The sequence below is a fragment of the Streptomyces desertarenae genome, assembly GCF_042681365.1.
Classification (GTDB): Bacteria; Actinomycetota; Actinomycetes; order Streptomycetales; family Streptomycetaceae; genus Streptomyces; species Streptomyces desertarenae.
Genome location: NZ_JBHUFU010000013.1, coordinates 114186 through 171354 on the forward strand (window position 1 = coordinate 114186; position 57169 = coordinate 171354).

Annotated in this window: 45 protein-coding genes, 1 pseudogene and 1 riboswitch (2 of these 47 only partly in view); of the genes and pseudogenes, 13 read left to right on the forward strand and 33 right to left on the reverse strand. The window is 74.4% G+C overall.

Features of this window, described 5'->3' with window-relative positions; translation table 11 throughout:
* From ACFSJS_RS21265 to ACFSJS_RS21280, 4 genes are all read right to left on the reverse strand, one after another.
* Positions 1-681, reverse strand: partial view of a hypothetical protein gene (locus ACFSJS_RS21265; RefSeq protein WP_380902790.1) — the 5' portion only. Its footprint begins 105 nt before the window's first position; 681 of the gene's 786 nt are visible here — the first part of the coding sequence; its start codon is at positions 679-681; its stop codon lies off the left edge, out of view.
* Between the two features lie 73 nt (positions 682-754).
* The gene (locus tag ACFSJS_RS21270) at positions 755-1054 is read right to left on the reverse strand and encodes a DUF4193 domain-containing protein (protein ID WP_093662716.1); all 300 of its coding nucleotides are present in this window, start codon (positions 1052-1054) and stop codon (positions 755-757) included.
* A gap of 454 nt (positions 1055-1508) precedes the next feature.
* Positions 1509-2849 (reverse strand): sensor histidine kinase, encoded by a 1341-nt coding sequence (locus ACFSJS_RS21275; protein WP_380902792.1) that lies wholly within the window; start codon positions 2847-2849, stop codon positions 1509-1511.
* 25 nt (positions 2850-2874) lie between these two features.
* Positions 2875-3528, reverse strand: coding sequence for a response regulator transcription factor (locus tag ACFSJS_RS21280; RefSeq protein WP_380902794.1), 654 nt, complete (start codon positions 3526-3528; stop codon positions 2875-2877).
* A gap of 395 nt (positions 3529-3923) precedes the next feature.
* Between ACFSJS_RS21280 and ACFSJS_RS21285 the strand changes: the two genes are divergently transcribed.
* The gene (locus tag ACFSJS_RS21285; protein ID WP_380902796.1) at positions 3924-4103 is read left to right on the forward strand and encodes a hypothetical protein; all 180 of its coding nucleotides are present in this window, start codon (positions 3924-3926) and stop codon (positions 4101-4103) included.
* A gap of 132 nt (positions 4104-4235) precedes the next feature.
* On the opposite strand, the gene ACFSJS_RS21290 is transcribed toward ACFSJS_RS21285, so the two are convergent.
* Together ACFSJS_RS21290 and ACFSJS_RS21295 are read right to left on the reverse strand one after the other, a co-directional pair.
* A complete protein-coding gene (locus ACFSJS_RS21290; protein ID WP_380902798.1) occupies positions 4236-5036 on the reverse strand; it encodes an inositol monophosphatase family protein in 801 nt (266 codons plus the stop codon).
* 110 nt (positions 5037-5146) lie between these two features.
* Positions 5147-6259 (reverse strand): ferrochelatase, encoded by a 1113-nt coding sequence (locus ACFSJS_RS21295; protein ID WP_380902800.1) that lies wholly within the window; start codon positions 6257-6259, stop codon positions 5147-5149.
* A gap of 181 nt (positions 6260-6440) precedes the next feature.
* Here ACFSJS_RS21295 and ACFSJS_RS21300 point away from each other — a divergent pair, with 181 nt between their 5' ends.
* A complete protein-coding gene (locus tag ACFSJS_RS21300) occupies positions 6441-7766 on the forward strand; it encodes a D-arabinono-1,4-lactone oxidase (protein WP_417824245.1) in 1326 nt (441 codons plus the stop codon).
* A 495-nt stretch (positions 7767-8261) separates the two neighbouring features.
* The gene (sepH, locus tag ACFSJS_RS21305; protein ID WP_380902804.1) at positions 8262-9293 is read left to right on the forward strand and encodes a septation protein SepH; all 1032 of its coding nucleotides are present in this window, start codon (positions 8262-8264) and stop codon (positions 9291-9293) included.
* Positions 9294-9371: 78 nt separating this feature from the next.
* Here the strand turns inward: sepH and ACFSJS_RS21310 are convergent, their stop codons facing one another.
* On the reverse strand, positions 9372-10208 hold the full coding sequence (locus tag ACFSJS_RS21310) for a sulfurtransferase (RefSeq protein WP_380902806.1): 837 nt from the start codon (positions 10206-10208) through the stop codon (positions 9372-9374).
* A gap of 251 nt (positions 10209-10459) precedes the next feature.
* Here ACFSJS_RS21310 and ACFSJS_RS21315 point away from each other — a divergent pair, with 251 nt between their 5' ends.
* Positions 10460-11257: a VOC family protein gene (locus ACFSJS_RS21315; protein WP_380902808.1), complete on the forward strand. Its 798-nt coding sequence runs from the start codon at positions 10460-10462 to the stop codon at positions 11255-11257.
* 22 nt (positions 11258-11279) lie between these two features.
* Here the strand turns inward: ACFSJS_RS21315 and ACFSJS_RS21320 are convergent, their stop codons facing one another.
* From ACFSJS_RS21320 to ACFSJS_RS21335, 4 genes are all read right to left on the reverse strand, one after another.
* On the reverse strand, positions 11280-11954 hold the full coding sequence (locus ACFSJS_RS21320; RefSeq protein ID WP_380902810.1) for a thymidine kinase: 675 nt from the start codon (positions 11952-11954) through the stop codon (positions 11280-11282).
* Positions 11955-12093: 139 nt separating this feature from the next.
* Positions 12094-13293 (reverse strand): alkaline phosphatase family protein, encoded by a 1200-nt coding sequence (locus ACFSJS_RS21325; protein WP_380902812.1) that lies wholly within the window; start codon positions 13291-13293, stop codon positions 12094-12096.
* Positions 13293-13886: a DUF5998 family protein gene (locus ACFSJS_RS21330; protein WP_380902814.1), complete on the reverse strand. Its 594-nt coding sequence runs from the start codon at positions 13884-13886 to the stop codon at positions 13293-13295. The genes ACFSJS_RS21325 and ACFSJS_RS21330 overlap by 1 nt, the downstream gene beginning before the upstream one ends.
* A gap of 29 nt (positions 13887-13915) precedes the next feature.
* Positions 13916-16699, reverse strand: a complete 2784-nt coding sequence (locus tag ACFSJS_RS21335; RefSeq protein WP_380902816.1) for a bifunctional acetate--CoA ligase family protein/GNAT family N-acetyltransferase — start codon at positions 16697-16699, stop codon at positions 13916-13918.
* A 185-nt stretch (positions 16700-16884) separates the two neighbouring features.
* Between ACFSJS_RS21335 and ACFSJS_RS21340 the strand changes: the two genes are divergently transcribed.
* Positions 16885-17166: an HPr family phosphocarrier protein gene (locus ACFSJS_RS21340; protein ID WP_380902818.1), complete on the forward strand. Its 282-nt coding sequence runs from the start codon at positions 16885-16887 to the stop codon at positions 17164-17166.
* A gap of 185 nt (positions 17167-17351) precedes the next feature.
* On the opposite strand, the gene ACFSJS_RS21345 is transcribed toward ACFSJS_RS21340, so the two are convergent.
* From ACFSJS_RS21345 to ACFSJS_RS21360, 4 genes are all read right to left on the reverse strand, one after another.
* Positions 17352-18056: a GntR family transcriptional regulator gene (locus tag ACFSJS_RS21345; protein WP_380902820.1), complete on the reverse strand. Its 705-nt coding sequence runs from the start codon at positions 18054-18056 to the stop codon at positions 17352-17354.
* Positions 18057-18219: 163 nt separating this feature from the next.
* Positions 18220-19089: a M23 family metallopeptidase gene (locus tag ACFSJS_RS21350; protein ID WP_380902822.1), complete on the reverse strand. Its 870-nt coding sequence runs from the start codon at positions 19087-19089 to the stop codon at positions 18220-18222.
* A 12-nt stretch (positions 19090-19101) separates the two neighbouring features.
* Positions 19102-19275: riboswitch (cyclic di-AMP (ydaO/yuaA leader) on the reverse strand.
* 210 nt (positions 19276-19485) lie between these two features.
* Positions 19486-20853, reverse strand: a complete 1368-nt coding sequence (locus ACFSJS_RS21355; protein ID WP_380902889.1) for a M16 family metallopeptidase — start codon at positions 20851-20853, stop codon at positions 19486-19488.
* Between the two features lie 47 nt (positions 20854-20900).
* Positions 20901-22313, reverse strand: coding sequence for a M16 family metallopeptidase (locus tag ACFSJS_RS21360; protein ID WP_380902824.1), 1413 nt, complete (start codon positions 22311-22313; stop codon positions 20901-20903).
* A 269-nt stretch (positions 22314-22582) separates the two neighbouring features.
* Between ACFSJS_RS21360 and ACFSJS_RS21365 the strand changes: the two genes are divergently transcribed.
* Positions 22583-25030 carry a DNA gyrase/topoisomerase IV subunit A gene (locus ACFSJS_RS21365; RefSeq protein ID WP_380902826.1) on the forward strand — a complete coding sequence of 816 codons (2448 nt, stop codon included), beginning with the start codon at positions 22583-22585 and terminating at the stop codon, positions 25028-25030.
* Positions 25031-25128: 98 nt separating this feature from the next.
* Here the strand turns inward: ACFSJS_RS21365 and ACFSJS_RS21370 are convergent, their stop codons facing one another.
* Complete coding sequence (locus ACFSJS_RS21370) at positions 25129-26181, reverse strand: CobW family GTP-binding protein (protein WP_380902828.1); 1053 nt, start codon at positions 26179-26181, stop codon at positions 25129-25131.
* 175 nt (positions 26182-26356) lie between these two features.
* On the opposite strand from ACFSJS_RS21370, the gene ACFSJS_RS21375 reads away from it, so the two are divergent.
* Entirely contained in the window at positions 26357-27268 is a 912-nt protein-coding gene (locus tag ACFSJS_RS21375) for a sucrase ferredoxin (RefSeq protein ID WP_380902830.1), read from the forward strand.
* Positions 27269-27310: 42 nt separating this feature from the next.
* On the opposite strand, the gene ACFSJS_RS21380 is transcribed toward ACFSJS_RS21375, so the two are convergent.
* From ACFSJS_RS21380 to ACFSJS_RS21390, 3 genes are all read right to left on the reverse strand, one after another.
* Positions 27311-28954 carry a sodium:solute symporter family transporter gene (locus ACFSJS_RS21380; protein WP_380902832.1) on the reverse strand — a complete coding sequence of 548 codons (1644 nt, stop codon included), beginning with the start codon at positions 28952-28954 and terminating at the stop codon, positions 27311-27313.
* Positions 28951-29460, reverse strand: coding sequence for a DUF485 domain-containing protein (locus ACFSJS_RS21385; RefSeq protein WP_380902834.1), 510 nt, complete (start codon positions 29458-29460; stop codon positions 28951-28953). The genes ACFSJS_RS21380 and ACFSJS_RS21385 overlap by 4 nt, the downstream gene beginning before the upstream one ends.
* Before the next feature lie 175 nt (positions 29461-29635).
* Positions 29636-31738: a DNA gyrase/topoisomerase IV subunit B gene (locus tag ACFSJS_RS21390; protein WP_380902891.1), complete on the reverse strand. Its 2103-nt coding sequence runs from the start codon at positions 31736-31738 to the stop codon at positions 29636-29638.
* Between the two features lie 471 nt (positions 31739-32209).
* On the opposite strand from ACFSJS_RS21390, the gene ACFSJS_RS21395 reads away from it, so the two are divergent.
* On the forward strand, positions 32210-32440 hold the full coding sequence (locus ACFSJS_RS21395; protein ID WP_380902836.1) for a DUF7455 domain-containing protein: 231 nt from the start codon (positions 32210-32212) through the stop codon (positions 32438-32440).
* Positions 32441-32916: 476 nt separating this feature from the next.
* Here ACFSJS_RS21395 and ACFSJS_RS21400 read toward each other — a convergent pair whose 3' ends face one another.
* The 4 genes from ACFSJS_RS21400 to ACFSJS_RS21415 form a co-directional block, all read right to left on the reverse strand.
* The gene (locus ACFSJS_RS21400; protein WP_380902838.1) at positions 32917-34488 is read right to left on the reverse strand and encodes an RNA polymerase sigma factor; all 1572 of its coding nucleotides are present in this window, start codon (positions 34486-34488) and stop codon (positions 32917-32919) included.
* A gap of 371 nt (positions 34489-34859) precedes the next feature.
* Positions 34860-35858: a FadR/GntR family transcriptional regulator gene (locus ACFSJS_RS21405; protein ID WP_380902840.1), complete on the reverse strand. Its 999-nt coding sequence runs from the start codon at positions 35856-35858 to the stop codon at positions 34860-34862.
* A gap of 225 nt (positions 35859-36083) precedes the next feature.
* Positions 36084-36839 (reverse strand): NUDIX hydrolase, encoded by a 756-nt coding sequence (locus ACFSJS_RS21410; RefSeq protein WP_380902842.1) that lies wholly within the window; start codon positions 36837-36839, stop codon positions 36084-36086.
* Between the two features lie 42 nt (positions 36840-36881).
* Positions 36882-38057, reverse strand: a complete 1176-nt coding sequence (locus tag ACFSJS_RS21415) for a DUF4192 domain-containing protein (RefSeq protein WP_380902844.1) — start codon at positions 38055-38057, stop codon at positions 36882-36884.
* Positions 38058-38197: 140 nt separating this feature from the next.
* On the opposite strand from ACFSJS_RS21415, the pseudogene ACFSJS_RS21420 reads away from it, so the two are divergent.
* Positions 38198-40361, forward strand: a pseudogene (locus ACFSJS_RS21420) (RecQ family ATP-dependent DNA helicase).
* A gap of 231 nt (positions 40362-40592) precedes the next feature.
* Entirely contained in the window at positions 40593-41174 is a 582-nt protein-coding gene (locus ACFSJS_RS21425; RefSeq protein WP_380902846.1) for a hypothetical protein, read from the forward strand.
* A gap of 63 nt (positions 41175-41237) precedes the next feature.
* Here the strand turns inward: ACFSJS_RS21425 and ACFSJS_RS21430 are convergent, their stop codons facing one another.
* The 5 genes from ACFSJS_RS21430 to ACFSJS_RS21450 all read right to left on the reverse strand — a co-directional run bounded on the left by ACFSJS_RS21430 (position 41238) and on the right by ACFSJS_RS21450 (position 45015).
* Positions 41238-41858, reverse strand: coding sequence for a hypothetical protein (locus tag ACFSJS_RS21430; RefSeq protein WP_380902848.1), 621 nt, complete (start codon positions 41856-41858; stop codon positions 41238-41240).
* 67 nt (positions 41859-41925) lie between these two features.
* The gene (locus ACFSJS_RS21435; protein WP_380902850.1) at positions 41926-42603 is read right to left on the reverse strand and encodes a ribonuclease HII; all 678 of its coding nucleotides are present in this window, start codon (positions 42601-42603) and stop codon (positions 41926-41928) included.
* A 183-nt stretch (positions 42604-42786) separates the two neighbouring features.
* Positions 42787-43515 carry a histidine phosphatase family protein gene (locus ACFSJS_RS21440; protein ID WP_380902852.1) on the reverse strand — a complete coding sequence of 243 codons (729 nt, stop codon included), beginning with the start codon at positions 43513-43515 and terminating at the stop codon, positions 42787-42789.
* A 119-nt stretch (positions 43516-43634) separates the two neighbouring features.
* Positions 43635-44243: a YdbC family protein gene (locus tag ACFSJS_RS21445; RefSeq protein ID WP_380902854.1), complete on the reverse strand. Its 609-nt coding sequence runs from the start codon at positions 44241-44243 to the stop codon at positions 43635-43637.
* A 43-nt stretch (positions 44244-44286) separates the two neighbouring features.
* On the reverse strand, positions 44287-45015 hold the full coding sequence (locus tag ACFSJS_RS21450) for an amidase family protein (protein ID WP_380902856.1): 729 nt from the start codon (positions 45013-45015) through the stop codon (positions 44287-44289).
* A gap of 345 nt (positions 45016-45360) precedes the next feature.
* Here ACFSJS_RS21450 and ACFSJS_RS21455 point away from each other — a divergent pair, with 345 nt between their 5' ends.
* Entirely contained in the window at positions 45361-45891 is a 531-nt protein-coding gene (locus ACFSJS_RS21455; RefSeq protein WP_380902858.1) for a TerD family protein, read from the forward strand.
* Positions 45892-46133: 242 nt separating this feature from the next.
* Here the strand turns inward: ACFSJS_RS21455 and ACFSJS_RS21460 are convergent, their stop codons facing one another.
* Positions 46134-49001 (reverse strand): vitamin B12-dependent ribonucleotide reductase, encoded by a 2868-nt coding sequence (locus ACFSJS_RS21460; RefSeq protein WP_380902860.1) that lies wholly within the window; start codon positions 48999-49001, stop codon positions 46134-46136.
* A gap of 111 nt (positions 49002-49112) precedes the next feature.
* Complete coding sequence (nrdR, locus tag ACFSJS_RS21465; RefSeq protein WP_380902862.1) at positions 49113-49769, reverse strand: transcriptional regulator NrdR; 657 nt, start codon at positions 49767-49769, stop codon at positions 49113-49115.
* 395 nt (positions 49770-50164) lie between these two features.
* Between nrdR and lexA the strand changes: the two genes are divergently transcribed.
* The gene (gene lexA, locus ACFSJS_RS21470; protein WP_380902864.1) at positions 50165-50968 is read left to right on the forward strand and encodes a transcriptional repressor LexA; all 804 of its coding nucleotides are present in this window, start codon (positions 50165-50167) and stop codon (positions 50966-50968) included.
* A gap of 66 nt (positions 50969-51034) precedes the next feature.
* Here lexA and ACFSJS_RS21475 read toward each other — a convergent pair whose 3' ends face one another.
* The 3 genes from ACFSJS_RS21475 to ACFSJS_RS21485 form a co-directional block, all read right to left on the reverse strand.
* Complete coding sequence (locus tag ACFSJS_RS21475) at positions 51035-53080, reverse strand: ATP-dependent DNA helicase (protein ID WP_380902866.1); 2046 nt, start codon at positions 53078-53080, stop codon at positions 51035-51037.
* A gap of 102 nt (positions 53081-53182) precedes the next feature.
* A complete protein-coding gene (locus tag ACFSJS_RS21480; RefSeq protein ID WP_417824248.1) occupies positions 53183-53890 on the reverse strand; it encodes a GNAT family N-acetyltransferase in 708 nt (235 codons plus the stop codon).
* A 20-nt stretch (positions 53891-53910) separates the two neighbouring features.
* The gene (locus ACFSJS_RS21485) at positions 53911-55986 is read right to left on the reverse strand and encodes an IucA/IucC family protein (RefSeq protein ID WP_380902868.1); all 2076 of its coding nucleotides are present in this window, start codon (positions 55984-55986) and stop codon (positions 53911-53913) included.
* Between the two features lie 267 nt (positions 55987-56253).
* Here ACFSJS_RS21485 and ACFSJS_RS21490 point away from each other — a divergent pair, with 267 nt between their 5' ends.
* Positions 56254-57169, forward strand: the 5' portion of a protein-coding gene (locus ACFSJS_RS21490) for a trypsin-like serine peptidase (protein WP_380902870.1). The gene runs 305 nt beyond the window's last position; the window shows 916 of its 1221 coding nt (coding positions 1-916); its start codon is at positions 56254-56256; the stop codon falls past the right edge of the window.

Below are 57169 nucleotides of genomic sequence, written 5' to 3' on the forward strand. Positions count from 1 at the left end.
CTGCCGTCCCCGGAGGTCGGTGCGGATCTTCTCCGCCAGCTTCCGGGTGTCACGGCGGTTCATCGCCGCGCCCACCACCGCGCCGATCATGAACGGCGTGAGGTTGGGGAGGTTGCGCATCGTGCGCTTGAGGAGGGTCTGGCGCAGCTGCCGCTTCATCTGGCTGCCGAACGCGGCGCTGAACGTCGCGGGCACGGCCAGTTCCACGCCGCGCTCCTGGGACCAGGAGGTCAGGTAGGCGGCGGCCCGCTCCCGGACGGTACCGGGCGGGCGCAGGCCGTAGACCTCGTGGAGTTCGGCGATGAGCTTGATCTCCACCGCGGCCACCCCGACGACCTCGGCCGCCAGCTCGGCGGGCATCGCGGGGGGCACGGGCAGCATCGCCGAGGCGCCCACCCCGGCGCCGACGGTGGCGCTGCCCTTGAGGGCGCCGGAGACCAGCCGGTCGGCTATCTCCTCCGGCCCCAGGCCGGGGAACTGCCGGCGGAGCGTGGCCAGGTCCCGTACGGGGATCCTGGGGGCGATGTCGACGATGCGGTCGGCCACCACTCCCAGGAACGCCCTGACGGTGCCGCGCTCGCGCGGCCCGCGCCCGGTGCCGCCGCCCTCCTCACGGCGCGTGCGGAGCCGCCGCAGCCCGCGGCCGAGGGCGGCTGCGGGCGCGGATCGGGGTGCGGGCACGAGCGAGGCCTCCTGGCCGCGACCTCGCTCGGCGTCGTGTTTCTCTTCGGCCGCCATCGACGGGCGCCCCGGCTCAGGCCGCGCAGTCGCGGCAGATGGGGTGACCGTTCTTCTCCGCCGCCAGCTGCGAGCGGTGGTGGACCAGGAAGCAGCTCATGCAGGTGAACTCGTCGGCCTGCCGGGGCAGCACCCGCACGGACAGCTCCTCGTTGGAGAGGTCCGCGCCCGGCAGCTCCAGTCCCTCGGCCTGCTCGAACTCGTCGACGTCGACGGTCGAGGCGGACTTGTCGTTCCTGCGGGCCTTCAGCTCCTCGATGCTGTCCTCGTTGACGTCGTCGTCGGTCTTGCGTGGGGTGTCGTAGTCGGTTGCCATGTCGCTCTCCCCCTCTGGGTGTCTGCGGTGTCTCCAGCGCACGTAACGCGCGAGGGGCCGGACTTGTGCCCGACCCGAGGCGGAGATTTTGCCTCACTTCAAGCCCTGTTACTCAATCGACACCCAACCGCGCCCCTGATGGGGTGATCGAGTCGGCCGTCGACCGGGGCGGACGGCGGCCGGAATGTCACACTTCGCGAACACCGCCTCCCCCCTCTTCCACGTTCACGACCTGCGAAAACATGGATTTTCTGGCATTTTCCACCGGCATTGGCACCGGCGATCGCACATGGCCGAAAAATCGCGTGTGTGATCGATCACAACAGCTCCTCAACGGGAGTTATTCCCGTTTTTCTCCCCATAAAGAACCCCGGCTGTGAGGTGTTCCACGCTGCCCGGCAGAGCCCCTCGGGACCCGGTCCCGGGGCACCGCACGGCCCGGCGGCCGGCCCGTTCACACCGGCAGCGCGACCCGCACCAGCAGTCCGCCCTCCTCGCGGGGGGCGGCCATGACCATCCCGCCGTGGGCGCGCACCACCGAGCGCACGATCGACAGTCCCAGGCCGACGCCCTTGTCGCTGCCGGTGCGCTCGGTACGCAGCCTCCTGAAGGGCTCGAAGAGGTTGTCCACCTCGTAGGCGGGGACCATCGGCCCGGTGTTCTCCACCACCAGTTCCGCCATCCCCTGCCGGACCCGGGTCTCGACCGACACCCAGCCCTCCCCGGGGACGTTGTAGCGCACGGCGTTCTGCACCAGGTTGAGCGCGACCCGCTCCAGCAGCACCCCGTTGCCCTGCACGTACACCGGCCGCCGCACGCCGCGCAGCTCCACCTCCCGCTCCCGGGCCTCGCCGCGCGCCTGCTCCAGCGCCTGGGCGGCGACCTCGGCCAGGTCGACGGGCTTGCGGTCGACGATCTCGTTCTCACTGCGGGCGAGCAGCAGCAGCCCCTCGACCAGTTGCTCGCTGCGCTCGTTCGTGGCCAGCAGGGTCTTGCCGAGCTGGACCAGCTCGGGCGAGGCGTCGGGGTCGGAGAGCTGGACCTCCAGCAGGGTGCGGTTGATCGCCAGCGGGGTGCGCAGCTCGTGCGAGGCGTTGGCCACGAACCGCTGCTGGGCGGTGAACGCCCGGTCCAGCCGGTCCAGCATCTGGTCGAAGGTGTCGGCCAGCTCCTTCAGCTCGTCGTCCGGCCCGTCCAGCTCGATCCGGCGGTGCAGGTCGGAGCCGGCGACCCGCTGGGCGGTGCGCGTGATGCGCTCCAGCGGCGCCAGCACCCGTCCCGCCATGACGTAGCCGAAGGCGAAGGCGGCCACCGCCAGGCCCAGCAGCGCCAGCAGCGAGCGCTGCAGCAGCACGTCCAGGGCGAGGCGCCGCTGGTTCTCCATGCACTGCTGGACGGCCGCGGTCAGCTCCGAGGTGGTCAGCTCACCGCCGGCCCTGCCGGGCAGCCGGCAGACGGCGTCGGTGGTCTGGTCCCGCACCCCCACGATCTGGAAGGGCAGGTGGCTGCCGTCCTTCAGGGCCTGGGCCGCCAGCAGGTAGATGATCGTCAGCAGCACGATGCCGGCGATGAGGAACATCCCGCCGTACAGCAGGGTCAGCCGTATGCGGATGGTGGGCCGCAGCCAGGGGTGGGAGCGGCCCGGCTGGAAGGGGTCCCAGGTGGGCTTGGGAGGTGCCGCGGGAGACGGCGGGGGCGGGTGGCCGGGGGGCGCGGGCGTGCCGGTGGCCCCCGGTGTGCCGGGAGTGCCGGGGGTGCCGGGTGTGCTGGGGGTGCCGGGTGTGCTGGGTGTCATCGACGGCTCTCGGGATCGGACGGGGTCAGACGCGGTATCCGGAGCCGGGCACGGTGACGATCACCGGCGGCTCCCCGAGCTTGCGGCGCAGGGTCATCACGGTGACCCGCACGACGTTGGTGAACGGGTCGGTGTTCTCGTCCCATGCCTTCTCCAGGAGCTGCTCGGCGGAGACCACCGCACCCTCGGCCCGCATGAGCACCTCCAGCACCGCGAACTCCTTGGGCGCCAGGTGGACCTGCCGGCCGTCGCGGAACACCTCGCGGCGGCTGGGGTCCAGCCGGATCCCGGCGCGTTCCAGAACCGGGGGCAGGGGCGCGGCGGTGCGGCGGCCCAGCGCCCGCACCCGGGCCGTCAGCTCGCTGAAGGCGAAGGGTTTGGGCAGGTAGTCGTCCGCGCCCAGTTCCAGGCCCTCCACCCGGTCGCTGACGTCGCCCGAGGCGGTGAGCATCAGCACCCGGGTGGGCAGGCCCAGCCCGACGATGCCGCGGCACACGTCGTCGCCGTGGACCAGGGGCAGGTCGCGGTCGAGGACCACCACGTCGTAGTCGTTGACCCCCACCCGCTCCAGGGCGGCGGCGCCGTCGTAGACCACGTCGACGGCCATGGCCTCCCGGCGCAGTCCGGTGGCCACGGCATCGGCGAGCAGCTGCTCGTCCTCGACGACGAGTACGCGCACGGCGGGTTCCCTCCTGGGGTGCGGGGCGGTCGGGGCGGCCGGGCCGGACGGGCCCGGGCCGGGCGTGCGGGGGCGCGGGAGCCGCGGATCCGTCCCGTTCCACCGGGCCGTACGCACTCCTGCACCACCCTCCATCCTGCCTCCGACCTCCGTAAACGGGCCGTAAGCGACCTCCGGCGCAGCCGTTCACCGAATTTTCGTCCCGATTGAGGTTTCTCTGAGGTTTGGGGTGGGGAGGACGGCAGTACACCCGCGATCACGCCCTGTAGACGGCATGTCACGACCCTCTCCCTCACCGCCGGAGGACCGTCGGTCGACCGCTTCGGGGACCGCACCGTGATCGTCCCACCCTCGGCACACCCCCGTGCCAACGACCCATGACGAGGGGGCGCACCATGGACGCGTTCACCGCAGGCATTCTGCAGCGCATACGGAACACCGAGTCCGACCTGATCCGCGCTCGCGAGTCGGGCGACGACTTCCTGGTGGACGTCGAGCAGGCCGAGCTGGAGGACCTGCGCCGTCTGGCCGCCGAGTACGGAGTGGAGGTGGAGGTCGGCGCCGCCAGCGCCTGACCGGCCGCGAGCCTGCGTCTGCGCCCCGGGAGCCCCTCCCGGGGCGCAGACGCGTGCGGGGCGGCGCGGACGGGCCCCGGAGCGCCCGTCGCGTCCGGCGCCCCGGCCCGTGCGCCCACCGCCGGCCGCTCCTCAGTCGTGCCAGGCGCCCAGCTCCTCCAGCAGGGGCTGGAGCACCTCGAACACCCCCGGCGAGGCCGCCACCGTCAGATCCCCGTCCGGCGCCCGCCCCGGGCGTCCGCCGGTGAGCGCGCCGGCCTCCCGGGCCACCAGGTCGCCCGCCGCGACGTCCCAGGGGTGCAGCCCCCGCTCGTAGAAGCCGTCCAGGCGGCCGCCCCCCACGTCGCACAGGTCGATGGCGGCCGAGCCGGAACGGCGGATGTCGCGGACGCGCGGCAGCAGGCGCCGCGCCACCTCCGCCTGCGCGGCCCGGCGCTCGGCGACGTAGTTGAAGCCGGTGCCGATCAGCGCGCTCTCCAGCGGCGGGGAGGGGCGGCAGGCCACCCGCTCCCCGTTGCGCCAGGCGCCCCCGCCCAGCACCGCGTGGTACGTCTCGCCGCGCGGCGGCACCGCCACCACGCCGACCACGGTCTCGCCCCGGTACTCGGCGGCGATGGAGACCGCCCAGGCGGGCAGCCCGTAGAGGTAGTTCACGGTGCCGTCGATCGGGTCGACGATCCAGCGCACCCCGCTGGTGCCCTCGGTCGAGGCGCCCTCCTCGCCCAGGAAGCCGTCCTCGGGGCGGCGGTCGGCGAGGAAGCCGGTGATCAGCCGCTCGGAGGCGAGGTCCATCTCGGTGACCACGTCGACGGGGCTGCTCTTGGTGGCGGCCACCCCCAGGTCGGCGGGGCGGCCGTCGAGGAGCAGCGCTCCCGCCCGGCGGGCGGCCTCCAGCGCGAGGTCGAGCAGTTCGGTCCTGAGCGGGTCGGTCACGTCTCTCCCTGGTGTCGGTGGTGGCGCCGGCGTCCGTGCCGGCGGCGGTGGCGTCCGCGGGGTGCGGCGGCGGGCCCGCGCCCCTCGCACCGGGTGCGCGGGCCCGGGGCTCAGGCGTACGGGCTGTCGGCACCCGCGGCCGCGGGCCTGGCCTCGCGGCCGGGGCAGCACCCCACCGGGCACACGTCGTGGCTGGGGCCCAGCGCGCCCAGCGCGCAGCGCTCGGGGCGCTCGCCGCGCTCGGCGGCGGCCCGCTCCGCCACCAGCTCGCGCACGGCCGCGACGAAGCGCGGGTCGGCCCCGACGGTGGCGGAGCGCACCACGGGCAGCCCCAGTTCCTCGGCCTTCGCCTTCGCCTCGGTGTCCAGGTCGTACAGGACCTCCATGTGGTCCGAGACGAACCCGATCGGCACCATCACCGCGCCCGGCACCCCGCGCCCGTGCAGCTCCTCCAGGTGGTCGCAGACGTCCGGCTCCAGCCAGGGGACGTGCGGGGCGCCGCTGCGGGACTGGTAGACCAGCTCCCAGGGCCGGTCCACCCCGGTCTCCCTGCGCACCGCGTCGGCGATCGCCCGCGCCACGTCCAGGTGCTGGGCGACGTAGGCGCCGCCGTCGGGCCCGGAGGTCTCGGCCTGCGCGGTGGGGATGGAGTGGGTGGTGAAGACCAGGTGGGCGCCGGCGCGCACGCCCTCGGGCAGCTCGGCCAGGGCGGCCAGCACGCCGTCGGCCATGGGCCGGACGAAGCCGGGGTGGTTGAAGTAGTGCCGCAGCTTGTCCACGCGCGGCAGCGGCAGTCCCTCCCGCTCCAGGGCGGCGAGCGCGTCGGCGAGGTTCTCCCGGTACTGGCGGCAGCCCGAGTAGGAGGCGTAGGCGCTGGTGGCCAGCACCAGGATGCGGCGCCGGCCGTCGTTCACCATCTCGCGCAGGGTGTCGGTCAGGTAGGGGGCCCAGTTGCGGTTGCCCCAGTAGACGGGCAGGTCCAGGCCGGCCGCGGCGAAGTCCTCGCGCAGGGCGGCGAGCAGCCGGCGGTTCTGGGCGTTGATCGGGCTGACCCCGCCGAACAGGTAGTAGTGCTGCCCGACCTCCTTCAGCCTCTCCCGCGGGATCCCCCGACCGCGGGTGACGTTCTCCAGGAACGGGACCACGTCGTCGGGCCCCTCCGGGCCTCCGAAGGACAGCAGCAGCAGGGCGTCGTAGGGACGGGTGTCGGTTGCGTCGGGCATGCCCCGATCCTGCCATCCCGCCCCGGTGCTCCCCGTCCTGACCCGCAGCCGGACAGCCGGGCGGCGGCGTGAGTATGATCCCCCTCCGACCGGCCGGGTGCCGCCCGCGCCGGGCCGTGCGCCGCGCGGGCGCGGTGGGGCGCGGCACTCGAGCCATGGGGAGGGCGTCACGGTGGGCACACTGGCATCCCGGCCGCCGCGGGGCTCCGCGGCCCCCACGTGGCGCAACTGGGCGGGCAACGCCACCGCCTCGCCCCTGCGGACGGTGGCCCCCTCGACCACCGAGGGACTGGCGGAGGCCGTGCGCCGGGCCGCGGAGGACGGGCTGACCGTCAAGGCCGCCGGCACCGGCCACTCGTTCACGCCCGTGGCCGCCACCGACGGGATGCTGATACGCCCCGACCGCCTCACCGGCATACGCCGCGTCGACCGCGAGGCCATGACGGTCTCCGCCGCCGCGGGGACCCCCCTGCGGCGGCTCAACCGGGAGCTCGCCGCCGAGGGCCTGTCCCTGGCCAACATGGGCGACATCATGGAGCAGACCGTCTCCGGCGCGATCAGCACCGGCACCCACGGCACCGGGCGCGACTCCGGTTCGCTGGCGGCGCAGGTCCGCGAGCTGGAGATGGTCCTGGCCGACGGCTCGGTGCTGCGGTGCTCGGCGCGGGAGAACGCCGACGTCTTCGCCGCCGCCCGGATCGGCCTGGGGGCGCTGGGCGTGATCAGCGAGGTCACCTTCGCCGTCGAGCCGCTGTTCCTGCTCACCGCGCGCGAGGAGCCGATGCGCCTGGAGGAGGTGCTCGCCGGCTTCGGGGAGCTGGCCGCCGGCAACGAGCACTTCGAGTTCTACTGGTTCCCGCACACCGACCGCTGCGTCACCAAGCGCAACAACCGCAGCCCGGGGCCGGCCGCCCCGCTGCCCCGCCTGGGCGGCTGGCTGGCCGACGAGTTCCTCTCCAACGGGGTCTTCCAGGCGGCCTGCTCGGTGGGCCGGGCCGTGCCGGCCGCCGTTCCCGGCATCGCCCGGATCGCCGGGCGCGCGCTGTCGGCCCGCACCTACACCGACGTCCCGTACAAGGTCTTCACCTCCCCGCGCCGGGTCCGCTTCGTGGAGATGGAGTACGCCCTGCCGCGGGAGGCCGCCGTGGAGGCGCTGCGCGAGCTGCGGGCGGTGGTGGACGGGTCGGACCTGCGGGTGGACTTCCCCGTGGAGGTGCGGATCGCCCCCGCCGACGACATCCCGCTCTCCACGGCGTCGGGCCGCGAGACGGCCTACCTGGCGGTGCACCTGTACCGGGGCACCCCGTACCGGCGGTACTTCACGGCGGCCGAGCAGGTCATGGTCGCGCACGGCGGGCGCCCGCACTGGGGGAAGCTCCACAGCCGCGACGCGGAGTACCTGGCCGGCGTCTACCCGCGCTTCGGGGAGTTCACGGCGCTGCGCGACCGGCTCGACCCGGACCGGATGTTCGCCAACGACCACCTGCGGCGCGTGCTGGGGGACTGAGGCCGCCGGACGGCCCGGACGGCGGGTGGGGCCACCGGGCCGTCACCCTCCGCATTCCCCCGTCCCCCGACCGGGCCGGATCGCACACATCTTCCCCTCGCGCCCCTTCCGTGCCCCGAAGTCGAGGTGAGCGTTCCGCTTCAGGAGATCGAGTGAAGATCCAGGCGTCCGACACCGCCTTTTTACGAACGGCACGGTGTTCAACCGCCGCCGCCTGTGAGAACTTGGGCGGCGTGCCGATCCACCGGCATGGCCCCAATGGAGTAGTGTGACGAGCCCTGACCATGGTCCCGGTCAGCCGGTACCACGCACGGTGACCGATTCGGTGACGGTGCGTGGTCGACAGGCAACCGTGTCATGCGGCGGGCCGGGGTGCGGACCCGACACGCCGGGCAAGTCGGCAAGGTTGTGGCAGGCTGCACCCGGGCACGCCACACTCGTCTAGCGGGAGCAGCGACGCACGTGACGTCGGCAGGCACCATCCGGGAGGTTCCCATGCCCGAACTGCGTGTCGTGGCCGTCAGCAACGACGGCACACGGCTGGTGCTCAAGGCTGCCGACAACACGGAGTACACGCTGCCCATCGACGAGCGGCTGCGCGCCGCCGTCCGCAACGACCGCGCCCGGCTCGGGCAGATCGAGATCGAGGTCGAGAGCCACCTCCGCCCCCGCGACATCCAGGCCCGGATACGGGCCGGCGCCACCGCCGAGGAGGTCGCCCAGCTCGCCGGCATCCCGGTGGACCGCGTGCGGCGGTTCGAGGGGCCGGTGCTCGCCGAGCGGGCGTTCATGGCCGAGCGGGCCCGCAAGACCCCGGTGCGGCGCCCCGGCGAGAGCACCGGACCGCAGCTGGGCGAGGCCGTGGCCGAACGCCTGATGCTGCGCGGCGCGGACCGGGAGACGGTGCAGTGGGACTCCTGGCGCCGGGACGACGGCACCTGGGAGGTGCTGCTGGTCTACCGGGTGGCCGGCGAGCCGCATTCGGCGAGCTGGACGTACGACCCGCCGCGCCGGCTGGTGCAGGCCGTGGACGACGAGGCCCGGGCGCTGATCGGCGAGAGCGACGACACGCCCGAGCCGAGCTTCCCGTTCGTGCCGCGCATCGCCCGGCTGCCGCGCGACCGCTTCGACCGGACGGACCGCTCCGACTCCTTCCCCGCCGACGCGCAGGACGGCCCGGGTTCCGACAGGGGCGGTGAGCGGGACTCGCTGACCAGCCTCCTGGAGGCGGTGCCCAGCTTCCGCGGCGACCTCGTCGTACCGGAGCAGTCGTCCGTCCCCGACGACCCGCCCGACGACGAGCCCGCCGAGGTGCCGGAGGCGGTGGAGCCCCCGGCCCCCGCGGCGAGCGCGGGATCGGCGTACGCGGACGTGCTCATGCCCCGGTCGGTGGCGGGCCACCGCGACCGGCTCACCGGCAGCACCGACCGCCAGGCCGAGGCGGACGGCGTCCGCCCGGGCCGCCGTGCGGCGGTGCCCAGCTGGGACGAGATCGTCTTCGGCACGCGCCGCAAGAAGCAGGAGTGAGGTGACCGGCCCCGGGGGCGGACGGCGCGCGGCCGTCCGCCCCCGGGGCCGCCGCCCTCTCCTTCCCTCCCCGGGCCGCTAGCCCGGCTCGGGTCCGGTGGCCACCGGACGGGAGGGGTCGGCGCTCCACTGCGACCAGGAGCCCACGTACAGCGCCGCGTCGATGCCCGCGACCGCCAGTGCCAGCACCTCGTGGGCTCCGGAGACGCCCGAACCGCAGTAGACCCCCACCTCGGTGTCCGCGTCGATGCCCAACCCGGCGAAGCGGGCGGCCAGTTCGGCGGCGGGCCGCAGGGAGGTCCTTCCCTCCCGGACGTTCTGCGTGGTCGGGGCGGAGAGCGCGCCGGGGATGTGGCCGGCGACCTTGTCGATCGGCTCCACCTCGCCGCGGTAGCGCTCCGCCGCGCGGGCGTCGAGCAGCACCCCGGTCCGGGCCAGGGCCGCCGCACCGTCCGCGTCCAGCACGGGGAGCCCACCGGGGCGGGGCGTGAAGTCGCCCTCGGTCGGCTCGGGGGCCTCCCGGCTCAGGGGGCCGTCCCAGGCCGCCAGGCCGCCGTCCAGCACCCGCACGTCCCCGTGGCCGGCCCAGCGCAGCAGCCACCAGGCGCGGGCCGCGCCCCAGCCCTGCCCCCCGTCGTAGACCACCACGGGATGCCCGTCGCGGACCCCGGCGCGGCGCATCGCCGCGCCGAACTCCCCGGGATCGGGGAGCGGATGACGGCCCGTCCCCTCCCGCACGGGCCCGGCCAGCTCGGTGTCGAGGTCGACGTACACGGCGCCGGGCAGGTGACCCGCCTCGTACACGGAGCGGCCGGAGGGCCCGCCCTGCTGCCAGCGGACGTCGAGCAGGGTCGGCGGCGCGGGCGATTCGGTGAGTTCGCGCGCCAACTGGGTAGGGGTGACGGTAACTGCCATGGCCGTATCCTCGCGCGACCTGCTCCGTGTGTCTCCGCACCACCCGGGCCGGTCCGCACCGGATCGCACCCGCACACGGGGCGGAAGGGACATCAGGTGACACACCGCTCGCCCTTCCCCGTCCCCTGCCCCGTCCTCACCCGGGGTCCCGTGGGCGTCAGGAGCGGCGAGTGAGAGCATGGGCACCCACCGTAGGCGGCAGACCGCCGGACGACCGCATCGACGACGGTCCCGAGGAGAGAAGTGAACAGATGACCGAGGCAGCGACCCGACGCGCTCCGGGCACCCCGTGCTGGGTGAGCCTGCTGGCCGGCGACCCGGCCGCCGGCCGCGAGTTCTACCGAGACCTCTTCGGCTGGGAGTACCAGCACGAGCGGGGACCGTCCGGGCCGCACTTCCGCGCCCTGCTCGACGGCCGCGAGGTCGCCTGCATCCGCCCGATGCCCAAGGGCTGGACGTGCCTGCCCTCCTGGTCGCCCTTCCTGGCCTCCGACGACGCCGACCGGGCGGCGGAGACGGTCCGGCTGTACGGCGGGACGGTCGGGGTCGGGCCGCTGGGCTCCGCCGGGGGCACCGGCCGCATGGCGGTGGCCTCCGACCCGGCCGGCGCCACCTTCGGCATCTGGCAGGAGGAGGCGCGCGACGGGGCGGTCATGGACGGCGGCCCGGGCACCGTGGTGTGGAACGAGCTGCTCACCTACCAGACCTCCGCGGTCGAGAAGTTCTACCAGGCGGTGTTCGGCCTGGACACCGAATCCCCGGTGCAGGGCGGCGGGGGCCCGGAGGCCGGGGAGCCGGACTACCTCACCGTGGCGGCGCGGGGCCGGATCGTCGGCGGCCTGCGCGGCGTCGGCACGGCCCTGCCGCGCGACCGGGGCGCGCACTGGCTGGTGTACGTCGAGGTGGAGGACACCGACGCGGTGGCCCGCCGGGCGGCCGAGCTGGGCGGGAGCGTACTGGCCCCGCCGAGCGACTCGCCCCACGGGCGGACGGCCCGGCTCGCCGACCGGGAGGGTGCCCCCTTCGCGGTGATCACTACCAGGCGGTGACGGGCACGGACCCGGCGGTCCGTCAGGAGTGCGAGGGGACGGGGGCGTCCGCGCCGTCCACGGGCAGCACGTCCGGGGAGAGCGCCCCCGCCCGCGCCGCGGCGGCGGTCAGCCGGCGCCGGTGGTGGCGGCGGCACAGCACCTCGTAGCCGACCTCCCCCGTCGCCCCGCCGACGTCCCCCACGACGACCTGGGCGCCCTCGACGACCATCCGCCCGTCGACGGTGCGGGCGTTGTGGGTGGCCCGGGCGCCGCACCAGCACAACGCCTCGACCTGCAGCGACTCGATGCGGTCGGCCAGTTCGATCAGCCGCTGGGAGCCGGGGAAGAGCCGGGTCCTGAAGTCCGTGGTGATCCCGAAGGCGAAGACGTCGATGCCCAGGTCGTCGACGACGCAGGCCAGTTGGTCCACCTGCTCGGGCGCCAGGAACTGCGCCTCGTCCGCGATCACGTAGTCCGTGCGGCCGCCCGCCGTCAGGTGCTTCACCAGGTGGGCGTGGAAGTCGAAGCCCTCGCCGGCCTCGACCGCCTCGGTGACCAGGCCCAGCCGCGAGGAGAGCCGCCCCTGCCCCGCCCGGTCGTTGCGCGTGAAGATTATCCCCGCCAGACCCCGCGCCGAGCGGTTGTGCTGGATCTGGAGCGCGAGGGTGGACTTCCCGCAGTCCATCGTTCCGGCGAAGAAGACCAGTTCGGGCATGGCGGGGCGGAACCTTTCGGCGGGTCGGCGGCGGGTGGGACTCGGTTCGGCGTCCGGCCGGACGCGCGGACGCACGGCGGCGGGCGGCCGGCGGGCACCGGGCGGGCGGGCCGGACGCGGGGGAACGTCCGGCACCACCCTACGTGCGGACTTCCAGCAGGGGCACCAGCTGCTCGGCCGGCGTCATCGAGCCGTGCATGCCGACCAGTTCGGACTCGTTGGGCTCGGTCTCGGTGGCGACGACGGCGATGCCGTCGCTCATCGCCACCACCACGTCCCCGATCCGGCCCCGCACCCGGTCGTCGACCTTCGGGCCGAACCAGCCCAGCTCGATCGCCTCGTCCCGGGTGGCCACCCATGCCCGGTCGGCCAGCACCTCGCGCCAGACGGCGTGGACGTCCCCGGCCGCGCCCGGCACGGCGTACAGGTGGCGGGCCCGGCCCTCGCCGCCCAGGCGCGCGACGCCCGCGCGCAGCTCCCAGTCCTCGTCGAAGTCGTAGCGGGCCTCGGGCGTACGGGGCACGTCCACCATGCCGTGGTCGGCGGTGATGTAGAGCGCGGAGCGCGGCGGGAGCTGCTCGGCCAGGCGCTGGGCCAGCCGGTCCACGTACATCAGCTGGCCGCGCCAGGCGTCGGAGTCCACGCCGTAGCGGTGGCCGTTGCCGTCGAGTTCGGCGTAGTACGTGTAGACCAGGGTCCGGTCGGCCGCGCCGAGGCGGTCGGCGGCGAAGTCCATCCGCTCCTCGGCCGAGAGCCGGCCGTGGAAGGTGCCGCCGGAGAGCGCGATCTGCGTCAGCGGGGTGTGCTCGAAGTGCGGCGCGGTGACCTGGCAGGCGGCGATCCCGGCCGCGTCGGCGAGCCGGAAGACGGTGGGGTAGGGCTGCCACTGGTACGGGTCCGTCCACGGATGCCAGCGCAGCTGGTTCATCAGCTCGCCGGTGGCCGGGTCGAGCACGGTGTAGCCGGGCAGCCCGTGGGCGCCGGGGACCTGGCCGGTGCCCACCGAGGCGAGCGAGGTGGCGGTGGTGGAGGGGAAGCCCGCCGTCACCGGCCGCCCGGAGCCGCCGCGGGAGGTGGGCAGCAGCGAGGTCAGGAAGGGCGCCTCGTCGGGGTGGGCCCGCAGCAGCTCCCAGCCCATGCCGTCCACCAGGAAGACGCAGGCCCGGTCGGCCGGCTCCAGCGCCAGCCCGGAGGACATCCCGGGTACGCCCTGGCCCGCGGTGATGGCGGGCAGCAGGTCGGCCAGCGAGGCCTCGCCGTAGCGCGGCACGGGCGCGGCGGACGGGTCCAGGGGCGCGGGGTCGTGCGGGACCGTGCCGTGCTGGGGGGGACCCGCCATCAGCGGGCGCCGGCCGTCGCCGCGGTGGCCTCCGAGAGCGCCTGCGCGAAGGCGAGCGCCTGGCGGACGGTGTCGGGCCCGTCGCCCGCCTCGCTGACGCGCAGGGAGAGGTCGTCGACGGTGAGCGAGCCCGTGTAGCCGTGGTCCGCCTCGCAGTTGGGGTCGCCGCAGTTGGCCGGCTCCATGTCGAGGCGGGAGACGGCGCCCCAGCCGATGGTCAGGACGATCTCGTGGGGCAGGGTGCCGGGCTTGTAGGACTCGGGGCTGGCCACGACGCGGCTGAGGATGACGGAGGAGATCCGCTCCAGCTTCACCGACTCGGTGGAGGTCGTGGCGTAGGGCGAGGAGGAGGTGCCGTCGGCGGGCTGCTCGTCGGTGTGGCTGACGATGAACCGGGTGCCGGTCAGCACCAGCACGGTGACGTGGCGGCGGACCTCGTTGGAGTCGAAGGTCGTCTCCTGGTGGACGAGGTACGAGGACACCGGCTCGCCGCCCACGGCGGACTCGACCGCCTCGGCCACGAGAGCCGGGTAGTAGCCGCTGCGCTCGATCGCCGTGCGCAGCCCCTGGGTCGTCGTACCGGTCTTCGCCATGCGGACCATCCTACGGTGAGCGGGGGCCGTCAGTACGCGGGCAGGCGCCGCGGGCCGAGGTCGGCCCGCCCCGGGTACCCCGCCGCGGCGGCGGCCCGCGGACCGGCGACGCGCACGGCGGCGTCCAGGACGGTCAGCCCGCGGGCGGCCACGACGACCGGCTCCAGGTCCACCGCGGTGACCTCGGGGTGGTCGTCGACCAGCCGGGAGACCCGCAGCAGCAGCTCCTCCAGCGCGGCGGTGTCCACCGGCTGGGCGCCGCGCCAGCCGAACAGCACGGGGGCGGAGCGGATGGAGCGGACCAGCTCGGCGGCGTCCCGGTCGGTGACCGGGACGAGCCGGTGCGCGGTGTCGCCCAGCAGCTCCGACGGCGGCCCGGCCAGCCCGAAGGAGAGCACCGCGCCGATCACCGGGTCGGCGGTCGCCCTCACCACGGTGTCCACACCGCGCGGCGCCATGGCCTGCACGACGGGCCGCAGCTCCGCGGGCGCGCCCAGTTGCTCGGTCAGCTCGGCGTAGGCGTGCCGCAGCCCGGCCTCGTCGGCGATGTCCAGCCGTACGCCGCCCAGGTCGGCGCGGTGCCGCAGGTGGGGGGCGGTGGTCTTGAGGGCCACGGGGTAGCCCAGCCGCCGTGCCGCCGCCGCCGCGGCGTCCGCGTCGGGGGCGGGCAGGACGGGCCGCACCGCGATGCCGTAGCGCCCCAGCAGCCCGGCCGCCTCGCCCGCGCTCAGCGGCTCGCTGCGGCGCACGTCGCCCGCAGCCTGCGGGAGGCGTTCGCGGACCCGGTCCAGCAGGGCGGCGGCGCCCTGCTCGTCGATGTCGTCGTACTCGGGCACCCGGCCCGGGCTCCGCGCCTCCCGCCGCCACCGCGCGTAGCGGACCGCCTCGGACAGGGCGTCCACGGCGCGCTCGGGGGCGGGGTAGGCGGGCAGGCGGCGCTCGGCGAGCGCGGCGTCCAGGCCCTCGATGGCCAGGTGGACGACGGCCACCGGTTTGGCCGGGCGGTCGGCGCCCTCCCCCTCGGGGGCACCGGCGCCGCCGGCGGCCTCGTGCAGCGCCCGGGCCAGCTCCTCGGCGCGCCCGGCGTCCTGGACGCCGTCCACCCAGGGGATCGCGGTGACCACCACGGCGTCGGTGGCCGGGTCGGCGAGGGTGGCGCGCAGGGCGCGGCGGAAGTCCTCGGGCGTGGCCTCGGTGGTCAGGTCGGTGACGGGCTGCGGGCGCAGGCCGCGGGCCAGGCAGGCGTCGTAGGTGAGCAGGCAGAGCGACTCGGCGTTGCCGAGGATGCCCACGCGCGGTCCGGCGGGCAGCGGCTGGGTGGCCAGCAGCACCCCGGCGTCGACGAGTTCGGTGACGGTGTCGACGCGGATGACCCCGGCCTGCCGCAGCAGCGAGGAGACCGCGGCGTCGGGGGTGCGCCCGGCGGGGACGGCGTGGCCCGGCGGCGGGGCGCTGGCGTTGTGCCGGGCTCCCTTGACCACGACGATCGGTTTGCGGGCGGCGGTGCGCCGGGCCAGCCGGTTGAACTTCCGCGGGTTGCCGAAGGACTCCAGGTACATCAGCACGACGTCGGTGTCGGGGTCGTCGTCCCAGTACTGGAGCACGTCGTTGCCCGAGACGTCGGCGCGGTCGCCCGCGGAGACGAAGCTGGAGACGCCGCCGAGTCCGCGCCCGCGGCGGTGCAGGGCGGCGAGCACCGAGATGCCGATGGCCCCCGACTGGGTGAACAGGCCGATGCGCCCGCGCTCGGGCATCTCGGGCGAGAGCGTGGCGTTGAGCCGCACGCCGGGCGCGGTGTTGATCACCCCGAAGGCGTTGGGGCCGATGATGCGCATCCCGTGGTAGCGGGCCTGCCGGACCAGCGCGCGCTGCTCGTCGCGGCCGAAGTCGGCCGAGAGCACGACCAGCCCCTGCACGCCCCGCTCCCCGCACTCGGCCACCACACCGGGCACCTCGCCGGCGGGGACGGCGACGACGGCGAGGTCGACCGGCTCGGGGATCTCGCGCACCGAGCGGTGGGCGGGCACCGAGTCGACCTCGGTCCGCCCGGCCTCGAAGGCCCGGTTGACGGCGTAGACGCGGCCGGTGAAACCCGCCTCGCGCAGGCCGGCCAGGACGGTGCGCCCGGCGCCGCGCGGGGCGCGGCCGACCCCGATGACGGCGACCGAGCCGGGGGCCAGCAGCCGCTGCACGGAGCGGGCCTCGGCGCGCTGCTCGCGGGCCCGCATGACGGCCAGGGACTGCTCGGTGGGCTCGATCCCGAAGGTCAGGTGGACCGCGCCGTCCTCGAAGGTGCGCTTCTGGGAGTAGCCCGCGTCCGTGAAGACCTTGACCATCCTGGTGTTGGCGGGCAGCACCTCGGCGACGAAGCGCCGCACACCCCGTTCGCGGGCGCAGGCGGCGATGTGCTCCAGCAGGGCCGATCCGACCCCCCGGCCCTGGTGGTCGTCGCGGACGAGGAAGGCGACCTCGGCCTCGTCGGCGGCCCCGGAGGCGGAGCGGCCGGAGGCGTCGATGCGGTCGTAGCGGACGGTCGCGATGAACTCGTCGCCCACGACGGCCGCCAGCCCCACCCGGTCGACGTAGTCGTGGTGGGTGAAGCGCCGCACGTCGCGCGCGGAGAGGCGGGGGTAGGGCGCGAAGAAGCGGTAGTACTTCGACTGGTCGGAGACCTGCTCGTAGAACCGGACGAGCCGGTCCGCGTCACCGGGGGTGATGGGGCGGATCCGGGCCGTCCCGCCGTCGCGCAGCACCACGTCGGCTTCCCAGTGGGCCGGGTAGGCAGGCTCGGCAGGCTCGCTCGGGGTCCGCATGGGGCCAGCCTAGCCACCGGAGGGCCCGCGGGAGCCGGAGCGGATCCGCGCCGGCCCCGGCCGGGGGGCCGCCTCCTGTGCGAAGCTGGCCGGGACGCCCGGTCCGGCCGGCTTCGGCCCCGTACGGCCCCGTCCGGCCGGTCCGGCCGACCGTACCGACCCGACTCGATCCGAAGGGCACCACCATGGCTGAGCGCCGCGTCACCGTCGGCTGGCCCGAGGGCCTGCACGCCCGTCCCGCCGCGATCTTCGTCCGCGCCGTGGCCGCCACCGGCCTCCCCGTCACCGTGGCCCGCCCCGGCGGCGATCCGGTGAACGCCGCCTCGATGCTGTCGGTCCTCGGGCTGGGCGCCGGGGGCGGCGACGAGGTCGTGCTGGCCTCGGACGCGGAGGGGGCCGGGGACGCCCTGGACCGGCTGGCGAAGCTGGTCCAGGAGGGGCTCGACGAGCTCCCCGGCACCGTCTGAACCGTCCGGCCCCGCCGGGCGGGCACCGGGGCCGGACGCCTCCGGTGCCCGCCCGGATTCACTCCCGCGGAATTCCCCGGGCCGGTCGGCTCACGGCGGCGGAATACGGGATCCGCCCCTCCCGTCGCGTTCCGAATTCACCGGGCGCATTTCCCCGCCCATTCCCCGTTTCTATCCGGATTCTGTTACGCGCCGTCGCGCGCCGTGTTTACCGGGTGTTTCGCGGTCCTCACCGCCGTCCGCCGCCGGCCCCCGCGCGCGGCCACCGGCCGCTGCTCGCGGCGGACGGCGATCGAGCGCTCCACGTGTGCGCCGGCCAGTGCGTGCGCCCGTTCCGCGTCGCCGCGCGCGACCGCGTCGACGACGGCGCCGTGCTCGCGCCACACGGCGACCGCCCGCTCCGGCGGCTCGGCCGCGTAGACCCAGGTGATCTTGCGGCGGAGCTGGGTGAGCAGCGAGGCCAGGGTGGGGCTTCCGGAGGCCTGGGCGAGGGTCTCGTGGTACCAGTCCCCCAGCGCTCCGAGGTCGGAGAACTGGCCGCGCGCCGCGCGCTGCTGCCCCAATCGCACCAGTCCGCGCAACACCCTCAACTGGGCCTCGGTGCGGCGCCGGGCGGCCCGGGCGGTGCCCAGCGGCTCCAGCAGGGCGCGGATGTCGAGCAGGTCGGCGGCCTCCCGCTCGGTGGGGGTGGCGACGCAGGCTCCCGCGTGGCGGCGCGAGGTGACAAAGCCCTCCGACTCCAGGGTCCGCAGGGCCTCGCGCACCGGGACGCGCGAGACGCCGTAGCGCCGGGCGAGGAGTTCCTCGGTCAGGCGCGCGCCGGGCGGGAAGACCCCGGAGACGATGTCGTCGCGGACCGCAGTGCACACCATGTGCGCGGAAATGCGCATGGCAGGACCTCCGACCTCGTCTCCGTTTTCCCGAAGTGCCGCAGGGTGGAACTGTATTGCACCCGCACGGAATTTCCGATGCCCGGCCGGAAAGAGGCGCGAAACACGCGGCCGCGCGGCCCCGGAAGGGACCGCGCGGCCGATTTCCGCCCCGAGGCGCGCGTCACACGTCGACGCCCTTGGAGGCCAGGTAGGAGATGGGGTTGAAGTCCGAGCCGTAGTAGGCGCCGTTGCGGGCCTCGAAGTGCAGGTGCGGGCCGGTGCTGTTGCCGGTCGAACCGACCGCGCCGATCCGCTGGCCGCCGTCGACCTTCTGGCCGGGCGAGACCTTCGTGGCCGACAGGTGGGCGTACTGGGTGTACTTGCCGTCGGCGTGGCGGATGACGATCTGGTTGCCGTATGCGCCGCCCCAGCCGACGGTCACCACGGTGCCGGGGCCCACGGACCGCACGGGGGTGCCGGTGGCAGCCGGGAAGTCGACGCCGCTGTGCTTGCCGGAGGACCAGGAGGAGCCGGCCTGCTTGTAGGTGGTGGTGGTGTCCACGCCCGCGACCGGGTCGACGTAGCCGCCGGCCGCACGGCGCTCGGCGGAGCGCTCGGCGCGCTCGTCGGCGGCCTTGTGCGCGGCGCGCTCGGCGGCGGCCTCCTCGGCCTTCTTCGCCTCGGCCTTCTCGGCCTTCTCGGCCTCGGCGGCCCGGCGCGCGGCGTCGGCGAGGCGCTGCTGGGCCCGGGCCTGGGCCTTGAGCTCGTCGGCGATGGTGTCGCCGGAGGCGGCGGCCTGGACGAACCCCAGGGCGTAGGCGCTCGAACCGCCCTCGGGAGCGGCGATCGCGGGGGTGGCGACGGCGCCGACCACACCGGTGGCGGCCAGGGCGGCGGCACCGGCCAGGCCGACGCGGGTGCGGGTGGCGCGGCCGGCGTTGCGGTGCTTCTCGGTGAGGGCCTCGGTGGCCTCGGTGAGCTTCCCGGTGGCCTGGGTCAGCTTGTCGTTCAGCTTCTCGGCGAGCTGGGCGGTGGCACGGGTGAACGCCATGAGCGGCGTGCTCCTTTCCTTCCGTGTCGCCTACCGGGTTAGCTGACGGGTTCGGAGCAGGAAGGTCTCCTACGGGCGGGCAGGCCCGATTCACCCCAGGTGCCTCGGAAGAGGGCCTCCTTCCGCGTCCCTCGCGGAAGGGTGGGTCCCCGGCTCCCCGTGTCGGGGATTAGGCGATGGCTGCCGTCGGCCGCGGTCCGCGGTCACTTCTGACGGGCAACGAGATCGACGCTAAACGGACAAATTTGAGCGAGCAAGCAAATCGGGGCGTTTGTAGCTCATGCCACAGACCCCTCCCCCTGAATGGCCCCAAAGCGGGCATAACGAAGGCCCTTGGTGTGACAACCACACCAAGGGCCTTCGCCGTTGGGAACGGCCGAGGGCGGCCGGAAACCGCTAGTCCGTGACGACGGTCACCTCTCCGATGCCCAGCTCCCGGACCGGGTCGGCGATCTGTGACGCGTCTCCCACCAGGACCGTCACCAGGCGGTCCGCCGGGAAGGCGGCCACCACCGCGGCCGTGGCCTCCACCGTTCCCGTCTCGGCGAGCCGGGCGTACAGCCGCGCCTGGTAGTCGTCCGGCAGGTGCTGCTCGACCTGGTCGGCCAGGGTGCCCGCGACGGCGGCGGCCGTCTCGTAGCGCAGCGGGGCGACACCCACCAGGTTCTGCACCGCCGTGTCGCGCTCGGCGTCGGTGAGCCCCTCCTCCGCGAGGGTGCGCAGCACCCTCCACAGGTCCTCCAGTGCGGGACCGGTCACATCGGTGGCCACCGAGCCGTTGACGGCCAGCAGGGACGCGCCGGTGCCCTCCGGGGAGGAGCGCAGCACCTGGGCGTAGGCCCGCACGCCGTAGGTGTAGCCCTTCTCCTCGCGCAGCACCCGGTCCAGGCGGGAGGTGAGGGTGCCGCCCAGGCAGTAGGTGCCGAGCACCTGGGCGGGCCAGACGCGGTCGTGGCGGTCCGGGCCGACCCGGCCGACGAGCAGCTGCGTCTGCACCGCTCCGGGCCGGTCCACGATGACCACCCGGCCGGTGTCGTCCGCGGTGATCGGCGGCATGGGGCGGGTGTCGCTCCGGGTGCCCGTCCACTCGCCGAGGGTGTCGGTGAGGGTCTTGTCCAGGTCGATCCCCGTGAAGTCGCCCACGACCACGGCCGTGGCCGTCGCCGGGCGCACGTGCGCCTCGTAGAAGGCCCGCACCGCGGCGGCGTCGATGCGCTCGATCGTCTCCTGGGCGCCCTGGCGGGGCCGGGAGAGCCGGGAGTCGGACGGGAACAGCTCCGCGGAGAGGGCGATGGCCGCCCGGCGGGCGGGGTTGGCCAGCTCGTGCGGGATCTCGTCCAGGCGGTTGCGCACCAGCCGCTCGACCTCGCTCTCCGCGAAGGCCGGGGCGCGCAGCGCATCGGTGAGCAGACCGAGCGCCCTGGTCAGCCGGGAGGCCGGGACCTCCAGGGAGACCCGCAGGCCGGGGTGGTCGGCGTGCGCGTCCAAGGTGGCCCCGCAGCGCTCCAGCTCGGCGGCGAACTCCTCGGCGCTGTGCCGGTCGGTGCCCTCGCTCAGCGCCCGGGCCATGATCGAGGCCACGCCCTCCTGCCGGCGGGGCTCGGCGTCCAGCGGCGCCGCGAGGTTGACCTCGACGGCGACGACCTTCTGACCGGGGCGGTGGCAGCTCAGCACGGTCAGCCCGTTGGGCAGCTCGCCGCGCTCGGGCGCCGGGAACGCCCACGGCCGGGGCTCGCCGCCGCGGGGCCGGGGGTGGAACTCCATCGAGACGCCGTTCTCCGGCTGGCCGACGGCGGGCTGGGTGGCGTCGCTCACTGGGCGGTCTCCTGGTCGTCGCGGGCGGCGGTGTCGGCGGCTTCCGGGGCGGAGGCGGTGTCGGAGACGGTGGCGCCGTCGGCCACCTCGGCGGCGGTGTCCGGCGCGGTCCCCTGCACCGGCTCGTAGACCAGCACCGCGCGGTTGTCGGGGCGCAGCCGGGCGGCGGCCACCTCGCGCACCTCGTCGGCGGTGACCTGGAGCACGCGCTCCACGGCGGTCAGGGCGAGCTGGGGGTCCCCGAAGAGGACGGCGTAGCGGCACAGCTCGTCGGCGCGGCCGCCGACCGTGGCCAGCCGGTCCAGCCACTCGCGCTCCAGCAGGGCCTGGGCGCGCTCCATCTCCTCCTCGGTGGGCCCCTCCGCGGCGAAGCGGGCCAGCTCCTCGTCGACGGCCGCCTCGATGGCGGCGATCTCCGCGTCGCCGGAGGTCTTCACGTCCAGCCAGCCCATCGAGGGCGCGCCCGCCAGCCGCAGCATGCCGAAGCCCGCGGTGACGGCGGTGCGGTCGCGGCGGACGAGGCGGTTGTGGAGGCGGGAGGACTCGCCGCCGCCGAGCACGGTCAGCGCCACGTCGGCCGCGTCGGCCTCCCGGGTGCCGTCGTGCGGCAGCCGGTAGGCGGCCATCAGGGCGCGGGAGGGCACCTCCTCGTGGAGGACCTGCCGGACCTCCTCGCCGATGACGTCCGGCAGGGTGCCGTCGCGCGGCGGGCGCTTGCCGTCGTGGGAGGGGATGGACCCGAAGTACTTCTCGACCCAGGCCAGCGTCCGCTCCGGGTCGATGTCGCCGACGACCGCCAGCACGGCGTTGTTCGGCGCGTAGTAGGTGCGGAAGAAGTCCCGGGCGTCCTCCAGCGTGGCCGCGTCCAGGTCCGCCATGGAGCCGATGGGGGTGTGGTGGTACGGGTGGCCCTCGGGGTAGACCATCGCCGTCAGCCGCTCGAAGGCCGTGCCGTAGGGCACGTTGTCGTACCGCTGGCGGCGCTCGTTCTTCACCACGTCGCGCTGGTTCTCCATGGACTCCTCGTCCAGGGCGGCCAGCAGCGACCCCATGCGGTCGGCCTCCAGCCACAGCGCCAGCTCCAGCTGGTGGGCGGGCATCGTCTCGAAGTAGTTGGTGCGCTCGAAGCTGGTGGTGCCGTTGAGCGAGCCGCCCGCGCCCTGCACCAGCTCGAAGTGGCCGTTCCCCTTCACCTGGGCCGACCCCTGGAACATCAGGTGCTCGAAGAGGTGCGCCAGTCCGGTGCGGCCCTCGACCTCGTGGCGCGAGCCGACGTCGTACCACAGGCACACCGCGGCCACCGGCGTCTGGTGGTCCTCGGAGAGCACCACGCGCAGGCCGTTGGCCAGCCGGTGCTCGGTCGCTGTCAGGCCGCCCGCGGTGGGCGGGGGCGAGGCCGTGTGAGCCATGGGCAGGGAGTCCCTTCGGTCGCGATCGCGGGCCGCGTCCTCACAACGCGTGTGTGGTCACTGTATGCAAGCGACCAGACAAAGCGCGAAGTTCCCGTACGGTTCGGGGCGGGGACCCGGTTGTCAGAGCCGAGGTCCACAATGGGCACCGTCCGTTCGCCGCCCCTCGCACGGGCGCGCGTGCGCAGCGCACGCCCGCACCGGCGCACCCGCAGTGCCCGGGCACCGAACGAAGTACCGACCGCAGCACCGAAGGAGTCGCAGCCGCGATGGCCCGCCGCAGCACGAAGACCCCGCCTCCGGGGGGAGAGTTCGAGGAGCGCATCCTCGACATCGACGTCGTCGACGAGATGCAGGGCTCCTTCCTGGAGTACGCCTACTCGGTGATCTACTCGCGCGCCCTGCCCGACGCGCGCGACGGCCTCAAGCCGGTGCACCGGCGGATCCTGTACCAGATGCACGAGATGGGGCTGCGGCCCGAGCGCCCGTTCGTCAAGTGCGCGCGCGTCGTCGGCGAGGTGATGGGCAAGCTCCACCCGCACGGCGACAGCGCCATCTACGACGCGCTGGTCCGCATGGCGCAGCCCTTCTCGATGCGGCTGCCGCTGGTGGACGGGCACGGCAACTTCGGGTCCCTGGGCAACGACGACCCGCCCGCGGCGATGCGGTACACCGAGTGCCGCTCCGCGCCCGCGGCCGGGCTGATGGTGGAGTCGATCGACGAGGACACCGTCGACTTCGCGCCCAACTACGACGGCAGCGAGTCCGAACCCGCCGTGCTGCCCGCCGCCTATCCGAACCTGCTGGTCAACGGCGCCTCGGGGATCGCGGTCGGCATGGCCACCAACATGCCCCCGCACAACCTGGGCGAGGTCATCGCCGCCGCGCGGCACCTGATCAAGCACCCCGGCGCGGACCTGGAGACGCTGATGCGCTTCGTTCCGGGCCCCGACCTGCCCACCGGCGGCCGGATCGTCGGCCTGGAGGGCATCAGGGACGCCTACGCCAAGGGGCGCGGCACCTTCAAGATCCGCGCCACGGTCTCCGTGGAGAACGTGACCGCGCGGCGCAAGGGCCTGATCGTCACCGAGCTGCCCTTCAACGTCGGTCCGGAGAAGGTCATCTCCAAGATCAAGGACCTGGTCAACGGCAAGAAGGTCCAGGGCATCGCCGACGTCAAGGACCTCACCGACCGCGAGCACGGGCTGCGCCTGGTCGTCGAGATCAAGAACGGCTTCAACCCCGAGGCCGTCCTGGAGCAGCTCTACAAGCTGACGCCGATGGAGGAGTCCTTCGGCATCAACAACGTGGCCCTGGTCGACGGGCAGCCCCTGACGCTGGGGCTGAAGGAGCTGCTGGAGGTCTACGTCGACCACCGCTTCGAGGTGGTCCGGCGGCGCAGCGAGTTCCGGCGCGGCAAGCGGCGGGACAGGCTCCACCTGGTCGAGGGCCTGCTGGTGGCCCTGGTCGACATCGACGAGGTCATCCGCCTCATCCGCTCCAGCGAGAACGCCGCGCAGGCCAAGGAGCGGCTGATCGAGCGCTTCGGGCTCTCCGACGTCCAGACGCAGTACATCCTGGACACCCCGCTGCGCCGGCTGACGAAGTTCGACCGGCTGGAGCTGGAGGAGGAGCGCGACCGGCTCAAGACCGAGATCGAGGAGCTGACGCGCATCCTGGAGTCCGACGCCGAGCTGCGGAAGCTGGTCTCCGCCGAACTGGCGGCCGTCGCCAGGAAGTACGGCACCCCGCGCCGCACCGAGCTGCTGTCCTCGGCGGACGTCCCGGCGGCGGCCGTCCCGCTCCAGGTCGCGGACGACCCGTGCCGGGTGCTGCTGTCCTCCACGGGCCTGCTGGCCCGCACCGCGGGCGGCGACCAGTCCCTGGACACCGGCACCAGGCGCCGCAAGCACGACGTGATCGTCTCGGCCGTGCCCGCCACGACCCGGGGCGAGGTGGGAGCGGTGACCTCCACCGGGCGGCTGCTGCGGCTCTCCGTGGTCGACCTGCCGCAACTGCCGGAGAGCTCCCCCCCGAACCTGGCGGGCGGCGCGCAGTACACGGAGTTCCTCTCGCTGCGGGAGGGCGAGGAGCTCCTCTGCCTGACCACCCTGGACGAGTCCTCGCCGGGGCTGGCGCTCGGCACCGAGCAGGGCGTGGTCAAGCGGGTGGTGCCCGACTACCCCGCCAACAAGGACGAGCTGGAGGTCATCGGCCTCAAGGAGGGCGACCGGCTGGTGGGGGCGGTGGAGCTGCGCACCGGTGAGGAGGACCTGGTCTTCGTCACCGACGAGGCGCAGCTGCTGCGCTTCCCGGCCGGGCAGGTGCGCCCGCAGGGCCGTCCCGCGGGCGGCGTGGCGGGTATCAAGCTGGGCCAGGGCGCGAAGGTGATCGCCTTCACCGCCGTCGACCCGGCCTCCGACGCGGTGGTGTTCACCGTCGCGGGATCGCGCGGCGCCCTGGTCGACGTGCCGGGCACGGCCAAGCTGACGCCGTTCGACCAGTACCCGCGCAAGGGCCGGGCCACGGGCGGGGTGCGCTGCCAGCGCTTCCTCAAGGGCGAGGACTGCCTCACCTTCGCCTGGGCCGGCGCCGCCCCCGCCCGGGCGGCGGACGCCAAGGGCTCGCCCGTCGAACTGCCGGAGCCCGACCCGCGCCGTGACGGCTCGGGGGTTCCGCTGGCCAAGCCCGTCTCGGTGGTCGCCGGGCCGGTGTGACGGCCGGGCGTCCGGCCGCCGCGCTCCCCCGCGCGGCGGCCGGACCCCGGTGGGCCACCGGGTCCGCCGGCGGAGGGGCCCGGCGCTGCGCCGGCGCCTCAGTCCCGCACGTAGCGCAGGACGCCCCACATGCTGTCGGGGCCGGCCTCCTCCGGTGCGGCGGCCGCCGTGCAGGAGGCCAGTTCCCTCCGCACGGCCTCCGCGTCGATGCCCGAGCCGATCAGCACCAGCCGGGTCAGGCGCGGCTCGCCGGGCTCCCACGGGCCGGGCTCGAAGCGCAGGAAGCGCCCGACGGAGTGCACCCCGAACCTCTCGCGGTGGCCGGGCACCCCGAAGTGCACGAAGCCCTTGATCCGGTACAGGCCGCCGGGCCTGTCGTCGAGGAAGGCCATCAGCCGCCGCGGGTCCATGGGCCCGTCGGCCGTGAACTCCACGCTCTGGTAGGCGGCGTGCAGATGCCCGTCGTGCCCGTCGCCGCCGTGCCCGGCGTCCCGGACCTCGGCCCACACCTCGTCGAGGGAGAGCTGCCGGAAGCCCCTCCCGTCGTCCCTTCTCTCCCGCCGGTCGAAGAGCAGGCCGGGGTCGACGCGTCCGTGGACGGCGGGGACGACGGGGGCGCCCCGGCACAGCCGTCGCAGTTCCTCCTCCAGTGCGGTGCGCTCGGCACCGCCGATCCGGTCCGCCTTGTTGAGCACCACCAGGTCGGCGATCGCCAGGTGCCGTTCGATCTCCGGGTGCGCGGCCCGGGTGGCCTCGAACTCGGCGGCGTCCACGACCTCCACCAGTCCGCCGTAGACGACGTCCTCGTTCCCGCCGGCGAGGACCATCCTCACCAAGGTCGCCGGTTCGGCCAGGCCGCTGGCCTCGATGACGATGACGTCGATGCCCGCCGACGGCTGCGTCAGGCGGCCCAGCATCTCGTCGAGGTCGTCGGTGTCCACGGCGCAGCACAGGCAGCCGTTGCCCAGGGAGACCATCGAGTCCACCTGCCCGGCCACCGTCATGGCATCGATCTCGATGCTGCCGAAGTCGTTGACGACCACGCCGATGCGGGTGCCGGCGCTGTGCGCCAGCAGGTGGTTGAGCAGCGTGGTCTTCCCCGCGCCCAGGAATCCGGCGAGGACGAGGACCGGGATCCGCTTCGTGGCCAAGCTCGCGCCTCCGTCGTGCGGTGTGCGGGGTGTCGTCGCGCCGTGCCGTCCCGGCCGTGCCGGAACGGCTGCCGATCGTAGTCGACGCCCGTCTTCCGCCCGCCCCGGCCCACCCGTTGCCCGCCGCGGGGGCGGCGGGAGGCCGGGCGGGGAGGCAGCGGCTAGGCTCGCCTGTGTGAGTACCTGTTCGACCGCCTCGCACGCGCTGGCCGAACCGCTCGCGGCCACGGCCGCGACGGCACGCACCTGGCTGCTGGTCGAGCAGCCCGGTCCGTGGGGGGCGAAGGCGCCGACCGAGAGCCGGCTCGACCCCGCCCTCGGCGCCGCGCTGGAGCGGGCCGCCGTGGGGAGCGGGGTGCGGGTGGCGCTGATCCGGCGCCCCGGCCGCCACCCGGACGGTGCCGCCGGCCGGCTCCGCCGGGTCTACCTGGCCCACACCCTGCCGGGCCGCTCCTGGGTGCGCACCGGCCTCCTGCGCGGGCCCGGCGACCTGCGGGACCTCGACGCGGCCGCCATGGCCGCCCTCGGCGAGGGGCGCCACGGCGGGCTGTGGGAGCCCTACGACGGCGACCCGCTGGCGCTGGTGTGCACCAACGGCCGGCGCGACCGCTGCTGCGCCCTGCTCGGCCGTCCGCTCGCCGCCGAGCTCCGCGCCTCCGACGCCGGCGAGGTGTGGGAGGTCAGCCATCTGGGCGGCCACCGCTTCGCGCCCACGCTGCTGGTCCTGCCGTACGGCCACGCCTACGGCAGGCTGGGCGGCCACGCCGTCAAGGGCGTGCTGGACGAGGTGCGCCGGGGCCGGGTGGTCACCGACGGCTGCCGCGGCCGGTCGTCCTGGGAGCGCCCCGGCCAGGCCGCCGACCTGGCCGTCCGGGAGCTGACGGGCGAGGCGGACGCCGACGCGCTGACGGTCGCGGGCACCGGCGGTGCCGCCCCGGTGTGGAGCGTCACCGTCGCCCACCGCGACGGCCGCGCCTGGCGCGTCACGGTCACCGAGAACTCCGACGTGCCGCCCCTGCCCGCCAGTTGCGGCGCCGGGCCCGCCCCCCAGCCCCGGGTGACGGCCACGGCCGTCACCCGGCTGTGACCGCCCGGTTCCACCGGCACCGCCGCGGACCGCGTCCGCACGTCACGCCGAGCCCGCACCCGTCAGCGCCCGCACCTCCGTCTCGGCGTGGGCGGCCGCGTCCGCGGTCTCCCCGCGGGAGAGCAGCGTGCCCAGCCAGCCCGCCAGGAAGCCGGCCGGAACCGAGAGCGGTGCCGGATTGCACAGGGGGAAGACGGCGAAGTCCGCTCCCGGCAGGAGCGCCTGCGGATGGCCGGAGACGACCGGGGACAGGACGGTGGGCACGACGGCGGCCGCCAGTCCGCCGCAGAGCGCCCACCGGGCGCCCCGCGCGGTGAAGCGGCGCCGGAACAGCGTGTACAGGAGCACGGGGAGTCCGGTGGAGGCGGCGACCGCCAGCGCCAGCCCGAGGAGGACGAGGGCGCTCACGTCCCTCAGGAGCAGCCCGGCGGCGACACCGGCCGCGGCGACACCCGCCGCGGCCGCCCGGGCGGCCGCGGTCTCCCTCCCGGGCCGCCCGCTCCCGGGACCGCGGCCGGACCGTGGGGAGCGGACGTCCGCCGGGGCGGGGGCGCGCAGGTCGCGGACGACCGCCGCGGAGGAGGCGAGCGCGGCGCCCGCCACGGCGGCCGCGGCGGCGGTGAGGCAGACCGCGGCGACCGCCGCCGGCAGTACGGTCCCCCAGGGTGTCCCCGCCCCGCCGCCCGCCTCCGCGGCGAGCAGCCGGACGGCCGCGCCGCCGGCCGCCGCGGGCTCCTGTGCGCCCCCGGAGGCGTCCGGGTACCGCACGGCGCCGGACAGGACCGCCGCGCCAAGGCCGAGCAGCACCGCCGCCGGGCAGAGCAGGCCGGCCGCGCCGGCCGCCCACACCACCGAGCGCCGGGCGGCCCGGGCGGTGGGGACGGCGGTGAGGCGGGCCAGGACGTGGGGCAGCCCGGCCGTGCCCAGGACGAGCGCCAGGCCGAGGGCCGCCAGGTCCGCGCGCGCCCACCGGCCGCCGCCGTGACCGGACAGGGCGGGGACCGTCCCCGGGCCGCCTCGCCCGCCCGCGGCCTCGGCCAGCGCGGCCGGGCCTCCCGCCCGCACCACCGCCACCGCGGCGAGCGCGCAGGCGCACACCAGGAGCGGGACGGTCGCGGCCGCCAGGATCCGGGTGGTCGTGCGCATGCCTCCGTACAGCGCCCGGAGCACCACGAGCGCTCCCGCCGCGGCGGCGGCGCCGAACACCGCTCCCCGGGGCTCCGCGCCGACCGGAAGCAGCCTCACCAGGGCGGCCGCACCCGCCGTCTGGGCGGCCACGCAGAGCACCGCGACCGTGACGGACACGATGCCCGCGGCGGTCCTGACGGTGTGCTCCCGGGCCCGCAGGGCCGCCATGTCGGCGAGGGTGAACCGGCCGCAGTTGCGGACGGCCTCGGCCGACAGGAGCAGGACCAGCGGCCAGGCCGAGAGGAGGGCGGCGGCGCAGAACAGGCCGGCCGGGCCGCTGAGCGCGGCCGTCCCGGCGACCGCCAGGAGGAGGGTGGCCGAGGGGTGCTCCCCGGCGGCCGCCAGGCCGTTCTCCGCCGGGGAGAGCAGCCGTCCTCCCGCGTGGTACTCCTCCGGCGTGCCGCGGCGGCCGACGCCTGTGCGCCGGGCGAGCACCAGGACGGCGGCGGCCGGGGCGCACAGCAGCAGGAGCGCCGGAAGCGGCTGGGCGGCGGTCACCGGGCCGGCTTCCGCAGGTCCCCGCACGGCGTTCCCGTCCGTGCCGCCCGCACCGCGCCGGTGCCGGCGGCGTGGTGTGCCGGGTCCCGGGCGTACCAGCGCAGCTCCAGTGCCGCCGCGTCCCGGTGCAGCCGCGCGTGCCCCAGGTAGGCCCGGACCGCGACGAGGGCGGCCGCGGGCTGCGCGAGCGCGGCGGCCATCCCCACCGTGAGCGGCCCGCCGCCCGGTGCGCGGGCCATCAGCCCGGGCGCGGCCGCGAAGGCGACCGCGTGGGCCAGCTGGCACGCCAGGAGGCAGGCGGCGGCCGGGAGGACGAAGCGGCGGTGGCGGCGGCGCGCCTCCCGGAAGGCGGTGCTGCGGTGGACCGCGAGGCGGGCGGCCCGGCCCGCGGCGCGGGGATCGGCGCCCCGGTCCGGGCCGCCGTCCGCCCCGGGCGCCGGGGGGCCGCCGCGGCCCCCCTCCCGGTCCGAGGCCAGGGTGTCGTACCAGGGGTCGTCGATCCGCATGGTCCAGGATGGACAGAGCCGCAGTTCGCGGAACGGTCGAATCCACCCTCTTCACCCCATCAGGGGACGGCGGGGAGCCCCGGCCCCCGTGAACGGCCCGTGCCCCCGCCCCCGGGGGTCCGGGGGCGGGGGCACGGGGACGGCGGGCGCCGGGCGGCCCGTCCGGGCGGGCGGGTCAGACGTCGATCCGGGAGCGGTCCAGCGTCGCCGCCGAGGTGGTGATGAACTCCTTGCGGGGGGCCACCTCGTTGCCCATCAGGAGGTCGAAGGTCCTCTCGGCGGCCTCCAGGTCGCTGATGTTGATGCGCCGCAGGGTGCGGTGGCGCGGGTCCATCGTCGTCTCCGCGAGCTGGTCGGCGTCCATCTCGCCCAGGCCCTTGTAGCGCTGGATGGAGTCCTTGTAGCGGATCCCCTTGCCCTGGAGCTCCAGCAGGGTCTGGCGCAGCTCGTTGTCGGAGTAGGTGTACAGGTACTTGCTCTGCCCCCGCTTGGGGTTGACCAGCTCGATCCGGTGCAGCGGCGGCACCGCCGAGAAGACGCGCCCCTGCTCGACCATCGGCCTCATGTAGCGCTGGAAGAGCGTCAGCAGCAGGCAGCGGATGTGCGCGCCGTCGACGTCGGCGTCGGCCAGGAAGATCACCTTGCCGTAGCGCGCCTGGTCGATGTCGAAGGTCCGGCCGGACCCGGCTCCTATGACCTGGATGATCGCACCGCACTCGGCGTTCTTCAGCATGTCCGAGACGGACGACTTCTGGACGTTGAGGATCTTGCCGCGGATCGGCAGCAGTGCCTGGAACTCAGAGTTCCGGGCGAGTTTGGCGGTGCCGAGGGCCGAGTCGCCCTCGACGATGAACAGCTCGCTGCGCTCCACGTCGTCGCTGCGGCAGTCGGCGAGCTTGGCCGGCAAGGAGGAGGACTCCAGGGCCGTCTTGCGGCGCTGCGCCTCCTTGTGCTGGCGGGCGGCGATGCGGGTGCGGGCCGCGGCGACGGCCTTCTCCAGCACCGCGCGGGCCTGCTGCTTGGCGTCCCGCTTGGTGGACGTCAGGAACGCCTTCAGCTCCCTGGAGACAACCTGGGCGACGATCCGGGAGGCCGCCGAGGTGCCCAGCACCTCCTTCGTCTGCCCCTCGAACTGCGGCTCCGCCAGCCGCACCGTCACGACCGCCGTCATGCCCTCCAGGGCGTCGTCCTTGACGATGTCGTCCTCGGCGACGCGCAGCAGCTTGGTGGAGCGCAGCACCTCGTTCACCGTCCGGGTCACCGCCCGCTCGAAACCGGCGACGTGGGTGCCGCCCTTGGGGGTGGCGATGATGTTGACGAACGACTTGACGGTGGTGTCGTAGCCCGTGCCCCAGCGCAGCGCGACGTCCACGCCCAGTTCGCGGGAGACCTCCGTGGGGATCATGTGGCCGCGCTCGTCCAGGACGGGGACCGTCTCCTTGAAGGTGCCCTGGCCCGTCAGCCGCAGCACGTCGCAGATCGGCCGGTCCTGGGCGAGGAACTCGCAGAACTCGCTGATCCCGCCGTCGTAGTGGAAGACCTCCTTCGCCGGCGGGGCGCCGTCGACGCCGCGCTCGTCGCGGACGACGATCGTCAGGCCGGGCACCAGGAAGGCCGTCTGGCGGGCGCGGGCGTGCAGGTTCTCCAGGGAGAGACGGGCGTCCTTGAGGAAGATCTGCCGGTCGGCCCAGTACCGCACCCGGGTGCCCGTCCGGGTCTTGGGGATCTTCTTTCCCTTGCGCAGACCGCTCGCCGGGTCGAAGGGGGCGTCGGGGCCGGACTCGGTGAAGATGCCGGGGACACCGCGCCGGAAGCTGATGGAGTGGGTGCGGCCGCCGCGGTCGACCTCGACGTCGAGGCGGGCGGACAGGGCGTTGACGACGGAGGCGCCCACGCCGTGCAGGCCGCCGGAGGCGGCGTACGACCCGCCTCCGAACTTTCCGCCGGCGTGCAGCTTGGTCATCACGACCTCGACGCCCGACAGGCCCGTCTTGGGCTCGACGTCGACGGGGATGCCGCGGCCGTTGTCCTGCACCTCGACCGAGCCGTCCTCGTGGAGGATCACCTCGATGTGGTCGCAGTGCCCTCCGAGCGCCTCGTCGACGGAGTTGTCGATGATCTCCCAGAGGCAGTGCATCAGGCCCCGGCTGTCGGTGGAGCCGATGTACATGCCGGGCCGCTTGCGCACCGCCTCCAGCCCTTCGAGGACGAGCAGGTGCCGCGCGGTGTAGTTGGAGCCGTCACGGTCCGCACCGGTGAGCAGGGCGGTGGACGGCATGGGGTTTCCCCTGCCGGAGGCCAGGGGAGTCTCGGCGGTCACGCGGTTCGCTCCTCGCTGAATTTCGCTGGGGATGGCTGTCTTGCGGGTCAGAGGGTACCGAGGCCTTGGAGAGGCCAGGTGAAGCCACCCAGGAGAAGGTCAATGCTAAACCAGAGCCGACCACGTGTTCGATAACTCGTGCGGGTGACGTGTACATCACGTTCCCTTCCGGGCATGAACCATCTAGGCTCCGGGCACGTCCTCAGGAACAAGACCGGGACGCCGGCCCCGGAGGAGACAACCGAACAGACCGCATGACGACGACAAAGATCAACACATCTCTGTAAACGGCTCATTCGCCGCCAGCCCGGCAACATGTCAGCCACCTCACAGAGAGATTTTCGAGGAAAAGCCACGAGCGGGAACGTTTTCGGCCTGGTTGGATGTTGACCCTGGTACGACAGCTCGTCGAGCTAGAGAAGAGGCGACGTGACTACTGTTCTGACCCCCGCGAGCCCGCTGACGGCCGCTGACCGGTGCGACCGCTGCGGCGCCCAGGCATACCTGCGTGTGGTGCTCGTCAGCGGTGGGGAACTGCTGTTCTGCGCCCACCACGGCCGCAAGTTCGAGCCGGAACTCAAGAAGATCGCCGCGGAGATACAGGACGAGACGGAGCGGCTCAACACCACTCCTGCGGCCACGGGCGACAGCGAGCGCTGACGGCCGGCCGCCGTCCCGGCGGCGACGCGTCCCACATCCGACTCCGACGAGCTCGGACCGGCCCAGGGCCGGACGCGACGGGCGGTCATCCCCATCACGGGGATGACCGCCCGTTCTCGTCGGCGCACCTGCCCCGGCGCGATGCGCCGCGGCACCCGCGCCGCTCCGGGCACGGGCCCCGCGGCGCCCTGTGCTCCTCCCGCGGGAGGAGCCGGTGCGGACTGCGGGCAGGAGGCGCCCCACCGGGCTCGGGACGCGGACGTGCGGCCGCCCCGGGCGGGCGGCGGTGCGGAGGGGACGGCGCGCGGAAGCCGGCACCCGGCCGCCCCCAACCCCAGGGTGGGCCATGGGAGCGGTTTCCGCATCCGGAGGCGCCGGTTCGCCCCGCGCACCGCACCCGTGTGCCGGAGGGCCCGGCCCCTGCAGGGGCCGGGCCCTCCGGCGCACGGACCGACCGCTCGGCCGGACCGTTGCCGTCAGTCCAGGTAGTCGCGCAGGACCTGGGAGCGGGAGGGGTGGCGCAGCTTCGACATGGTCTTGGACTCGATCTGGCGGATCCGCTCGCGGGTCACGCCGTAGACCTTGCCGATCTCGTCCAGGGTCTTGGGCTGGCCGTCGGTGAGTCCGAAGCGCATCGAGACCACGCCCGCCTCGCGCTCGCTGAGCGTGTCGAGCACGGAGTGGAGCTGCTCCTGCAGGAGCGTGAAGCTGACCGCGTCCGCCGGGACGACCGCCTCGGAGTCCTCGATCAGGTCACCGAACTCGCTGTCGCCGTCCTCGCCCAGCGGGGTGTGCAGGGAGATCGGCTCGCGGCCGTACTTCTGGACCTCGACGACCTTCTCCGGGGTCATGTCGAGTTCCTTGGCCAGCTCCTCCGGAGTGGGCTCGCGGCCCAGGTCCTGGAGCATCTGGCGCTGGACGCGCGCGAGCTTGTTGATCACCTCGACCATGTGCACCGGGATGCGGATGGTGCGGGCCTGGTCGGCCATGGCGCGGGTGATCGCCTGGCGGATCCACCAGGTGGCGTAGGTGGAGAACTTGTAGCCCTTGGTGTAGTCGAACTTCTCGACCGCGCGGATCAGGCCGAGGTTGCCCTCCTGGATCAGGTCCAGGAAAAGCATGCCGCGGCCGGTGTAGCGCTTGGCCAGGGAGACCACCAGACGGAGGTTGGCCTCCAGCAGGTGGTTCTTGGCGCGGCGGCCGTCCTCCGCGATGATCTCCAGCTCGCGCTTGAGCTTGGGGGCGATCTTGTCGCTGTTGGCGAGCTTGTCCTCGGCGAAGAGGCCGGCCTCGATGCGCTTGGCCAGCTCGACCTCCTGCTCGGCGTTGAGCAGGGGGACCTTGCCGATCTGCTTGAGGTAGTCCTTGACCGGGTCGGCGGTGGCGCCGGCGGCGGCGACCTGCTGGGCGGGAGCGTCGTCCTCGTCCTCGTCGGACAGGACGAAGCCCTCGTTCTCGACCTTGGGGTCGACGACCGGGTCCTCGACGGCCTTGCCCCCCTTGAGCGGGGGCTCCTCGATGAGCTCCTCCTCGCTCCCGATCAGCTCGTCGACCTCGCCCTTCTTGGCGGTGGTCTTCTTCGCGGCGGTCTTCTTGGCCACCGCCTTCTTGGCGGTGGTCTTCTTGGCGGCGGCCTTCTTGGCCACCGCCTTCCTGGCGGGCTTGGCCGCGGTCTCCTCGACGGCCCCCTCCGCCTCCTCGGACCGGGGCTCCGGCTCCGCCACGGCCTTCTTGGCAGTGGCCTTGCGGGCGGTGACCGTCCTGGTGGCGGTGCGCTTGGCCGGGGCCTTCGCCGCGACGCTCTTGCGGGTGCGCTTGGGCGCCTCCGCGGCGCTCACCACCAGCGTCACCCCCTCCTCGTCGAGGATCTGGTTGAGGCTGCGCAGGACGCTCTTCCACTGGGTCTGCGGGATCTGGTCAGCCTCGAAGGCCCGACGCACATCGTCGCCGGCGATCTGCCCCTCGGCCTTTCCCCGCTCAATGAGCGCCATCACAGACGCGGACTCGGCGATCTCCGCAGGGAGCGTACGGGATGTGCTGGCCGACACGAACAACCTCTCGGAACGATGGAAACGGCTTCGGCCCCGCCCGTGGCGGATCCGGGGCCTGCAAGCCCCGGCGGGGATGACCGGCGGCTCGGGCGGAGCGACGGGGAGAGTACAGCGCCGGGTACGGCGTCCGTATTCCCCTGTGGCTGCCACCTCTTGAGTCATCGCGCTGCCACGAGAAGCGTTACGCCCAATCGGAGTGTCCCGAGTCACAGGACAAAAGACATGTAAGCCCTCAAATGCCTCTTATTGCCCGACTGCGGGCCGACGCGGTGGGCTCGACAGGGAAACGCAGAGCCGCCCGGTGTCGGCCGGCGCCCGCCCGCGGCGGGCGGGCGCCGGCCGACACCGCGCGTGTCCGGCACCGGCCGTCAGTGCTCGCGCGGGGGAGGCACCACACGGTCGGGCGCGTCGGCCGCCGGGGAGGACGCAGCGGGCGCTCCCGCGGCGGACACGGCGGCCTCGGGGGAGACTGCCAGCATCTGGCGCACCGCGCTCTCGGCGGCGGCTCCCTCCCCGGCGGCCACCGCGTCGGCGATCCTGCGGTGGTGGGCCACGAGGGATTCGGTCGGGCGCTCGCAGCCGACCGCGGAGGCCCCGGAGACCTGGAGCGCGGCGGTGACGATCCCGGACAGGTGCTCCAGCATCCGGTTCCCGCCGGCCTGCAGGAGCAGGGCGTGGAACTCCGCGTCCGCCCGGGAGAAGGTCAGGGCGTCCCCCTGGGCGAGGGTGTGCCCCATGATCTCGACCATGTCGGAGAGGCGCTGGTGGACCTCGTCGTGGCCGTGGTCCGCCGCGAGCCGGGCGGCCAGGGGTTCGATGGACCAGCGCAGCTCGCACAGTTCGCGGCGCTGGTCCTCGCGCTGCGGGCCGAAGGCGCGCCATTCGATGATGTCGGGGTCGAGGAGGTTCCAGTCGCTGACCGGGCGGACCCTCGTACCGACGTTGGGGCGGGCACTGACCAGGCCTTTGGCCTCGAGGACCCGGAGCGACTCGCGGACGACGGTGCGGGAGACCTCGAAGCGCTGGCCGATCTCCTCGGGCACCAGGGGCCGGTCGGCGCCCAGATCCCCGGAGACGATCATCTGTCCGAGCTGCTGGACGAGCTGGCCGTGCAGTCCGCGCCCCCGGTTCCCGGCGGCGCGGCGCCCGGCCCGGGCCATGTCCGTCTCACCGCCCTCCCAGGCGGTGACGCTGGTGGCGCGGGCCGCGCCGGTCGACTCGGCATAGGCGTAACGGTCCGGCTCGCCCGGCCCCGCGAGGCCGGAGTCGGCGGAGCGAGCCGAGGTCATCATGGTGTGCGCAAGGGTAGTCACGCATCCTTTGTCGGCGGTGCCCCGGACGGCCTTGAGGGCTTTGCTGAAAAGCACACGAAAGGGTGATCGGCGACCTCCACGCAATTGACGCCTTATCGGAAGGAAGCGGTCTTCCGACCCGGTGCATGCGGTAGTTGGGACAGTGCCCTCGTGCCCCTGTGCGGAGGGGACGGCGGGCCGACCGGCGGACGCGGGCGCGCCCGGGGTTCCGCCTCCCCGGCGGCCTTTCCGGGCTTGCGGAGCGGGACGGGGAGCCTCCGTTCCCCCTGCCGCGGCGGCTCAGGCTTCCGGACGAAGCATCGGCGGATTCAGCAGTGTGGCGCCACCGGCCCGGAACAACTGTGCGGGACGGCCACCCTGGCGGGTGGTGGTGCCGCCGGTGGGCACCAGGAACCCCGGGGTGCCGGTGACCTTGCGGTGGAAGTTCCGGGGGTCGAGGACGACTCCCCACACCACCTCGTACACCCGTCGCAGCTCCCCCACCGTGAACTCCGGGGGGCAGAAGGCCGTGGCCAGTGAGGAGTACTCGATCTTCGAGCGGGCGCGCTCCACCCCGTCCGCGAGGATCCGGCCGTGGTCGAAGGCGAGCGGGGCGGGCCCTTCCTCCTCCCGGCCCGACCCGCCGTCTGCCGCCAGAAGGTCGTCCACCGGAGCCCAGCGCACGCTGTCCGCGTCACCGCCGGCCGTGGGGGTCGGCAGATCCGGGGCGAGGACCAGATAGGCGACGCTGACCACCCGCATCCGCGGGTCGCGCCGCGGATCGCCGTAGGTCGCGAGCTGCTCGAGGTGGGCCCCGGCGCACGGGTCGTCCGGCCCCTGCACCTGCAGGCCGGTCTCCTCGGTGAGTTCCCGGGCCGCCGCGGCCTCGAGGTCTTCGTCGACGCGCACGAAACCGCCTGGCAGCGCCCACTGCCCCTGGTACGGCGGCTCGCCCCGGCGTACGACCAGCGCGCACAGCGCGTGCCCGCGCACGGTGAGCACGACCAGGTCGACGGTGACGGCGAAGGGCGGAAAGGCCGACGGGTCGTAGGGCATGGCGTGATCATAGTCGTCTGCCTGACGATAAACAGGGTCTTCTCACTCCCGTCGGCTCGAGGCCACCGCGGCTCCGGAGCCGTGCGCGGCTCGCTGCCGGCGCAGGCACTCCCTGAGCGGCTCGGGATCGAGGCCGTTGTTGCACGCGCTGTGCAGCAGCCGCGCGAAGACGTACCCGGGATCGAGCTCCAGCGCTCGTCCCAGGGCCACACGTGCTCCCGGCTCGTCGCCGCCGGACCACGCGACCCATCCCGCCAGGGTGAGCGGTGCGGCGGCGTGCTCCGCGTAGGCACCGACGCAGCGCCGCGCCAGGGAGCGCCACAGCCTCAGCGCGGGCGCGGTGTCCGCTCCCTCCATCCACTCCGCGGCCCTGTCCCGGGTGCCCCTGTCCTGGAGCCCCAGGATCAGTGCGGCCGCCTCCTCGTGGGTGACGAGGGCGTCGTCCGCGGCGTCCGCCCGGGACGGGCCCCTCCGCGGCTCCGGTGGCGGGGCGGCCCGGTAGCGCTCGAGCAGCCGGTGGGCCAGCGCGAGGGTCTCCGCGCGCACCGTCTCGCGGTCGGTGCCGCCGAGCATCCGGGGCACCAGGGCCGCGGTCGCGAGGTCGAGGGCCTGTTCCTGCGGTCCGGCCACCGGCGGGCCGAGCGGCGCCAGCCTGGCCTCCATCTCCCTGAGCGAGCCCTCCACCCGCAGCCCGGCGTACGCGGCGGCGGCCGCCATGGCCGACGTCCCCGGCAGGCCGAGCGGGGTGCCCTCGGCGGGGCAGCACCGGGCGCCGGGGCAGCAGTAGGACCAGTACCTCCCGCCCGAGACGCACAGCGCCTCGTAGACGGGCATCTCCAGGGCGCCGCAGGCCGTGCGCAGCCGCTGGGCGAGCGGCCTGAGCCGCTCCATGACCCCGCGGCCGTCGCCGCCCTCCGCCGGTTCCCGGTACAGGAAGACCAGGACCCCGTCGGGACGGCCGACCCGTGCGGCGCTGCTGTCGCGCAGGCAGTCCGCGAGCTCCTCGGCGAGTTCGGGCCACCCTTCCGCGTCGGCGGGGATCCCCACCCGGAGCCGGCCGCCGAAGCGCCCTTCGGGCCCGTGGAGGCCGACCAGGACGATCGAGTCGTCGGGGTGGTAGCCGAGCAGGTACGGGAGCGAGTCGATCAGTTCGGCCGGGCCGCGCAGGGTGACCCTGGCGGCGGGCTGCTGCGGAGCGGGTTCGCTGTGCTGTGTCATGCCCCGACAGTGGACCGGGCGGGCGGGAGGCCGCGCGCGGTTGTCCACAGGCGGCGTCGACGATCATACGAGTCATACGACCGCCGGGTTCTCCACAGGCCCGTTCGCGCAGTGTCGGTGCGATCGGGTTGCATGGACGCATGAGCGAGGAGAATCTGCGCGCCGCGGCCGATGCCGTACTGTCCCGCCTCATCGGCGACGCCGGCGGCACGGCGCGGTTGCGCACCGACCAGTGGCGGGCCGTCGAGGCGCTGGTGGTGCAGCGGCGCCGGACGCTGGTGGTCCAGCGCACCGGATGGGGCAAGTCCGCGGTGTACTTCGTCGCGACCGCGCTGCTGCGCGAGCGCGGCAGCGGGCCGACCGTGATCGTCTCCCCGCTGCTGGCCCTGATGCGCAACCAGATCGAGGCCGCCGAGCGGGCCGGCATCCGCGCGCGCACGATCAACTCCGCCAACACCACGGAGTGGGAGGCGGTGCACGCCGAGGTCGCCGCGGGAGAGGTGGACGTCCTGCTGGTGAGCCCGGAGCGGCTCAACAACCCCGACTTCCGCGATCAGGTGCTGCCGGAACTGGCCGCCACGACCGGACTGCTGGTGGTCGACGAGGCCCACTGCATCTCCGACTGGGGCCACGACTTCCGGCCCGACTACCGGCGTCTGCGGACGATGCTCGCCGAACTCCCGGCTGGCGTCCCGGTGCTGGCCACCACCGCCACGGCCAACGCCCGGGTGACGGCCGACGTGGCCGAGCAGCTGGGCACCGGCGGCGACGCCCCGGACGCCCTCGTGCTGCGCGGTCCGCTGGACCGCGAGAGCCTCAGCCTGGGCGTGCTGCGCCTGCCGGACGCCGCGCACCGGCTGGCCTGGCTCGACGGCCACCTGCACGAACTGCCGGGCTCGGGGATCGTCTACACGCTGACGGTGGCGGCGGCCGAGGAGGTGGCGGCCTTCCTGCGGCAGCGCGGGCACGCGGTCACCGCCTACACCGGGCGGACCGAGAACGCCGACCGGGAGGCGGCCGAGGCCGACCTGCTCGGCAACCGGGTCAAGGCGCTGGTGGCCACCTCCGCGCTGGGCATGGGGTTCGACAAACCGGACCTGGGCTTCGTGGTCCACCTCGGCTCCCCCTCCTCCCCCATCGCCTACTACCAGCAGGTGGGCCGGGCCGGGCGCGGTGTGGAGCACGCGGAGGTGCTGCTGCTGCCCGGACCGGAGGACGAGGCCGATCTGGCGCTACTTCGCCTCCCTGGCCTTCCCCCCCGAGGAGCAGGTGCGCCGCACGCTGGAGGTGCTGGCCGCCTCCGACCGCCCCCTGTCCCTGCCGGCCCTGGAGCCCCTGGTGGAGCTGCGCCGGTCCCGGCTGGAGACGATGCTGAAGGTCCTCGACGTGGACGGGGCGGTGCGGCGGGTGCGCGGCGGGTGGGCCGCCACCGGCGCCCCGTGGACCTACGACCGCGAGCGGTACGCCTGGGTGGCGCGCCAGCGGGAGGCCGAGCAGCGGGCGATGAAGGAGTACGCCGCCACCACGGCGTGCCGGATGGAGTTCCTGAGGCGGCAGCTGGACGACGAGGAGGCGGCGCCCTGCGGCCGCTGCGACAACTGTGCCGGACCGCGGTTCGGCACGGAGGTGGATCCGGCGGCTCTGGAGGCCGCCCGGGGCGAACTGGGCCGTCCCGGAGTGGAGGTGGAGCCCCGCAGGATGTGGCCGACCGGGCTGCCCTCCGTCGGGCTGGACCTCAAGGGCCGCATCCCGCCGGGCGAGCAGGCCGCCCCGGGCCGGGCGCTTGGCCGGCTCTCGGACATCGGCTGGGGCAACCGGTTGCGCCCCCTGCTGGAGCAGGGGGCGCAGGACGGCCCGGTGCCGGACGACGTGGCCGATGCCGTCGTCACCGTGCTCGCCGACTGGGCGAAGGGGCCCGGCGGCTGGGCCTCGGGCGAGCAGGGGGCTCCCGCCCGTCCCGTGGGGGTGGTGACGGTCGCCTCCCGGACCAGGCCGCACCTGGTGCGGTCCCTGGGGGAACGGATCGCCGCAGTGGGCCGGATGCCCCTCCTGGGCACGGTGGAGTACTCCGGCGCGGCGGCGGACACCCGTGTTCCGCGCAGCAACAGCGCGCAGCGGCTGCGGGCACTGCACGGAGCGCTGTCCGTGCCGGATCCGCTGGCGGAGGCCGTCGCCGGCGGTGGACCGGTGCTGCTGGTCGACGACTTCACCGAGACCGGGTGGACCCTGGCGGTGGCCGCGCGGATGCTGCGCCGGGCCGGGGCCGGGGCGGTTCTGCCGCTGGTGCTGGCGGTACGGGGCTGAGTCCGGGCCGGCGGACAGCGGGACGCGTCCGGCGGGGGCGGGCCTCCGCCCCCGCCGGGCGGACGGCGGGACCGCCGGGGAAGGAAGCGGGAGGCGGAAGCGCGGGAGGTCCGGGGCGGCCCGAAGGGCGGAAGGGGCCGGCGGGACCACAGGGACCCCATTGCCACCGGCGCACCCGGGGACCGAGAATCGGTGTGACCGGGTGACCGCGGCGAACGAGGAGGGGGAGCCATGACCTTCGGCTTCGCCCCGCCGTCGCACTCCGAGGTCCCTCCCGGCCTCGGCCGCAGCCTCGAGCCCGCAGGGTGGGCGTCCTCCGGGATACCCCTGCTGCGCGGCCCGCGCGAGGTGGTGGTCGGCCTGCACGCCCGCCACCGGCCCGGTCCGGCCACCTCCGTCGTGGCGGTCCTCGGCCCGGACGACCGGATCGTCGCCAGCGCCTCGTTCGCCCGGCCCGCCGCCGGGTCCGACGGCTGGGAGTGCCGCAACGTCCTGCTGTCCCAGCTGCGCAGAATCGTTCCGCACGACCTGCGCCGGCGCAGGCCCGCGCGCACCGCCGTGCTGCTGACCTGCCGCGATGACTCCCCCGGCTGGACGGAGGAGGACGGCGCGTGGATGTGGGGACTGCGTGACGCCTGCACCCTGCACGGCCTGCGGTGCGGGGCGTACATCACCCTGACCCGCACCGGCTGGCAGGTGCTCGGTGAGGACCGCAGCGGCCGGCGTCCCCGTCTCGGCCCGACCGACCGGAGCGTGCGCGGGGACGCCGCTCCTCCGGTGTCCGGGGCACCGGGGCGCGCCGCGGTCCGCTGACCGGCTCGCCTCCCGTTCCTCCGCCGTCCCCGCACGATCGCGGCACGACGCTCCCCGGACCGCTCAGAGCAGACTGCGCAGCCGTTGCGGGTCGCCGCAGACGATCAGCCGCGTGCCCGTCCTGGCGAGGACCGCGGGCAGGGCGCGGGCGGCCTGCTCGTCCGTGCCCCCGTTGACGGCGAGCACGACGACCGGGCGGGTGGCGACGCGGTCCGCGGCCTCCGCGTGGGCGTAGAAGACATCCCCGCCGTCGGCCTGCTGGCCCCAGTAGGCGTCCTCCCCGAAGGAGAGTTCGTGCTGGGCCCACGGGTGCAGTTCACCGGTGGTGAACACCAGGACGTCCGCAGGCGGGCAGCCCTCGTCGAGCAGCCCGTCGACCGTGTCGTCGGCCGTCTCGACGGCGGTCGCGTCGGTCGCCGTGACGAGCTGGATCCGCGGTGCGCTCCGGGCGGCCTCCTCGGAGGCCGCCTGCGCCTGGACGGCGGAAGCGGGGCGCGGGGACGACGCGGCGCGCGCCGGCGCGGTCCTGCCCGGCACGGAGCGGGGGCCGGGACGGGGACCGGGCCGAGGACCGGGAACGGGGACGGAGGGGCGGGACCCCTGCGCAGACCGGGTGGTGCCCGCGGAGGCGCGGGGGCCGGGAACGTTGGGGTGGATCTTGGGCTCCTCGGAGCTGTGCGGCATGGGCTGATGTCTATCAAACGTCCGCGCCGAACTCGTCGGCGGGTTCGGAAAAAGATTCGGTTTCGGCTCAGAAGAGGCCGATCTGCTCCGCCGCCCCGGGCCGTGCCCGTTTCATGTGCCGCCAGCGCGGGAGCGTGTCCAGGTAGGACCAGGACAGCCGGTGGTGGGGTGTCGGCCCCAGCTCCGCGAGCGCGGCGCGGTGCACGGGCGAGGGGTAGCCGGCGTTCCGGTCGAACCCGAAGGCGGCGTGCTCGGCCGCCAGACGCGCCATGAGGGCGTCCCGGTGCACCTTGGCGATCACGGAGGCGGCGGCCACCGCGACGCAGCTCTGGTCCCCCTTGACCACCGTCCGGACCGTCCAGGGCGGCCCCAGGTAGTCGTGCCTGCCGTCGAGGATGACGGCGTCGGGCCGCACCGGCAACCCCTCCAGGGCGCGTACGGCGGCGAGCCGGAGCGCCGCCGTCATGCCCAACTCGTCGATCTCCAGGGGGGAGGCGTGCCCCAGGGCGTGGGCGGTGACCCACCCGGTGAGCGCCTCGGCGAGTTCGGTCCGGCGCGCGGGGGCGATGAGCTTGGAGTCCGTGAGCCCCTCGGGCGGACGGCGCAGCCCGGTGACCGCCGCGCAGACGGTGACGGGCCCGGCCCAGGCGCCGCGGCCGACCTCGTCGACCCCGGCGACCACCTTCGCTCCGGTGGTGGCCCGCAGTGAACGTTCGACGCGGTGGGTTGGAGGCTCGTACGGCATGGCGTCAGCCAGGGTACGCCTCCGGTCCCCGGGCACGCTCCCCGGGCCGCGGCGGGGTCCTCGGCGCACCGGCGGGTGCGGGCGCGCCCTTCCGACGCGCGGGACGGAGCGGGCCGGTCCGGCGCATCGCGGAGGCTCCGCCCCGGACGGGCGCTCGGGGAACGGGGTGCCTGCGGCGCCCCCTCACCCGGCTCCCCACCGGGCGGGGCGGCCGCGGATCTCGGCAGGCCCGTACCCCTCACCGGACTCCCCCATGTAGGGGCCCGCATAGGACTCGGGGGTGCACCAGCGCTCGAAGGGGCGGTCCAGGTGGTAGCGCCCGTTCGCCCCCAGCAGCAGGATCCGCATCTCCCCGTTGCCGGGGTTGGAGAGCGACTCGAACTCCGCGACCGTCCAGTGCAGCCACCGCATGCAGAACAGCCGCATGGTCAGCCCGTGCGTCACCAGCAGCACGTTCGGCGGGTGGTCGGGCGACTCGAAGCTGCGCCACAGGCTCTCCAGGAAGGCCCCGACCCGGTCGTAGACGTCCGCCCCCGACTCGCCCTGCGCGAAGCGGTAGAAGAAGTGCCCGTACGCGTCCCGCGCCGCCTTCTGGCGCCGCACCTCCTCACGGTCCTGCCAGTTGCCCCAGTCCTGCTCGCGCAGCCTGGGCTCCTCGCGCATCCGCACCCGCGTCGGGTCCAGACGCAGCGCCCGGAAGGTCTGGTGGGTGCGGCGGTACGGCGAGACATAGGCCGAGACGCGCTCGTCCCCGAAGAGCTTCCGCAGCCGCTCCCCCGCCGCCTCCGCCTGCCGGAACCCGCGCTCGGTCAGGCTCAGGGCGTGGTCGGGGATGCGCTCGTAGACCGAGTCGTCGACATTCCCCTCCGACTCGCCGTGCCGGACCAGGACGATGCGCCGGGGTTGTGCCATGCGTCCAGCCTAGGCGCGCACCGCCTCCGCGGCCCAATCGCGGACCCGGCCCGCCTCCCCGGTCGCGGGGCGGGGCGGAGGGGGAGGCGGTACGGCGACGGAGGCGGTGTCCGGGCCGCTCAGACGGTCCAGGCGGGTTCGAGGTCGATCACGTCACCGCCCACCGCCGTGACGTCGGCTCCGAGCTGGGCCCGCAGCGCGAGCCGCTCGATGCGCTCCGTGCGGTACTTGCCGTGCTCGGCCGCCGAGTCCCACATGGACAGCACCAGGAACTCGTCCTCGGACTGCGCCTGGGCGAAGACGCCGCGCAGCATCCCGGGCGACCCCGCCATGGCCGGGTTCCACACCTTCTCCTGCATCAGGGTGTAGTGCTCGATGCGCTCCCTGCGGACCTTGCAGTGGGCCACCCGCAGCAGGTCCGCGTCCGCGAACCGCGGCTCGAAGCCCACCTTCACGTCGAAGCGGTACTCGAACAGCCGGGTCTGGGCGTCCTTGTAGGTGCCGTTCTGGGTGGCCGCCAGCCGGTCGTGGGAGCGCGCCATGAACGAGTCGTAGAAGGCCCGGCTCTCCCAGAAGCCGAAGAGGTGCGCCACGCCCGGACGGGACCGGCTCCAGCCACCCCCCTGGGCGCGGAAACCGGGCTCGCCGAGCAGGCCCGCCCACTTCCGCTGACCCCTCTCGAAGCCCCGGCGGTCGACCACCGCGCACCGCATCCACTTGACCAGCACCGCGCCATCGTACGGCCATATGGGCGGCCGATCGCATGACTCGTCACGGCCGGGGGTCGACGGGGGCGAGGGGCCCGACCCTCTGTTCGACCACCGCCGCGGCGGCCAGGCACCGATCCTCCCGGAACGCCTGCCCGACGATCTGCACGCCCTGCGGTAGGCCGTCCCGCACCCCCACGGGAACGGCCACGGCCGGGACCCCGGCGAAACTGGTGACGGTGCACAGCCGCATCGCCTCGGTGACCGTCCGGTGCCCCTCCTCGTCCCGGGACTCCAGTCCGGGCTCCACCGGCGGCACGGTGAAGACCGGGCCGAGCAGCAGCGGACGCTCGGCGAGGAAGGCGGCCCAGGCCCGGCGGACGGTCAGCCGCACACCGGCCAGCCTCAGGTACTCCGGCAGCCCCACCGGCGCGGTGCGCGCCATCGACATCCCGATGTAGCGGTCCCCGCCCTCGCCGAGGACCCGTCTGACCGCGGGCCAGGCCACCCCGAACTCGGTCATGATCATCCGGCCGTACGCCTCCAGCGCCTCGTCGTGCAGCGGAACGTCCGGCACCTCCTGTACGTCGTACCCGGCGTCCGACAGGTACGCGGCCGCGGTGTCCACCGCTTGCCGCGCCGGGGTCTCCCCGGGGGCGTGCAGCGCTGCTTCCGCACCACGGGGGAGGTGCTCGTCCTCGCCCCGGCCCACGGGGGAGAGCAGATCGCCGAGCGCGCCCGGGCCCGGCTCGCCTCCTCCCCCGCGCAGTCCGCGCGGACCGCCCTGGGCCACACCTTCACCGAGGTGGCGCTGCTCTCGGACGAGCGGCGCGCGGAAGCCCGGGGCCGGCTCGCGTTCGTCGCACAGGCGGTCGTGACCCCCGCGCCGGCGGCGGCCGCGCGCGACGCCTACGCCGGGCTGCGCGCCGGTCGCCGCGCGGGCCCGCGGGACCGTCCGCGCCGCCCGGTCCGCCCGCGCAAATCGGACGCGGCGTCAGGAAGGCGGTCCACCAGGGATTTTCACCCCGTGGGGAGACCGGGCGTGGCACCATGGACACACAGCGTCGAGTCCCGGCCGGTGAGCCGCCCGCGCGGCGGGGCTCTCCACGACCGCTCAGTTCCGAGGAAGGGGAGCCTGGTGAGCAGTCTCAGCAAGGGAGTCGAGAAGGTCCGGATATCGCTCAGGTGGGATCCCAGCCCCTCCGGCGCGCCGTCCCACGACCTCGACATCATCGCCGCGGTCTACTCCGCGGACGACCCGCGCGGCGAACCGGCCCACCTGGTGCACTTCGACAGGCGCTCCGCCGACGGCACCATCACCCTCAACAGGGACAGCAGGACGGGGCAGGGCTTCGGCGACGACGAGGTCATGACCGTCGAACTCCACCGGATGGCGCCCTCCTACGTCCGCGTCGTGGTGGGTGTGGCCATCCAGCAGAGCGCCGGGCGCAGGACGTTCGGCGACATAACCGGCACCGGCCTGCGGATCGCCGAGGGGTACGACGAGCTGGCCCGGCACGACTTCTCGGCGGTCTCCGGCGCGACGGCCGCCACCGTCGCGGAGTTCACCCGGAACGGCTCGGGGGTCTGGGAGTTCCGCGAGGACGTCCGCGGGTTCGACGCCGACCCCGACTCCTTCGCCCGTCTGATGGGCGCGGCCCCGGCCTGACCGCCGTCCGCCCCGGGCGGCGGGCGTCCCCGGTGCGGATCGTCCGCGGGCCTCCGCCCGTGCCCGCGGTCCGCCCGGGAAGCACCCGGCCGACTCCTTCGGGCCGGCGCGGCCGCGGCCCGAAGGACGGCGACGGGGGCGCCGACCGGTGGTCGGCGCCCCCGTCGGGGCCGTGCTCGGCGTTCCGGCGGACCCGGCCGGGGCCCTCTGGCGAGGGCCCCGGCCGGGTCCGCCTCCGTTCCTCAGCTGCAGCCGCTGGTGGAGCCGCAGCCCTCACACAGGTAGCAGCTGCCCGCGCGGCGCATCTTGGTTCCGCAGGAGAAGCACAGCGGGGCGTCGGCGTTGAGGCCCAGCTGCATCTCCACCAGCTCGGTGGAGCTGTGCGCCTCCTTCGGGGCCGGGACCGGGGCCTGCGGCTCGGAGGGGCGGTCCACCGCCTTGGGCGGCTCCACCTGGCGCGGAGCCGACTGGGCGAGGGCCTCGACGTCCATCTCGTCGTCGGTGGGCTCGTAGGAACCGGTCTCCAGGTGGCGCTGGCGCTCCTCGGCGGAGTGGATGCCGAGGGCCGAACGGGTCTCGAACGGCAGGAAGTCCAGCGCCAGGCGGCGGAAGATGTAGTCGACGATCGACTGCGCCATCCGCACGTCCGGGTCGTCCGTCATGCCGGCCGGCTCGAAGCGCATGTTGGTGAACTTCGAGACGTAGGTCTCCAGCGGCACGCCGTACTGCAGGCCCACGGAGACGGCGATGGAGAAGGCGTCCATCATGCCCGCGAGGGTGGAGCCCTGCTTGGACATCTTCAGGAAGACCTCGCCCAGGCCGTCGTCCGGGTAGGAGTTGGCGGTCATGTAGCCCTCGGCGCCGCCGACGGTGAAGGAGGTGGTGATGCCGGGCCGGCCCTTGGGCAGGCGCCTGCGCACCGGGCGGTACTCGACGACCTTCTCGGGCTCGGCCTTCTGCGCGGCCCCCTTGTCCTCCTTCTTCTTGGCGGAGAGCGGCTGGCCGACCTTGCAGTTGTCGCGGTAGATCGCCAGTGCCTTCAGGCCGAGCTTCCAGCCCTGGAAGTAGATCTCCTCGACCTCCTCGACCGTGGCCGTCTCCGGCATGTTCACGGTCTTGGAGATGGCACCGGAGAGGAACGGCTGGGCGGCGGCCATCATCCGCACGTGCCCCATCGGGGAGATGGAGCGCTCGCCCATGGCGCAGTCGAAGACCTCGTAGTGCTCGGGCCTCAGGCCCGGCGCGTCGATGACGTTGCCGTGCTCGGCGATGTGCTCGACGATCGCCTCGACCTGCTCGGGCTGGTAGCCCAGGCGCTTGAGCGCCTTCGGCACGGTGTTGTTGACGATCTGCATCGACCCGCCGCCGACCAGCTTCTTGAACTTGACCAGGGCCAGGTCGGGCTCGATGCCGGTGGTGTCGCAGTCCATCATCAGGCCGATGGTGCCGGTGGGGGCGAGCACGGACGCCTGGGCGTTGCGGAACCCGTTCTTCTTGCCCAGTCGCAGCACGTCCTGCCAGGCCTCGGTGGCCGCGGCCCACACCGGGGTGTCCAGGTCGTCCATGCGCTTGGCCTCGGCGTTGGCGTCGGCGTGCTGCCGCATGACGCGCTGGTGGGCCTCGGCGTTGCGGGCGTAACCCTCGTACGGGCCGACGACGGCCGCCAGCTCGGCGGAGCGGCGGTAGGACGTGCCGGTCATCAGGGAGGTGATCGCGCCGGCCAGCGCGCGGCCGCCGTCGGAGTCGTAGGCGTGGCCGGTCGCCATCAGCAGGGCGCCGAGGTTGGCGTAGCCGATGCCCAGCTGGCGGAAGGCGCGGGTGGTCTCGCCGATCTTCTCGGTGGGGAAGTCGGCGAAGCAGATGGAGATGTCCATCGCCGTGATGACCAGCTCGACGACCTTGGCGAAGCGCTCGGCGTCGAAGGACTGGTTGCCCGCGTCGTCGTCGCGCAGGAACTTCATCAGGTTCAGCGAGGCCAGGTTGCACGAGGAGTTGTCCAGGTGCATGTACTCGCTGCACGGGTTGGAGGCGGTGATGCGGCCCGACTCCGGCGAGGTGTGCCAGTGGTTGATGGTGTCGTCGTACTGGATGCCGGGGTCGGCACAGGCCCAGGCGGCCTCGGCCATCTTGCGGAACAGGGCCTTGGCCTCGACCTCCTCGATGACCTCTCCGGTCATCCGGGCGCGCAGGCCGAACTTCTCGTCCGCCTCGACGGCCTTCATGAAGGCGTCGTTGACGCGGACGGAGTTGTTGGCGTTCTGGTACTGGACGGACGTGATGTCGTCGCCGCCCAGGTCCATGTCGAAGCCCGCGTCGCGCAGGGCGCGGATCTTCTCCTCCTCCTTGACCTTCGTCTCGATGAACGCCTCGACGTCGGGGTGGTCGACGTCGAGCACGACCATCTTGGCCGCGCGGCGGGTGGCGCCGCCGGACTTGATCGTCCCGGCGGAGGCGTCGGCGCCGCGCATGAAGGAGACCGGGCCCGAAGCGTTGCCGCCGGAGGAGAGCAGCTCCTTGGAGGAGCGGATCCGCGAGAGGTTCAGCCCCGCGCCGGAGCCGCCCTTGAAGATCATCCCCTCTTCCTTGTACCAGTCGAGGATCGACTCCATGGAGTCGTCGACGGAGAGGATGAAGCAGGCCGAGACCTGCTGGGGCTGCGCGGTGCCGACGTTGAACCACACCGGGGAGTTGAACGAGAACACCTGGTGCAGCACGGCGTAGGCCAGCTCGTGCTCGAAGATCTCGGCGTCGGCCGGGGAGGCGAAGTAGCCGTGGCGTTCACCTGCGGCACGGTAGGTCTTCACCACCCGGTCGATCAGCTGCTTGAGGCTGTGCTCGCGCTGGGGCGTGCCGACGGCGCCGCGGAAGTACTTGCTGGTGACGATGTTGACCGCGTTCACCGACCAGAAGTCGGGGAACTCCACGCCGCGCTGCTCGAAGTTGACCGAGCCGTCGCGCCAGTTGGTCATGACGACGTCACGGCGCTCCCAGACCACCTCGTCGTACGGGTGCACACCCGGGGTGGTGTGGATGCGCTCGATCCGCAGACCCTTGCCGGCCTTGCTCCGGGACCTGGAGCCTCGCGCCGGATCGCTCGTCGTCTCTGTCATTCCGCCTCCCTGTACAGGCATAACGCCCTGACACGCCCGGAGCTTCCCGGACGCGTGTTCCGTATCGATGGCCGGAGCGCAAGCGCGTTCCGGTCGGACCGTGTGTGCCGCTCAGTCCCTGGCGGCCGACGGCGCGGGGAGGGGGGCGGGGCCTCCGTCGCCCCCGCCGTCTCCCGCGCCGCTCCTCGCCCCGGGGCCTCTGCGGCCTCCGGAGCCACTGCCGTCACCGGCGCCGCCGTGTTCCGCGGCGGCTCTTCCCGGCTCTCCGCCGCTCCCCGCTCCGCCGCCCCCGGACTCCTCGGCGCGGCCGCCGGGCGCGGCGGGGTCCTCCCCGCGCAGCTCGGCGATCGCGGCCTCGAAGTCCTCCAGGGAGTCGAACGCCTGGTAGACGGAGGCGAAGCGCAGGTAGGCCACGAGATCGAGCTCGCGCAGCGGCCCGAGTATGGCCAGGCCGACGTCGTGCGTGGACAGCTCGGCGCTTCCGGTGGCGCGGACCGCCTCCTCGACGCGCTGGCCGAGCTGGGCGAGCGCGTCCTCGGTGACGGGGCGCCCCTGGCAGGCCTTGCGCACCCCGGCGATCACCTTGTCCCGGCTGAAGGGCTCGGTGACTCCGCTCCGCTTGATGACCGTCAGTGACGCGTTCTCCACCGTGGTGAAGCGGCGGGAGCAGTGCGGGCACTGGCGGCGCCTGCGGATCGCGGTTCCGTCGTCGGTGGTGCGACTGTCGACGACGCGGCTGTCAGGGTGCCGGCAGAAGGGGCAGTGCATCGCTTCCCACCCTCCTCACACCCTCGATGGCGCAGCACAACGCAGTACGAACAAGACTCCGAGTGCCCCTCCCGGGGCGCCCGAAGCGGCCTCCAGCATAGGTGATGCCCGCCGCCCCTCAGGAACGGGGGACCACAACTTCTGGGTGGCTGCCGACCATCTAACCACTACATCTGGTGGCCGGTTGACGAACACGCCGGGTGCGCCGGAATCACCGGGGCGGCAAACGTACGAGAGGGTACCGTAGGGATCGGCGGTGGTTTTCGGACCCATACAACGGTCACATCGATCACGTCAGCTAATTCGCGAAATTTCACTCGAACGTGTGTTTGGCGCAACCTTTCGAAAGCACCTACCGTTGTCCAGCCAGGGAGAACCGCTTGAGAGGGGCCGACGTGACCACCACCGCAGAGAGCACCGCCGTCGCCGCACGGGACCGTTCCCAGGGCCGGACCGATCATGTGCACGGAGCAAGCACCCCCCCGGGCCAGCCCGGCGGGACGGGCGCCGCGGAAGCGTCCAGGCCCTCCCGCTCGCTCCCCGGCCGCCCACCGGGCATCCGGGCCGACAGCTCCGGGCTGACGGACCGCCAACGCCGGGTCATCGAGGTCATCCGCGACTCGGTGCAGCGCCGTGGTTACCCGCCGTCCATGCGGGAGATCGGCCAGGCTGTCGGCCTGTCCTCCACCTCCTCCGTGGCCCACCAGCTGATGGCCCTGGAGCGCAAGGGGTTCCTGAGGCGCGACCCGCACCGCCCCCGCGCCTACGAGGTGCGCGCCGCCGACGCCCCCACCAGCCAGACCACCGACACCACCGGCAAGCCCGCCGCCTCCTACGTCCCCCTGGTCGGCCGGATCGCCGCCGGCGGCCCGATCCTGGCCGAGGAGTCCGTGGAGGACGTCTTCCCCCTGCCCCGTCAGCTCGTCGGTGACGGCGAACTGTTCGTCCTCAAGGTCGTGGGCGACTCCATGGTCGAGGCGGCCATCTGCGACGGCGACTGGGTCACGGTGCGCCGCCAGCCCGTCGCGGAGAACGGCGACATCGTCGCCGCCATGCTGGACGGCGAGGCGACCGTCAAGCGCTTCAAGCGCGAGGACGGGCATGTGTGGCTGCTGCCCCACAACTCCGCCTACCAGCCGATCCCCGGCGACGAGGCCACCATCCTCGGCAAGGTCGTGGCGGTGCTGCGCCGCGTCTGAGGCGGCCGACGAAGACCGGCCCCGGGACCACTGCGCCGGTCCCGGGGCCCACGCATCCCCGGCCGTCTACCCGGCCTGCCCGGCCGCGGCGTCGATGGCCGCCAGGGACCGGCGCACCTGGTTCCGGTCGGTGGTGTACCAGAAGTCGGGCATCGAGGCCCGCAGGAAGCCCCCGTAGCGGGCCCGCGCCAGCCGCGGGTCCAGCACGGCCACCACGCCCCGGTCCCCCGTCGCCCGCACCAGCCGGCCCGCGCCCTGCGCCATCAGCAGGGCCGCGTGCGTGGCCGCCACCGCCATGAAGCCGTTGCCGCCCGCCTCCTCCACCGCCTTCTGGCGGGCGCTCATCAGCGGGTCGTCCGGGCGGGGGAACGGGATGCGGTCCATCACCACCAGCTGGCAGTTGGGGCCGGGCACGTCCACGCCCTGCCACAGCGACAGCGTCCCGAACAGGCAGGTCCGCGCGTCCGCGGCGAAGCGGCGGATCAGCTCGCCCAGCGTTTCCTCGCCCTGCAGCAGGATCGGCACGTCCAGCCGCCCCCGCAGCTCCTCGGCGGCCGCCTGGGCGGCGCGCATCGACGAGAACAGGCCCAGCGTCCGCCCGCCGGCCGCCTGGACCAGCTCCGACAGCTCCTCCAGCATGTCGGCGCGGCCGCCCTCCCGGCCGGGCGGCGACAGGTGCTGGGCGACGTAGAGGATGCCCTGCCGGCGGTAGTCGAACGGCGAGCCGACATCCAGCCCCCGCCAGCGCGGGACGGACGCCTCCGACTCCTCCGCGTCCTCGCCGCCGGGCGCCGCCTCCGCACCTCCGCCCTCCGGGGAGGCACCCGGCTCCTCCCCCCTCACCCGGCCCTCGGCCGTCAGGCCCAGGGAGGCGCCCACTCCCTCGAAGTCCCCGCCGAGCTTGAGGGTGGCGGAGGTCAGCACCACCGAGCGGTCCTCGAAGAGCTTCTCCCTCAGCAGTCCGGAGACGGCCAGCGGAGCGACCCTCAGCGAGGCCCCGTACCGGTCGTGGCGCTCGTACCAGACGACGTCGTACTCCGATCCCAGGAGGATGCGCTCGGCCACCCCGTGGACGCTCTCCACGGACGCCAGGGCCTGCCTGCGCACCGCGTCCTCGTCCTGGACGGACCGGTCGCGGGTGGCGCCCAGCTCGGTGATCACCGCGCGCGCCGCGTCCCGCAGCGCCGCCAGGACGTACCCGAGGTCCTCGGGAATCTCCTCCAGCCGGCCCGGCAGCGCCAGTTCCATCAGCCGCTCGAAGCCCTCCGAGGCGGTCTGGAGCCGGTCGGCGGCCTTCTCGTCGACCAGCTTGGCCGCGCGGCGCACCGCCCGGTTCACCCCGCCCGGCGTCAGCTCTCCGGTGGCCACCCCCGTTACCCGGGAGACCAGTTCGTGCGCCTCGTCGACGATCAGCACCTCGTGGGCCGGGAGCACCGGGGCCCCCTCGATGGCGTCGATGGCCAGCAGGGCGTGGTTGGTGACGATCACCTCCGCGAGCTTGGCGCGCTCGCGCGCCGCCTCCGCGAAGCACTCGGCCCCGTAGGCGCAGCGGGTGGCGCCCAGGCACTCGCGGGAGGAGACCGACACCTGGGACCAGGCGCGGTCGGAGACGCCCGGGGTGAGGTCGTCGCGGTCGCCCGTGTCGGTCTCGTCGGCCCAGTCCCTCAGCCGCAGCAGGTCCTTGCCGAGCCTGCTGGTGGGGGCGGCCGCCTCGAAGGGGTCGAACAACCCGTCCTCGTCGTCCTGCGGCACGCCCTCGTGGAGCCGGTGCAGGCACAGGTAGTTGGACCGTCCCTTGAGCATGGCGAACTCGGCGCGGCGGCGCAGCAGGGGGTGGAGGGCCTCCACCGTGCGCGGCAGGTCCCGCTCGACCAGTTGCCGCTGCAGGGCGAGCGTCGCGGTCGCGATGACCGTGCGCTCCCCGTGCGCCAGGGCCGGCACCAGGTAGCCCAGCGACTTGCCGGTGCCGGTGCCGGCCTGGACCAGCAGGTGGACGTCGCTGTCGATGGCCTCGGCCACGGCTTCGGCCATGGCGACCTGGCCGGGACGCTCGGTGCCGCCGACGGCGGTGACGGCGGCATGGAGGAGTTCGGTGAGGGCGGGCTTGGTCATAGGGATGCCACCTTACGCGGCGCCGCCGACAGCCGTGCCCGGATCCGGACCCCGCGGAACGGGCCCGGGCCGGGGCGGGGCGGGCGGGGCGGGCGCACGGGGTCACATCCGGTGGCGCAGCTCCCTGTCGCGCACCATCAGGGCCGCGCGCTTGCCGGGGAGTTCCACCTCGGCCGCCGGCCGGAAGCCCGCCCCGAGGAAGGCGGCGACCGAGGCGGTGTTGCGCAGGTCGGGTTCGGCCACCACCCGCCGGCACCGGGGCCGGTTGTCGAGGACGAGGTCGGCCACGGCCCGCAGCAGCACGGTGCCCAGACCGCGCCCGCGGTCGGCGGAGCCGCCGATCAGCAGGTGGATCCCGGTGTCGTGCGGGAGCGCCGGATAGTGCCGGGACAGCGGGTCGAGGTCGGCGCGGTAGACCTCCCAGTAGCTCATGGGCGTCCCGGAGAGCACCCCCAGGCACGGGACGCTGCGCCCGTCCCCGTCGAGCTGGGGCCGCAGGTGGTCCGCGGTGGTCCCGGCTGGTCCGGCCAGCCCCCAGAAGGCCGCCACCACCGGGTCGTTCATCCAGCCGGCGACCAGCCGCAGGTCGCGTTCGAGGCGCACCGGCACGAGCCGGAAGGCACCCGCCGGGGTGTCGGCCGGCCCCCAGCCGCCGACGTCGTCCAGCAGCTCCGTCCGCTGCGGGGCGGACGGGAGGGCTCCCCGGCGCGGAAGGGGGGCGGCGGCGCCCGGGCCCGGTGCTGCGGGGAGTGCGGGGGCTCCCGGGGCCGCGGGGACTGCGGGGACTGCGGGGGCAGGTGCGGCGGCCAGGACGGCACCGCCCGGGCCTTTCACCGCTTCACCAGCGGGTTGGCGACGGTGACGTAGACGGACTGGGTGTCCACCGGTCCGACCAGCTCGTCCAGGCCGTGCAGCCGGGTCAGGAGGTTGGCCTTGCAGCGCAGCACCGGGGACCACAGCAGCAGGGCGGGCAGCGGCGACCGTCCGCCGCCCGCCCGGTCGGCACCGCGCTCGGCCTCGGTGAGGAACCGGCGGAAGGCCGCGAGCAGCAGCCGCTCGTCGGCCAGCCCCTGGGACCCGAACGCCCCGATCAGTCCCAGCACGTTGTTGACGCCCAGGTAGTAGGCGAAGCGCTCGTCCACGACCGCGTCGGCCACGAAGGTGTCGCTGTGCGTTCCGATGCCCGGCAGCCGCCCGTCGAGGTCGTCGCGGCGCGACTCGCGGAAGTAGTAGCCCTGGTTGTCGCGGTAGCGGCCGCCCACCGGCCAGCCCTCCCCGTCGAGCAGGACCACCGTGTTCTGCTGGTGGGCCTCCAGCGCCACGCCCGCCTCGGCGTCCAGCCACAGCACCGGGCGCACGACGGTGTGGAGGTAGCGCAGGAACCACTCGGCGGCGACGGCGGGCACCGGCCGTCCGGTGCGGCCCGCGAGGCGGGTGACGGCGTCGGCCAGCCGCGAGCGCAGCGGGCCGTCCGGGGCGCCCGGCCAGGGCCGGGGCGAGGTGAGCCCGGCCAGGCAGACGGCGTCGTCGCCGGGGCCGAAGGGGTTGTGCCGGATCACGGTCTCCAGCCCCGCGACGGGGTCCCCGCGGCCGTCGGTGACGGCGAGCCAGGCCGGGTCGCGCACGATGTCGAAGCCGGGGCGCCCGGGGAAGGCGGCCCGCCACCGCTGCCCCAGTCCGGTGCGGAGCAGCCGGTGCACCTCCACGCCCCGGTGCAGTTCCTTGCGGAGGTTCTCGCGGCGGGAGTTGGTGATCCGCAGGCCGAGCGAGAGCTTGAGCATGGCGGGCACCCCGGGCCGGTGGACGGTGCGCAGGGAGGACGTGGGGTGCCAGGGCTCGCCGTGCGGACCGAGGTCGTGGAGCAGCCCCGCCTCCAGCAGCGCGGCGACGGCGGGCCGGTGCCGCACCTCGCGGGCCTGCCAGGGGTGGAGCGGCAGGAGCACCGTCCCCTCCGGGGCCCCCGGCCCCTCCCCGGCCAGTTCGGCGGTGATCCGCTGGGCCGGGACGGTCCGGCCGCGCGCCGTCCAGGCGGAGTCGGCGGCCAGGACGGAGGGGTCCGCGGCCATCCAGTGCAGGGGGAAGGAGCCGCGCAGCTCCGGGGAGTACGCGCGCGCCTCGGCGTCGGTCAGTCCCTCGCGGCTCTTGGGGGTGGGATGCAGCGGGTGCCCCAGGACCAGGGACTGCTCCCCGTCCAGGAAGGGGTCGACTCCGGGCGGGGCCTCGGGGCGGGCCCTGCGCGCGGCGAGGAAGACGGCGGTGCGGCGCACCGAGTCGGCGACCCGGCCGACCAGTTCGGCGGTCCCGCCCGGGGCGCCGGGCGTCCCGGTGGCCGGGGCACCGCGGTGCGCGGCCTCCCTGGCCAGCAGGGCGGCGAGGGTCACGGCGTCCAGCGGTGCGGCGGCCGGGCCGCCGGCGGTTCCCTCCGGGACGACCGGGCCGAAGCGGTGCCAGCCGGTGGCGGACCAGTGGCGGACCGGCACCCGCAGCACCAGGCCGCCGGTCTCCAGGGGGATGCGGAGCACGGCCGCGCCGCCCTCGCCGTCCCGTTCCTCCCCGGCCCGCGCTCCGCCGTCCGCGTCCGCGGGCGGGCGCGGCAGCCCGTTCTCCCGCACCCAGCAGCGCAGCAGGTTCTCGCAGGCGGCGGCGTCGGCCGCGCGTACCGGATCCGGGTCCTCCAGCGGGTCGGCGTCGGCCGGACCGGCGGCGGGGGCCGACGTGCGCCCCGCCGCCGCCTCCGCTCCGTCGCGGCGCGGCTGCCGGGGGACGGCGGCGGAGTCGGGCGCCGCGGGGACCGCGCAGGACCCGGTTCCGGAGGGGGCGGGAGCCCCTGCCGGCCGGGCGGGCGGCCCTTCGGCCCGCACCCTCTCCTGCGTCGTCCTCCCGTCCGGGCCGGTGGATGCGTTCACGGAAAGTCTCCCTGGGGTGAGGGCACCGCGTCCGCGCGGTGGCCGTCCGGTTTCCGCGGGCACGGCGCGCGCCGTGCTCCCGCACGGACCAACGACGCGACCCCTCGCTGATCACGGCCGCGGCCGGAGATCCTCGGCCCACCGGGCCCGGAACCGGGGACCCGCCGCTCGCCGTCCCCAGCAGCACCGGCATAGTGGGGCCGTCCTGCTCTGCGGGGTTCATGACACGTCAGTAGGCGAAGAGCTGTCTCGGGGGGATGTCCGTCCATGTCATCTGTGAGCAGGAGGCGGTCCGCGCTGGCCGCCGCAGCGCTGGCCGCGGCCCTGGCCGTCACCACCGCCGCGTGCGGCCCCGAGGACGGCGGGGGCGACACCGGTGCCCGGCCCAGTGCCTCCGCCCCGACCGGGAGCGCCCCCGGCGGCATCGACCTGGGCGACATCCGGCTGCCGGACGAACTGCCCGCAGCGCTGAAGGACTTCGACCCCGAGAAGTGGAAGAACGGGGAGTGGCGGAACTGGGACAGGGACCGCTGGCTGCGCGAGGCCAAGGACTTCGTCAACCCGGTCATCGAGGGCCTGTGGGACCCCGGCCGGATGAAGGATGCCGAGGAGAACGACCGCCGGGTCGACGACGGCGCCGTCGACGACGGCAGCGGCGGCGCGGGGGACGAGGGCGTCACCGACCCCGAGCCGAGGCCGCGCAGGGCCCAGCCGGTCGAGGCCCCCTACCGGGAGAGCGCCCCGGCGGTGGGGAAGGTCTTCATGGACACTCCCAAGGGGGCCATGGTCTGCTCCGGCACCGTCGTGAAGGACCCGAACAACCCGGGCAGGTCCAACCTCGTCGCCACCGCCGGCCACTGCGTCCACGCCGGGAAGAACGGCGGCTGGTTCCGCAACATCGTCTTCGTCCCCTCCTACAACGACGCCGCGCTGGGCGCCGCCGAGCTGGAGAGGGCCTCCCGCGAGGAGGTCGCCCCGCACGGCGTGTACTGGGCGACCTGGACGCAGACCACCGACCACTGGATAGCCAACGGCGCCGAGACCGGCGGGGCCGGTGCCTCGCAGGACTTCGCCGTGCTGCACGTGGAGCCCGAGGAGGAGGGCGGCGCGTCCCTGGAGGAGACGGTCGGCGCCGCGGTGGAGGTCGACTTCGGCACGCCGGCGGTCTCCTCGCTCCCCTCCG

Coding starts and splice junctions, on each gene's coding strand:
- ACFSJS_RS21430 (WP_380902848.1), bottom strand. CDS start 41,858: ATGCCGCACAGCTCCGAGGAGCCCAAGATCCACCCCAACGTTCCCGGC.
- ACFSJS_RS21350 (WP_380902822.1), bottom strand. CDS start 19,089: ATGGCGTTCACCCGTGCCACCGCCCAGCTCGCCGAGAAGCTGAACGAC.
- nrdR (WP_380902862.1), bottom strand. CDS start 49,769: ATGCACTGCCCCTTCTGCCGGCACCCTGACAGCCGCGTCGTCGACAGT.
- sepH (WP_380902804.1), top strand. CDS start 8,262: ATGCCCGAACTGCGTGTCGTGGCCGTCAGCAACGACGGCACACGGCTG.
- ACFSJS_RS21460 (WP_380902860.1), bottom strand. CDS start 49,001: ATGACAGAGACGACGAGCGATCCGGCGCGAGGCTCCAGGTCCCGGAGC.
- ACFSJS_RS21425 (WP_380902846.1), top strand. CDS start 40,593: ATGACCTTCGGCTTCGCCCCGCCGTCGCACTCCGAGGTCCCTCCCGGC.
- ACFSJS_RS21345 (WP_380902820.1), bottom strand. CDS start 18,056: ATGCGCATTTCCGCGCACATGGTGTGCACTGCGGTCCGCGACGACATC.
- ACFSJS_RS21440 (WP_380902852.1), bottom strand. CDS start 43,515: ATGGCACAACCCCGGCGCATCGTCCTGGTCCGGCACGGCGAGTCGGAG.
- ACFSJS_RS21285 (WP_380902796.1), top strand. CDS start 3,924: ATGGACGCGTTCACCGCAGGCATTCTGCAGCGCATACGGAACACCGAG.
- ACFSJS_RS21310 (WP_380902806.1), bottom strand. CDS start 10,208: ATGGCAGTTACCGTCACCCCTACCCAGTTGGCGCGCGAACTCACCGAA.
- ACFSJS_RS21270 (WP_093662716.1), bottom strand. CDS start 1,054: ATGGCAACCGACTACGACACCCCACGCAAGACCGACGACGACGTCAAC.
- ACFSJS_RS21325 (WP_380902812.1), bottom strand. CDS start 13,293: ATGGCGGGTCCCCCCCAGCACGGCACGGTCCCGCACGACCCCGCGCCC.
- ACFSJS_RS21320 (WP_380902810.1), bottom strand. CDS start 11,954: ATGCCCGAACTGGTCTTCTTCGCCGGAACGATGGACTGCGGGAAGTCC.
- ACFSJS_RS21415 (WP_380902844.1), bottom strand. CDS start 38,057: ATGACACAGCACAGCGAACCCGCTCCGCAGCAGCCCGCCGCCAGGGTC.
- ACFSJS_RS21330 (WP_380902814.1), bottom strand. CDS start 13,886: ATGGCGAAGACCGGTACGACGACCCAGGGGCTGCGCACGGCGATCGAG.
- ACFSJS_RS21435 (WP_380902850.1), bottom strand. CDS start 42,603: ATGCCGTACGAGCCTCCAACCCACCGCGTCGAACGTTCACTGCGGGCC.
- ACFSJS_RS21340 (WP_380902818.1), top strand. CDS start 16,885: ATGGCTGAGCGCCGCGTCACCGTCGGCTGGCCCGAGGGCCTGCACGCC.
- ACFSJS_RS21390 (WP_380902891.1), bottom strand. CDS start 31,738: ATGCCGTCCACCGCCCTGCTCACCGGTGCGGACCGTGACGGCTCCAAC.
- ACFSJS_RS21410 (WP_380902842.1), bottom strand. CDS start 36,839: ATGCCCTACGACCCGTCGGCCTTTCCGCCCTTCGCCGTCACCGTCGAC.
- ACFSJS_RS21315 (WP_380902808.1), top strand. CDS start 10,460: ATGACCGAGGCAGCGACCCGACGCGCTCCGGGCACCCCGTGCTGGGTG.
- ACFSJS_RS21475 (WP_380902866.1), bottom strand. CDS start 53,080: ATGACCAAGCCCGCCCTCACCGAACTCCTCCATGCCGCCGTCACCGCC.
- ACFSJS_RS21275 (WP_380902792.1), bottom strand. CDS start 2,849: ATGACACCCAGCACACCCGGCACCCCCAGCACACCCGGCACCCCCGGC.
- ACFSJS_RS21385 (WP_380902834.1), bottom strand. CDS start 29,460: ATGCGGATCGACGACCCCTGGTACGACACCCTGGCCTCGGACCGGGAG.
- ACFSJS_RS21335 (WP_380902816.1), bottom strand. CDS start 16,699: ATGCGGACCCCGAGCGAGCCTGCCGAGCCTGCCTACCCGGCCCACTGG.
- ACFSJS_RS21360 (WP_380902824.1), bottom strand. CDS start 22,313: ATGGCTCACACGGCCTCGCCCCCGCCCACCGCGGGCGGCCTGACAGCG.
- ACFSJS_RS21295 (WP_380902800.1), bottom strand. CDS start 6,259: ATGCCCGACGCAACCGACACCCGTCCCTACGACGCCCTGCTGCTGCTG.
- ACFSJS_RS21365 (WP_380902826.1), top strand. CDS start 22,583: ATGGCCCGCCGCAGCACGAAGACCCCGCCTCCGGGGGGAGAGTTCGAG.
- ACFSJS_RS21355 (WP_380902889.1), bottom strand. CDS start 20,853: ATGGAGTTCCACCCCCGGCCCCGCGGCGGCGAGCCCCGGCCGTGGGCG.